This is a genomic window from Specibacter sp. AOP5-B1-6 (assembly GCF_052376555.1).
GTDB lineage: Bacteria > Actinomycetota > Actinomycetes > Actinomycetales > Micrococcaceae > Specibacter.
Window position 1 is genome coordinate 1 of record NZ_JBQSVT010000017.1, and the last position, 56,619, is coordinate 56,619.

Here is a 56,619-nt window from a genome sequence, read left to right on the forward strand (position 1 = left end):
CTAGAGTCCGACCGTTTCCGGCGTGACTCCGGAGATTTGGAATCAGGCGTCCATGCTTTCGGGCCCCGATCGGGGTATGTATGAACCTGTTCCGGCGTCGCTGGAGCCCGTCTTCCGCGCGATGACGGTCGACCGCGCGTAGTACACGCCGGCGCAGCTGATGCCTGGAGTGGGAAAGTGCGATAAATGCCGCCGCTCCCGCATTATGCCGCCGGAGGGTGCACCGCGGCATAATGCGGGAGCGGCGGCATTTCCGGAATCGAGGATGTGCCGGGCCGGCCGCTTGAATGGCTGAAGTGTCAAGTAAAAGTGCGGGGTGCTGCTTCGACGTGCCGGAATCGTGGAAAGATGGCGCCATGACTGAGATGGATCCGCGCTGGTTGAGCGCCGACGAACGTGCTGCGTGGCTGGCATTGCTGTCCACCGTGACCTTGCTGCCCGGCGCGTTCGAGGCCCCGCTGCAGCAGGCAGCCAAGTTGTCCCTTTTTGAATACAACGTCCTGGCCATGCTCTCGGAGGCCGGGACGGCGACCCTGCCCATGAGCGAGTTGGCAGCCCGGACCAGCGCATCGCTGTCCAGGCTGTCGCATGTGGTGCGGAAGCTGCAGGGTCGCGGCTATGTGGAGCGGTCGGTGCAAGTGGAGGATGCCCGCGTCACCGAGGTCACCATCACCGCCGTCGGGCTGGAGCTCGTTCGCGAGTTGGCGCCCGTGCATGTGGAAACCGTCCGGTCCGTGGTCTTTGACCGGCTGGACGCACGCGACGTTGCCGACCTGGCCCGCATCGGGCGCAAGCTCATGCGGGGCCTGGATGAGTCGCACTGGACGCTGCGCACGCCCGCGCCCTAGCTGCGAAACTTGGTCCGGCGCGCCCGTCCCGGCCGCACCCCACCGTTGCTCCGTAGGCAAATGTGAGATTGCCCATACGCGGAATAGGGCAGCAAAATGTTTCTTAATGCAATTTAATGCCGTAACGTAGCTAAGGCTTGCCTAAGCGTGGCAAGCCTTGTGGTGGGGTCATCGTTAGGACATGCATTGGAATTTTCACGTCGTCAGGGCCTGAAGCTGGGCCTTTTTGCATCTGTTGCAGCTTTGGGAGTCGGACTGGCAGGCTGCTCAACCGGTGCCGTGGGCGATTCCAGCCCACAAGGCACGCAGGCCTCCACTGACACCTTCCCCGTCACGGTCAAGCACATTTATGGTGAAACCGTCATCAAGTCGGCCCCGCAGCGCGTGGCCACGGTTTCCTGGGTCAACGACGACGTTGCCATCGCCCTGGGCGTTGTCCCGGTGGGCATGCCCAAAAATGAATGGGGCGGCAACGAACAAGGCTCCACGCCATGGAAGGATGCCGCCCTGGAAAAGGCCGGCGCCGCCATCGGCACCGACAAGGCGCCCGCGCTGTACTCGGAGGACGACGGCGTCAATTTCACCGAAATCGCCAAGACCAACCCGGACATCATCCTGGCCGCCTACTCGGGCCTGACCCAGGAAGACTACGACAAGCTGAGCAAGATCGCCCCGGTCATCGCCTTCCCGAAGACCGCCTATGGCACGTCATGGCAGGATTCCACCACCATGATCGGCGCGGCACTGGGCAAGTCGGCAGCGGCCAAGGACCTCATCGCCGCCACCGAGAAGACCATCACGGACCAGGCCGCAAAGTACCCGTCCATCAAGGGCAAGACTTTCATTTACGGCAACCTGGACCCCGGCGCCGCGGAAGCCGTCAGCGTCTTCACCTCCGGGGACAACCGGCCCAAGTTCCTGAGCAGCATCGGGATGGAGCTGGCACCGGTCATCGTTGCAGCGGAAAAGGGTGTCGATGCCTTCTTCCTGCCCTGGTCCGCCGAGAAGGCCAATGAACTCGATTCCCAGGTGTTTGTCAGCTGGGTGGCCGATGAGAAGGCCAAGGATGCGATCGTGAAGGATCCCCTGCTGGGCCAGATCCCGGCCGTCAAAAAGGGCGCCTTTGTCACTGACTCCGACAACACCCTCACGCTCTCCATCTCCGCCTCGTCCCCGTTGAGCCTGCCGTGGACGCTGGACAAGTTCCTGCCCCTGCTCGGCGCCGCAGCGGACAAGGCCTAAGGAAGCCGCCAGTGACAAGCGCACCAGCTGTTGCGAAGGAAGGTTCGACGCCGGAAACGGCTTCGCTGCCTTCCTCCGCTGCCGCCGGGGTCACCCGGGGCACCCGCACGCCGGGTTCCGTTGCTGCGCCCGAAGCTGCGCCCGGAGCGCGGAATGCTGAGCCCGGAGCTGCGCCCGGAGGCAAGGGAGCCGCCCCCGGGGCGCGGACGTTCAGCAACCGGCGCCGCCTCGTGTGGCTGATGGCGCTGGTTGCCGTTCTGGTCCTGGTCGTCCTGTTGTCGCTGGCCGTGGGCGCCCGCAGCATTCCCCTGCCGGCAGTGGTGGACGCCGTGTTCAACTTTGACCCGACCAACGGCGAGCACGCCGTGGTTTCCTCGCGCATGGTGCGCACCGTCGCAGGCCTGGTTGTTGGCTTGTCGCTGGGCTTGGCCGGAACCTCCATGCAGGGCGTTGCCCGCAACCCCCTTGCGGATCCCGGCATCCTGGGGATCAACGCCGGAGCCGCACTGGCCGTGGTGGCCGGCATCTTCTTCTTTGGCGCGGCAGGTGTCTCCAGCTACCTGTGGTTTGCCTTCGGCGGCAGTGCAGTTGCCGCCGTCGTGGTTTATGCGGTGGCCAGCCTGGGCCGCACCGGGGCAACCCCGGTGAAACTTGCCCTGGCCGGGGCCGCAATGGCAGCGGGCATGGGATCGCTGATGAGTGCCATGCTGGTCACCAGTCAGGACTCCCTGGAGCTGTTCCGCAGCTGGCAGGTGGGCGCGCTCGCCGGGAAATCATGGGACTCCGTCCTTTCAGTGCTGCCGTTTGTGCTTGTGGGCGCCATCATTCTGCTGTCCACCGGGCGGCTCCTGAACACCTTGGCCCTGGGCGACGACATGGCCCGCGGCTTGGGTCAGCGTCCCGGCCTGGGGCGAACCGTCTCTGCGGTGGGCATTGTGCTGCTGTGTGGCTCGGCCACGGCACTGGCCGGGCCCATCGCCTTTATCGGGCTGGTGGTTCCGCACCTGCTGCGCGGCCTGGTTGGCCCCGACTACCGCTGGCTGCTGCCGTTGTCACTTCTGGCGGCCCCGGCGATTTTGCTGCTGGCCGACGTGGTCGGACGCGTGATCCTTCTCCCCGGCGAGGTGCCTGCCGGCATTTTGGCGGCCATGATGGGCGCCCCGGTCTTCATTGCCGTGGTGCGTCGCGGAAAGCAGGCAGAACTGTGAGCGTTGTGGAAAAGTCCGGCGCCCGCCCGGGAACCGGCACGCCCGCCGCAGTCGACGCCGGCGCCCAGGCCGGCGCCCAGGCCGGCGCCCAGGCCGGTATGCACCCGGGAACCGGCAGCGGACTGGCAAGCGGCGCCTGGGTGCGCGAACAACGCAAGGCCCCGCGCCGCCGTCGTGCCGTGCTCGCCGGATGCCTGGGCCTGCTGGTGCTTGGCTTGCTGGCCGTGAACATCCTGCTGGGCAGCTACACCGTCACCATCCCAGACTTCGTTGCCATGCTGGGCGGGAAGAACATCCCGGGCGCGAGCTTCATCGTCATGGAAAACAAGCTGCCGCAGGCGCTCCTGGGCTTGCTGGCCGGCGCGTCCTTCGGGGCGGCAGGCGCCGTCTTCCAGACCATGCTGCGCAATCCGCTCGCCAGCCCCGACATCATCGGCATCAGCTACGGGGCCAGCGCCACGGCCGTTGCCGCCATCGTGCTGTTCGGCATTCGCGGCGCAGGAATCTCCGTGGCTGCGATCATTGGCGCGCTGGCCGTCGCGCTGCTCATCACCACGCTGGCGCGGGGGCGCGGCGGCACCGGGCTGATCCTCATCGGCATTGGTGCGGCCGCCTTCATGCAGGCCGCCGTCACGTTCCTGCTGTCCCGGGCCGATACGACCAGCGCCCAGGAAATCATGGTGTGGCTGACCGGCTCGCTGAACTCGGCCAACTGGGAACGGGTCGCCATCCTGGCCGCGGCGCTGCTTCTGCTGGTGCCATTCGCCGCCATCGGGTCGCGGGACTTGCGCGGCCTGTCCCTGGGCGATGACACCGCGGCCGGACTCGGCTTCAACGTGCCGCGCGCCCGGGTGCTGCTGACAGTCATGGGTGTGCTCCTGGCCGCCCTGCCAACGGCGGCCGCCGGGCCGATCGCGTTCGTGGCGTTCCTGTCGGGGCCCATCGCCAAACGCCTCAACGGCGGAGCCGCCAGCCTGCCGCTGTCCGCACTGGTGGGCGCGGCCATCGTGCTCGCCGCAAATTTCGCGGCAGTCAACGCCATCCCCGGGGCCTCGCTGCCGGTCGGGGTGGTCACGGGAGCGCTGGGCGCCCCGTTCCTGCTCTGGCTGCTGATCTCTTCCAACCGCGCCAACCAAGGAGGCTGAGATGACCAAAACTGCATCCCACCCCATTGACCGCAAGCGTGCCGCCACGCTGTCCGCCCGCGGGCTGTCCCTTGCCTACGGGGAACGGTCCATCGTGGAGAACCTCGACGTCGAATTGCCTGCGGGCAAGGTGACCATCATTGTCGGGGCCAACGCCTGCGGCAAGTCCACGCTGCTGCGCGGGTTGGCCAGGCTGCTCAAGGCCGGTGCCGGCGTCGTGCATCTGAATGGGACCGACATTCACAAGGTGCCCACCCGCGAATTGGCCCGTGAACTGGGCATCCTGCCGCAAACCCCCACGGCGCCGGACGGCATCAGCGTGGCCGATCTCGTGGGGCGCGGCCGCAGTCCGCACCAGGGCTGGTTCCGGCAGTGGACCCCGGACGACGACGATGCCGTCGCCGCCGCGCTGAACGTCACGGGCACGGCCGAGCTGGCCGGGCGCAGCATCGACGAGCTGTCCGGCGGGCAGCGCCAACGCGTTTGGATCGCCATGGCGCTGGCGCAGGAAACCGAGGTCCTGCTGTTGGATGAACCCACCACCTACCTGGATTTGGCCCATCAGGTGGAGGTTTTGGATGTGGTGTCCGAGCTCAACGCGCGCCGCGGAATTACTGTGGCGATTGTGTTGCACGACTTGAATTTGGCGGCGCGCTACGCGGACCACCTGATCGCCATGAAGTCCGGAGCCATCGTCGCCCAGGGCGCTCCGGCGACGGTGCTGACGGCGGAGCTGGTCCACGACGTGTTTGGCCTGGAATCGGTGGTGGTCCCGGACCCTGTCGTGGGCACGCCCATGGTTGTCCCGATCGGCCGCCGTGCCGCCCTGCTGGCCGATGCGGCGGCATCCCGCCTGTCAGAAGTTGGGTTGTCGGATGTTGCGCCCGCAAAAGTTGAGCCGTCAGATGTTGAGCCGGGGCTCGTGCCCGCGGCGGAAGGAGTACAGGCATGAGTTCGGCAATCCTGGATGTTTCATCAGTCTCGACAGCAATGGGGCTCGAGGCGGATCCCATCAAGCCCATGCGCGCCTTCGACCTGCGGGTCAGTGCCGTGGCGCAATTGAGCGAACATTTCCGCCGCATCACCTTTACGGGTTCGGACCTCGCCCTCTTCGGCTCCAACGCCGCCGGCGAGACCCTGGACCTGCGCGTCAAGGTCATGATCCCCTCGCCCGGCCATGCGCTGCCGGAGCTGAGCAACATCCGCGGCTCGCTGCAGGACGACTGGTACCAAAGCTGGCTTGCCGTGGACGAATCGGTGCGCGGTGTAATGCGCACCTACACCGTTCGTGCCCTGCGTCCGGAGGTCCCTGCCACGGGTTCAACGCCCGCAGTGCCGGCAGAGCTGGACATCGACTTCGTCCTGCACCTGGACGGCGGATCCGGTCCGGCGGCCAACTGGGCAGCCTCTGCACAACCGGGGGACACCTTGCTGCTGGTGGGTCCGTGCGCGCGGTGGGGTGACTGCCTGGGCATTGAATTTGCCCCCGGCGAGTCCGGCCGTGTACTGCTCGTGGGCGACGAAACCGCTGTTCCTGCCATCGCCGCCATTCTTGAAACGCTGCCCGCGCACGTCAGCGGCCATGCCGTCCTTGAGGTGCCCACCGCCGCCGACTTCCTTGACATTGCAACGCCGGCCAGCGTGGAAGTTCAGTGGCTGGCACGGGGGGACAACCCGCACGGCGAGATAATGTCACGGCAGGTCCGCTCCCTGGTGGTGCCCGCTGCCTGCGCGGTGGGCGAGGAGCCCGAAGATGTGGACGTTGATGCGACCATCCTGTGGGAGACCCCTGCTGCCGCCACCGGCCACGGCCTGTACGCGTGGATCGCCGGGGAGGCCGCAGCCATCCGCGGACTGCGCCGCTACCTGGTCCGCGACGTTGGCATGGACAGGAACGCGGTGGCGTTCATGGGCTACTGGCGGAAGGGCCAGGCGCTTTCATAAAGTCCGCTGCCAGGGGCTGACACGGGCACCGAATCGGGGCATAATTTCAGTCACCGACTAGTTCCGCCCATCCAGTTCTGCCTATCAAGGAGCAGCAATATGGCCACCCGACTGAACCCCTATCTGAACTTCCGTGACAACGCCCGCGATGCCATGGAGTTTTACCACGGCGTCTTTGGCGGCACGCTGGAGCTGAGCACCTTCGGCGACTTCCAGGCATCCCAGGATCCGGTCGAAAAGGACTTGATCATGCACGGCATGCTGACCGGCGACAACGACGTGGTGCTCATGGGAGCCGACCTGCCCGCATCCATGGCGCTCACGGACAACTCCAGCGTTTCGCTTTCCGGTGACGAGGAAGCCGTGTTGCGCGGCTGGTGGGACAAGCTGGCCGACGGGGCAACCGTGGCCGAACCTCTTGCCAAGGCGCCGTGGGGTGACACCTTTGGCATGTTGACCGACAAGTTCGGTGTGCCGTGGCTCGTCAATATCGCCGGGACGCCGCAGGCGTAGTCACGTCAGTCCGCCCCTCCCACGAAAAAGCGCCTGCGCCGCGGGTTCGTCCCTCCGCTGCCCACGAAAAAGCGTCTGGGCCGCAGGTTCGTCCCTCCGGATCCCGCCAAAAAGCGTCAGGCCCGCGAGTCAGCGGTTGCCCAACAGCTGACTCGCGGCCCAGACGCTTTTTCGTGGATGAAGCCGTGGATGAAGCCGTGGATGAAGCGGATCAGCCAGGACGCAGCGGGGTGAAAAAGCGGTCAATCCCGGAGCTGACCCAAGATTCGGGCCAGCTCCGCGCGGTCCTGCGCGCCGAGCCGGGCGAAGTACTCACTTGACTTGTCGCGGCGTTCGGCTTGGACGTCGGCAAAGAGCTGCTGTCCCGCCGCGGTGGCCACGATCAGGGTGGCCCGCCTGTCGGTGGGGTCAGGGTCGCGGCGGACCAGACCCTTGGCCTCAAGCTGGTCGACCACCTCGGTGGCCGACCGCGGGGCAATGCGCAGCCGTTCGGCCAGATCCTTCAATCGGACGTCGCCGGACACGTCGCAATCAGCGCCACCAGCCCCGTCCGTTCCCGGCCCAGCGCCGGGCTCACCGCTGCCCGATGCCCGCCGCCCCCGCAGCAAGGTCATGAGCGCCCGCCATTGGTGCGGCGTCAGTTCCCACGGTGCCAGCTGTTCGGCCCAGGTGCGGCGCAGTCCACGAAATGCCGCATGAAAAAGTTCGCCGAGGTCGGGTGCATCGTCAGTAGGGGCCATGCAAACAGCATACTAAACTTGACACCCAACCACATAGTGAGGTAACCTCGCTATTAGTTGGTGCGAGTCCCGCACCCCGCACACCATTTGGAGGTGGCGCATATGACGGAGAACATCCTCAAGCAAAAACAAAAACCCAGCCGTGAAGAATCCGGCCCAGCAAACTTCAACTCCCGCGGTCCCGGCCGCATCGACCCTGCCGACAAGAAGCAGGTCAAGCTCCATCCCGTGAGTTTGAAGCGCATCGCGGCCTTGTTCGCGCCGCACAAGGTGACCATCGCCGCCGTCGTGCTTCTGATCAGCGTCTCCAGCATTGTTGGCCTGGCGCAGCCGTTCCTGGTGCGCAGCATCATCGACACGGCCCTGCCGAACAAGGACCTGAAAATGCTCGCGTGGCTGGCCGGCGCAATGATCGCCGTGGCCGCCGCAACCGCATTCATCGGCGTGATCCAGACGTGGATGACTACGGCCATGGGCCAAAAAATCATGCACACGCTGCGCACCCGGCTGTTCACGCACCTGCAGAAACAGTCGCTCGCGTTCTTCACCAGGACCCGCAGCGGCGAGGTGCAGTCGCGCCTGAACAACGACATCTCCGGCATGCAGTCGGTCATCACCTCAACCGCCACCGGCGTCGCCTCAAACCTGACCACTGTCGTGGCCACCGCCGCCGCCATGATTGTGCTCTCCCCGCAACTGTCGCTGCTTTCGCTGATAGTGATCCCGCCGGCCGTCTGGTTTTCCCGCCGCGTGGCCCTGCTGCGCCGCGACATCACCTCCACCCGGCAGGCCGAACTCGCCACCATGAACACATATGTGGAGGAGGGGCTGAGCATCTCCGGCGTGCGCCTGGCCAAAACCCTCGGCACCACCGGCCGCGACGCCGTCCGCTACACCGAAAGCTCCGAACGCCTCATTGGCCTGGAACTGCGCTCGCAGCTGGCGGGACGCTGGCGGATGGCGACGATGAGCATCATCTTCTCGGCCATCCCCGCCGTGATTTACTTCGCCGGCGGACTGCCCGGAAGCACCATGACCATCGGCACCGTCGTGGCGTTCACAGCGCTGCAGGCCACGGTTTTCCGCCCCATCATGGGCCTGCTGAACCTCGGCGTCCAATGGGTCACGGCCATGGCGCTCTTCAGCCGCATCTTTGAATACCTGGACATGGTCCCCGACATCACCGCCCCGGAAAACCCGGTTCCGCTGGACCCGGCCACGGTGCGCGGCGAGGTCCGCTTTGAAAACGTCCGTTTCGCGTACGACGACGGGGCCGACGTTCTGCGCGGCATCAACCTTGCGCTGCCTGCCGGCACTACGACCGCCGTGGTTGGCCCCACCGGTTCGGGCAAGTCAACGCTGGGTGCGCTGCTGCCCCGGCTGCACGATGTCACCGGCGGCCGCGTCACGATTGACGGCGTTGACGTGCGCGACATTGCCCCGGACGTGCTCGCCCGCATTGTGGGTGTGGTGTCGCAGGAAAGCTACCTGGTGCACGCCTCCATCCGCGAGAATCTGCAGCTGGCCGCCCCGGACGCCGACGACGCCACTCTCTGGAAGGCCTTGGCTTCTGCACAAATCGCAGACCTTGTGGCCGGACTCCCTGAGGGCCTCGACACCCTGGTGGGTGCCCGCGGGCACCGCTTCTCCGGCGGAGAGCAGCAGCGGCTGGCCATTGCCCGCACCATCCTGCGCAACCCCCGCGTGCTGGTGCTGGATGAAGCCACCTCGGCCTTGGACAACACCACCGAGGCGGCCGTCCAGCTGGCGCTCGACCACTTGGCTGTTGGCCGAACCACGCTGACGATTGCCCACAGGCTCACGACCGTGGAGGATGCCGACCAGCTGGCTGTCCTCGCAGCGGGCGAACTTGCCGAGGTGGGGACACCGTCGGCGCTGCGAGACGCCGGGGGAGCGTATGCCGCACTGATTGCGGCCGGCGAAGACGCGCGCGCCGACGAGGCCCTGGAACTTGCGTCATAGTCGCCGCTGCGCCCGGGCCGCTGGTCCCGGGCCGCCGGCCCTTCCGGGGCTGCAGCCGGCCGGGCCATGCAGGGAGCGGGCCGGGCGGCCAGCCACGCATAGACTTGGCATGATCAATCCCGGACCCCGCAGCGCGCCAACAGCGAAGACGTCACGTGCGCAAAACCGCTGCGGCCGGGTACTGCAGGCGGCAAGGAGCAAGCATGGAATTTTCAGCACGATATGTGGCATTGGGTGATTCATTCACCGAAGGCCTCGGTGACACGGACCCCACGCTCCCCAACCAGGTCCGCGGCTGGGCCGACAGGACCGCCGAGCAGCTTGCCCTGGCCCGTCCCGACGAAACCGTCGGATACGCCAACCTCGCCATCCGCGGCAAGAAGATGCAGCAGATCCTCACGGAACAAATTGACGTTGCCGTGGCCATGAAGCCCACGCTTGTCACCATCTACTCCGGCATCAACGACATCCTGCGCCCCAAGGTCAACATCGATGCCATGATCGCCAATTACTCGGACGGCATCGCCAAACTGGCGGCCACCGGCGCCCGCGTTCTGGTCTTCACCGGCTACGACGCCAGCTCCTCCAAGGTCTTCGCCAGCATCCGCGGGCGCACCGCCGTCTACAACGAGCTGGTCCGCGAGGTCGCCGAAACGCACGGCGCCGAACTCGTCGACTACTGGCGCTTCCGCGAATACGACGACTGGCGCCTGTGGGGCATCGACCGCATGCACATGTCCACCCCCGGCCACATCAACATGGCCAACAGGGTGCTCGAACAGCTCGGCGAAACCGCCCGCATCCCCCTGCCGGAAATGCTGCCCATCCCGATGCGCACCACCGCGGAAACACTCAGGGACAATGCCGCCTGGACCCGGGAATATGTGGGCCCCTGGGTCAGCCGCCGCCTGCGCGGGGTGTCCTCCGGCGACAACCTCTCCGCCCGCTGGCCCGAATTCCGCGCGCCAACAACGCCATAAATCACACCAAAACGAGTACGACGGCGTCGACCCTCCAGCGTGCGGCGCGACGCCTCTCAAGCCACCGGTGAACGGGGAACTTAGAAGAGACGGTCTGCGACTTTCACCCGGGTGGCAGACTCCAGCGCCACGTGGAGCTGAGCGGCCGACGTTGGGCCTGCTTCGGCGGAAAGCAGCTGATCGTCGGGTGTGCCCGGGTCGGCGAGGTAAACGCGCGTGTACCCGGCGGACTCGGGCTCGAATTTCCACGAGTCAGCGAGCGTTCCGGCATCGAGGGCATCGAATCCGAGCCGGTCCAGGATTGCCGCCGCCTCACGCTTGGCGTCGACGTCATCGGAGGCGATGGGAAGGGTGGAGCGGTCGGCGGCGCCATTGTGACGTGAAAGAAGCGGGATGTGGTGGGCGAGGATATTGCTAAACGCCTTGACGTGACGGGCGCCAACGAGCCATTCATGCACCAGTTCGCTCGTTGTCATGACCTCGGCATCGAGTTCTGTGATGCGACCGTCGCGGTACGGGTAGTAATTGCTGGTATCCAGGACAAGTTTGTTCCGCAACAGTCCGGCAGGAAGGTCCTTGACCGCGAGCAGCGGAATGGAGAGCACGATCGCGTCTCCGTCGTTGGCAGCGTCTTCGACTGTGCCAGCCTTGGCAAGTGGCCCGAGCTCTTCAATGAGCTGGTGGAGAGACTCTGGTCCGCGGGAGTTCGCGATGATCACGTTCATGCCCGAGGCAACGGCGAGCCGGGCGACTGCCGAGCCAATGTTGCCACTTCCAATGATTCCCAATGTTTGCATGGTTCTTCCTTTCAAACATGTCCGGCGTACTCGACTCTGCTGGACTCTCGGCTCTGTTGGGCCGCTGGGCAGAACCTCAGTGGCTTGAACGTGGACCCCTGCGGGATTATTCCGCCGGTTACAGGGCGGCACCCACGGGTCTGGGGCATTTGGCCCGGATGGTTCCGGCAGCCGCGCTGATGCGGTGAGTCACGCCGTCGTGCTTCATCAAGGCAGCAGCCCCATGCCTGTCCACATGGCGGCCCAATTCGTCCCGGAAGTACATCGGGGAATTCATCCCCGCGTCGCCCGTTCGCTTCCTGCGGCAGGTATGGTATGCCAATTAGCCATAATCGCCGTTCACCGTCTAGACTGGGTAGGCGCTAGGTGGCGCGGAGCGTGTGCAATTGCTCCGGTTTGCGGTGATTATCCTCCCGCGGGCCGGTAGTTAGGGGCTCAAGTTGCGTGCATTCGGGTATTCGCCGGAGAGCACTTTCCATCCTTCATGAAAATGTTGTGTGGGAATAATGCTGTCCAAGGGCGGACGCTGCCTCAGCGCACGGTTTGCACCAGTGAACCTTATCCACATATTTATTAGGAGTGATCATGGCAGCACATTGCCAGGTGACCGGAGCCGAGCCGGGCTTTGGGCATAGCATTTCGCACTCGCACCGCCGCAACAAGCGACGGTTCGATCCGAATATTCAGAAGAAGCGCTACTGGGTTCCTTCCCTGCGCCGCAACGTAACCCTGCAGGTTTCTGCCAGGGGCATCAAGGTCATCGACGTACGCGGTATTGACGCCGTTGTTACTCAGATTCTGGCACGTGGGGTGAAGCTCTAATGGCGAAAGACAGGGACGTACGTCCAATCATCAAGCTGAAGAGCACGGCGGGAACCGGGTTCACGTATGTGACCCGCAAGAACCGTCGCAACACTCCGGACCGTTTGGTTCTGAAAAAGTACGATCCGAAGATCCGTCAGCACGTCGAATTCCGAGAGGAGCGCTAAGACTATGGCTAAGAAGTCCATGATCGCGAAGAACGAGCAGCGCAAGGTCATCGTAGAGCGTTACGCCGAGAAGCGTCTCGCCCTGAAGAAGGCCCTCGTTAACCCGGCCTCCACCGACGAAGAGCGCGAAGCGGCCCGCCTGGGCCTGCAGAAGCTCCCCCGCAACGCCTCACCGGTACGCGTTCGCAACCGCGACGCCATCGATGGCCGTCCGCGTGGAACGCTCCAGAAGTTCGGCATCTCCCGTGTACGCTTCCGCAAGATGGCGCACGCTGGCGAACTGCCCGGCATCAAGAAGTCCAGCTGGTAATCACTGATTTCCGGTTGTAAAGGGGCGGTGACCTTCGGGTTGCTGCCCTTTTTGCTGCCCTTTTGCTGCCCGCGGGCGCTGACGGCGTGGCAAGCTGGCGATCGTCGGGTAAATTTCGCACGTCCTCGCCAGCTTGCCACGTCGCCGCGATTTAAAGTTCGACGGCGGCAGCCCCGACAGTGGAAATCTCACCGCGCGCTGGGCTCGCCCGCGGCGCCAAGAGCTCCCAACGCCCAAGGCCGGCAAGCCGGGAAACACGCCCCGGGACGCCCCAAAATGGCCCGCGATGAGTTGGCTGAGAGCGAAATATGCCTGAAATCCGGGGAAAATGACCCAGAAAACGCCGAGAAATACCGAAATTTACCGGAATCCCGCGGAATAACTGGTAAGTTCGCTAGCAGTGGTTGACACGCAACCGCGTGGAATTGGATTTACTGACGTCCAGGAGGACAAACATGGCTAAGAATCGTAGCGAACTGGTTGCTGAAGTTGCAGCAAAGGCTGAGACCAGCCAGACAGCAGTAAACGGCGTACTGGATGCACTCTTCTCGGTATTCGAGAGCTCCGTTGCAGCCGGCGAAAAGATCACCATCCCGGGCTGGCTCTCCATCGAGCGCACCGACCGTGCAGCTCGCACCGGCCGCAACCCGCAGACGGGCGAGACCATCCAGATCGCAGCAGGCCACAGCGTGAAGCTCTCCGCTGGTTCCAAGCTGAAGGCTGCTGTCAAGAAGTAATTTCTTTACAGAACCAAAATGGAGGTGGCCAGCATCAGCTGGCCGCCTCCGATTTTTAAGTTGCAATTGAGTTTAAAGGCTGCGGTGATGCCCGCCCCGCACCGACCGTCCCTTTCCTGAGAGCTGCCTGATTCGCCCGATGTTCCCCGGGTGCAGGACAATGGAGGGGTGCCACCCGTAGAATCTGCCCCCGCCACCACAGTCCGCCCTGCACCCACCTCACATGGGGGCAACTTTGCCGACGGCATTCGCAGCCGCTGGTGGTGGCTGGGACTGGCAGCCGCCATGGTCGCAGTCGTGGCATCCCTGCTGTGGACGGGCGCCACCGCTGTGGCTGAGCTTGCCGATCCCGGTGCGTTTACCCGCTGGGGGCTGCCGCTGGCCACCACCATTCACAATTTGGCCCTGTCAACGGTGATCGGGTCCCTCGTGTTCGCCGTCGTGATCCTGCCCAAGGACCTCAAGGCACACCGCCCGCACACCGGCAGGCAAAAGGAAGATTCCGCCAGGCGCACGCCCGTGCCGGAACACCCTGCCTTCACCCGTGCCATGACATTGGCCATGGTTGCCGGCGGGGTCTGGACCGTGTCGGCCATCGCGGTGCTGGTCCTGACGTACTCCAGCATTTCCGGCCTGGCGCTGGCAGGCACCAGCGACTACACCAACATGCTGGTCTTCTTCATGACCGAGCTGCCCGTCGGCCAGGCGTGGCTGATGATCACCATCATTGCCGCAGTTGTCACCACGATGGTGATCGGCCTGCGCAACATCAGTGCCCTGGCCGTGTCGCTGGTGCTGGCCATGATCTCGTTCATCCCGCAGGCCTTGATCGGCCACTCGGCCTCCAGCGCCGACCACAAGGGCGCGGTGAACTCCTTGTTCCTGCACGTTGTGGGCGCCTCGCTGTGGGTGGGCGGCATCGTCGTCCTCGTCGTCGTTTCCGGTGTTCTCGGCAAGATCACCGCCCAGACACTGAAGCGCTTCTCCGCCCTGGCCATCTTTGCCTTTGCCGGGGTGGCAGGATCGGGCGTCATCAACGCCGCCATCCGCATCACGAATTGGCACGACCTCTTTTACTCTTCCTACGGGCAGCTGATCCTGGCCAAGTTTGCCGCCACCGTTGTGCTGGGCGTCATTGGCTGGATGCACCGGGAGTGGATCATCCCCCGTCTGGAGGGCGGGGCGAAGAAGGAAGGCACCGCCAACACCCGCCGCCTGTTGTGGCAGCTGATTTTTGTCGAGCTGTTGATCATGGGCGTTGTCAGCGGCATTGCCGTGGGCCTTGGCCGCTCGGCGCCGCCGCAGTCCCGCGAACTCTCGCAGGAGGCACTCACCCCCGCCCAGATCCTCACCGGCTACCCGTTACCGCCGGAACTTGAATTTTCCCGCTGGTTCTCGGAGTGGCGCATGGACTGGTTGTGGGTGGCCTTCGCCGTGTTGGCCGGCACCGCCTACGTCGTCGGCATGGTGAAGCTGCACAAACGTGGCGACAAGTGGTCGGTGCTGCGCAGCGTCTCATGGTTCGGCGGCCTGCTGTCCCTGGTCTACATCACCTCCGGCGGCCCCGCCGTTTACGGTGCCGTGCTGTTCAGCGCGCACATGGTTGAACACATGGCGTTGATGGTCGTGGCCCCGTTGTTCCTCGCCCTGGGCTCGCCCATTTCCCTGGCACTGCAGGCGCTGGCACCGCGAAGGGACGGCTCACGCGGCATCCGCGAATGGATCCTGGTGCTGGTGCACTCGAAGTTCTCCAAGCTCATCACGCACCCGTTGTTTGCCGCCGCGAACTTCTCCGGCAGCTTGATCTTGTTCTACTACTCGCCCGCGTTCAACCTGGCCATGACCTACCACGTCGGCCACGAACTGATGATCGTGCACTTCTCGCTCACCGGCTACATCTTCGTGCAGAGCATGATCGGCGCCGACCCACTGCCCTACCGCGCCCCCTACCCGCTGCGGCTCGTGCTCCTGCTTGCCACGATGGCCTTCCACGCATTCTTTGGCGTCTCCTTGATGATGGCCACGGCGCTGCTCTCCGGCGAATACTTTGGCAACATGGGCCGGCCATGGGGTGACTCGGCGTTGATTGACCAGCAAACAGCCGGCGGCATCGCCTGGGGAGTGGGGGAATTCCCCACCCTGCTGATCGCGCTGGGCGTCGCCTACATGTGGTCCAAGTCCGACGCACGGGAAACAAAGCGCAAGGACCGCGCCGCCGACAGGAATAAGGACGCCGAGCTGGGCGCTTACAATGACATGTTCGCCCAACTTGCAGCTCGCGACGCCACCATGGCCTCGTCCAGCCGCGGCCCCGCCCTGCCGCACCTGAACCAGCACAAACCTCATGGCAGGCCCACCGGCAAGTCCACCGACAAGGACGACGGCGGCACTTACGCCCCGGCTGTTCCCGGCACCGACACGGCCGGCACCGCAGGCAACGAAACATCCATGACCAGTGAGCCGGGGAACCCGGCCGGCACGCAAGGAGAAACGAACTAGTGGATTCCTCAACGAAGACCAGCCCAGCAGCCGACACAGCAGCCACCCCCGCAGCGGCCCCGGCCATTGCCACCCCTGTGCGGGTGCGGGCCTCGGAGCTTGAAGGCCGCGGCTGGTTGAACACCGGCGGCGCCGAGCTGAACCTGGATAAGCTGCGCGGCAAGATCGTCATCCTGGACTTCTGGACCTTCTGCTGCATCAACTGCCTGCACGTCCTCGACGAACTGCGGCCCCTGGAAGCGCAGTACAAGGATGTCCTTGTCACCGTGGGCGTGCATTCACCGAAGTTTGAACACGAGGCAGATCCGGTGGCGCTGGCCTCTGCCGTGGAACGCTACGACATCCAGCACCCGGTGCTCGACGATCCCGAGCTCGTGACCTGGCAGGCGTACTCCGCCCGGGCCTGGCCTACCCTGGTTGTCGTTGACCCGGAGGGTTACATCGTCGCCCACCTTTCGGGTGAGGGGCACGCGGCCGGCCTGGCCTCGTTCATCCCGGAACTCATTGCCGAGCACGAGGCCAAGGGCACGCTGCACAGCGGCGACGGCCCGTACGTGGCCCCCGAGCCGGTTTCCCGCGATCTGCGCTTCCCCGGCAAGGTCCTGCCGCTGGCGGACGGCAACTTCCTCGTTTCCGACACCGGCCACCACCGCCTTGTCGAGACCGGCCCGGACCTGACAACCGTGGTCCGCACCATCGGCTCTGGCACCAAGGGATTCCTTGACGGCCCGGCCGGCGACGCGGAGTTCAACGAGCCCCAGGGACTGGCCCTGCTCCCGGCGGAGCTGGCAGCGGCTGCCGGGTACGACGTCGTCGTGGCTGACTCGGTGAACCACCGCCTGCGCGGCATCACGCTGGCCACCGGTGAGGTGCGCACACTGGCCGGCAACGGGGTCCAGCGCCTGCTGGATGCGGGCCCGGCCCGGGTGACTGACGACGGCGCAGCCGCCTCCGAGAACGACCTCGGCACAGCGCCGCTTGAGGTGGCGCTGTCCTCACCGTGGGATGTCGCCTACTCGTCAACGCTGAAAACAGTTGTCATCGCCATGGCCGGAACGCACCAGATCTTTGGCTTTGACCCGGCCAGCGGCACCGTCACGATTGTGGCCGGCAACGGCCTGGAGGGCCTGCTTGACGGGCCGGGGGAGCAGGCCTGGTTTGCCCAGCCCTCGGGCCTGACCGAGGATGCCAAGGGAAACATTTGGGTCGCCGATTCCGAGACGTCCGCCCTGCGCGTGCTGAGGTTCGACGACGACGGCGGCGTGCTGGTTGAGACGGCCATCGGCGAGGGCCTGTTCGACTTTGGCTTCCGGGACGGCGAGGCGGCCCAGGCGCGCCTGCAACACCCATTGGGCGTTGCCGTTCTGCCCGACGGCTCGGTGGCCCTGGCCGACACCTACAACGGTGCCGTCCGCCGCTACGACCCCGCGAGCAAGACCGTCAGCACATTGGCCCGCGGCCTGGCCGAGCCCAGCGACGTTTTGCTTGACGAATCGGGCGAGGTGCCGCTGCTGATTGTGGTTGAGGCGAACAAGCACCAGCTCATCCGGCTGCCGCTGCCCAAGAACGCCCTGCAGGTGGATGAAGGCGCAACCCAGACACAGCGTCCCAAAACTCCGATTGCGCCTGGCGAGCTGGCTCTAACCGTCAACTTTTCCGCCCCGACGGGTCAGAAGCTCGATGACCGCTGGGGTGACCCCACACAGTTGAAGGTTTCAGCCACGCCGCCGGAGCTTTTGATCAGCGGCGGGGGAACCTCCATTGGCCTCCAGCGCACCCTGGTGCTGTCAGCCGACGTGCCTGAAGGCGTGCTGCACCTGACTGCCCGTGCCGCCGCGTGCGACGGGCCGGAAGATGCCAGCGGGGAGATCCCCGACCATGCTGCTTGCCACCTGTACCAGCAGGACTGGGGCATCCCTGTGCTGATGAGCGCCGATGGTGCTGCAGAGCTGGCATTGGACCTGCGCGGGGTCTAGACGGATGCAATGATGGCCCGCCGGAAGCATCCGGCGGGCCATCGATGTACCTCCGGCTAGTAGCTGACTACCGGGGTGACTGAAACGCTGGTTCCGTCAATTGTCAGCTTCGCCGTAAATCCAAAGTCCTCTGCTTCCTTGAACTCGGACACCAGCCCGGTGAAGAGGTCCTGCTCCTGGTACTGCACCTTGGCCTTGACGTTCAACGGTGCCATGATCCACTGCCCGCCAAAGGGCGTGATGGTGATGGCCGGGTATTCCGCGATTGACCACGACACGGGTGAGACCACCCGGTTGTTCGTGCTGGCGCTCATGGGGCAGCCGGTGGGCATCAGCACCGCCTGCTTGGCGCAGGCGTCAAGGTACTTGTGAACCGCGGCGTCGACCTGGGACAAAAGTTTGCTGGTGGGGCCGGTGGCGAGGCCGACGGCGGGAACCGCCTCACCCGGTCCGGCAACATTGCGTGTCACTGCGGGGGCGGCAAACAGCGGTGAACGATATTCCAGCTGATAGCTGCCGGGGTAGAACACGGCGAAGCTGTTCTTGCCGTCGGGCATGTTGGCGTCGGCACCGTTGATGATGGCCTGGTTGGCGTTGACGACCGAGACGTTGATCGTGGGCAGGGTGCTGGGCACCATGACCCAACTGTCAAAAAACAGCCAATGCTTGGGGCCCGGGGTCAGCTTGAAAACGGTGGTCAGCGGCTTTTTATCGATGGTGTAACTGACGGTGACAATTTTCTGGTCGTCGGGACCGGCCACGGCCTCACCGATGCTGACGTCCTTGAGGTCTTCCTGGGACTTGGCAAGGGCCTTCCCGTCGAGAGCCGCCGCGTTGGCTGCGGGCACCTTGGCCTGCAGCAGGCCCAAAGCCTTGGCGCCGTCTCCGTCCTTGAGCGCGGCCAGATAGTTGGCCACAGCCTTCTCGGGACCAAAATCCTTGGTGTTGACAACCGCAATGGTGACGATTGAAGCGGCCACTGCAAGCATTAATATGAGCAGCCAGGTGGCTGCTATTTTGATGAGCTGGGTCCCGTTCTTCACGCCGTCAACTGTACCGGGTTCGGGTGCAGGGGCTTGAATCAAGGGTGCATTACCGGTGTTCATTGCGTCACCGCTTCCCGTTGAGAGTCGTGCCCATGAGCCTGGGGCCACCATAAGTTTGGGCCCACGACTCCGAGGGCCCCGCCCACATTCCTGGGCCCACCATAAGCCTGGGCCCACGCGCCCGAGGGGCCCCGCATGAAGACGCGCCAGCGGCTTCGAGCGGGGAGGGCGTGGGGACTAGCGCCGGCGTTTTCGAGGCGCCGTCCCAAACATGTCGCGCATCAGGTTCCGGCCAAGGGAGCTGCCCATGGAGCGGACCATGCTTTTCAGTCCGCCACCCAGCGCCCCGCCCAAGGCACCCATGACGTCGGAAGCCATGCCGCCGCCGTCGTTCTTGGAAGAAGGAATGGCGACCGGAGGAGGTGGCGGCAGTGGCGATCCGGACGCCGGGCCCGTACTGGGCGCCGCCGTGGTGGCGGCAGGCGCCTGCAATTTCTCGTAGGCGGAAACGGGGTCGACGGCTGTCCCATAGGTGGGCAGCAGCGCGGAGGCGGCGATGACGGCCTTGACGCTGTCGTCCGTGCTGGGCCCCATGACGGATCCGGGGGCGCGCAGACGGGTCAGGGCCACGGGGGTGGGCGCCCCGTTTTCATTCATGACGGTGACGACCGCCTCGCCGATGCCGGCACTCGTGAGGACTTCCTCGAGGTCATAGCCACTGGTGGGGAACGTGGAAACGGTGGCCTTGAGCGCCTTGGCGTCATCCGGGGTGAACGCGCGCAGGGCGTGCTGGACGCGGTTTGCCAGTTGGGCCAGGACGTCGCCCGGGACGTCCTTGGGGGTCTGGGTGACAAAAAAGATGCCGACGCCCTTGGAGCGGATCAGCCGCACCGTCTGGGTGATGGCGTTCAGGAAAGCCTTGCTGGCGCCGTTGAACAGAAGATGGGCCTCGTCGAAGAAGAAAACGAGCTTGGGCTTGTCGACGTCGCCCACTTCGGGCAGTTCGCGGAACAGGTCCGCCAGAAGCCACATGAGGAAGGTGGAGAACAACAGCGGTTTGTCCTGGATGCTGGGCAGCTCCAGGCAGGTGATGACGCCGCGGCCGTCGGGGGCCATGCGGAGCAGCTCGGCGGTGTCGAACTCGGGCATGCCAAAAAATTCGCCCATCCCCTGCGCGTCCAGGGTGATCAGGTTGCGCAGGATGACGCCGGCCGTGGCCTTGGAGAGTCCGCCGAGTTCCTTGAGGTCGTCCTTGCCCTCATCCGAGGACAGGAACTGGATGACCGCGCGCAGATCCTTCAGGTCATACAGTTCAAGACCCTTGGTGTCCGCATAGTGGAAGACCAGTTGCAGACTGGATTCCTGGGTTTCGTTCAGGTCCAGGACGCGGGCCAGCAGGATGGGGCCAAAGGAGGTGATGGTGGCGCGCACCGGAACGCCGTTGCCGTTGCCGCCCAGAGCCAAAAATTCCACGGGGAAAGCCTTCGATTCCCATTGCTGCCCCAGCGCCTGGGTGCGGGCCGTGAGCTTGTCGTTGCCCTCGGCCGCGGTCGCCAAACCGGTGAGGTCGCCCTTGATGTCGGCCATGAAGACGGGAACACCGGCGGTGGAAAGCTGTTCCGCAATCATGTGCAACGTGACGGTCTTGCCTGTTCCGGTGGCTCCCGCCACCAGTCCGTGCCGGTTCATCATGGCGAGCGGGAGGGCGACCTGCGCCTCGGGGCGGACCTCGCCGTCCACTATTGCGGCGCCGAGGGCGATGGAGGAACCGCTGAACGTGTAGCCGGCCTGAAGGGCGGTGATCAACTCTGCTGGGGTCTTGGTAGCCATAACGACAGCGTACCGCGCCTCACATTCTGAGCGCGGCAACTGCGCCGCCGCAGTCGGCAATCCAGTCGCAGGCGGCGGTCAACCGGGTTCGGGCCGCCCGGTTATCAGCCCAACAGCAACGCCACGACGAACATTGCCGGGATGGCCAGGATGGTGGTGGCCAGTACCGTGTCCTTGGCGACGGTGACGCCCACTTGGTAGCGCTGCGCCGTCACATAGACGTTTTGGGCCGTGGGCAGGGCGGCAGCAACCACGACGGCGAACAGTCCAGCCCCGCCCATGCCGAGGACAAAGTGCCCCAACAGGAACGCAACGATCGGGTGCAGGACCAGCTTGAATCCGGTGGCCAGCAGAATGTCGCTGCGCCGCCCGTCGGCTGCCGACAAGGGCTTGGTGGTTCCCAAAGACATGCCGAACGCGATCAAGATGGCGGGAATGGCTGCGCCGGCAATGAGGTGCAGCGGCTCGGCCACGAGGTTGGGCAGCTCCCAGCCCGTTGCCGCCAAGACCAGGCCCACTGCCGTTCCAAGGATCATGGGGTTGCTGGCGATTTGCAGCAAAACCCGCCCCGGAGTTGCCCGGCGGCCGCTGGTGAGGCTGTCCAGCAGCAACAGATAGCAGGGTGTGTAAAAGGCCAGCTGAAAGACCAGCACGGGAGCAATCAAGGCCGCGTCGCCCAGGACGTAGGCGGCAATTGGGATGCCGAGGTTTGCCGCATTGGCCGTTGACGAGGACATGGCGGACAGCAGCGATTCGGCCAACGTCCGCTTCAGCCAGAATTTGATGATCAGCAGGAACACGCCGCCGGTGAACACGGCGCTCACGGCGGCCACCAAAAGAGGTGCGGAAAATACTGTTTGCAAGTCCGCCCTGGCGAGGGTTTCCACGAGCAGTGCCGGGCTGGCCACAAAGAATGACAGGCGGCTCAGCACCAACGGTGCATTGTCACCGAGCACTTTTTTCCGGCCGACAAACCAGCCGACCAGGATCACGATCCAGACGACGGAAAAGCCCTCGACGACAGCTAGCATGGGGGTCTTGGGGTGGAATTAGTCAATGTTGGCACTCCATCAGCTTAAACAGAAAACTTAGTTTTCCGGCAATGGCGTCCACGCCCATGACGTGCAAATGCCGGCAGCTGCGGAAAACTCGTTTAGGCGGCTGTGGCGAGGAAGTGTTCAACGATCCGCCACCAGTGCTGCTGTGACAGTTCGGCCTGTGCGCGGTTGAGATCGAACCACTCGCCGGGAACCGCAGGTTCGGCGTTGCCCAGGATCAAGTGGACGGGAATGTGGGCCCGTGGTGAAGGATATTCATAGTTCGCATCCGGGCGGGGGACTACATTTCGGACGAATCCCATGCAACGGGTCGCCAGATCGGCGTGTCCAAATATTTCCCGCATGAGCTGCGACTTGCCGTCTTGTGAGGATTCCCCGGCATGATCCGCCCACACGTATCGAGTGGGCAGATTTGCCCCTTTCGGCGAGGGCACGCAGAAGAACTCCCATGCGGCGGCAGACTTCCGTCGAACGATGAGCAGCCTGGTCACAATGACAGGCTCGTCCACCTGGCAGTCATGCCCCACCCAGGTTTCCGCCGAGCTGCCCTCTGGCAGCCAAGGGGCCGGAGTTGTTGTCAGCAGGAGGGCATCTGTCATTCGTCCATGGTACGAGAGCCACGGTACGAGAGGGCCACGCTGCGAGAACGAAACCCCATCGGTGCCCCGAGTCTGACTGACTGGGGGAGGGTCCTAGCGGCTTTGGGCCATGGCCGGGCGCAACAAGCCCTCGGTGACGGCCTCGGCCGGGTCGGTGCCCAGGTGCACGATCTTGTTCTGTGCGTCCACATGAACCACGGAGGGTACAAAGTCGAGCGCCTCGGCCGTGGTCATCTGGGCGTAGGTCATTAAAATAACGAGGTCGCCGACCCCGACCAGATGTGCGGCCGCGCCATTGATGCCGATGACGCCCGAGCCGCGCTCGCCAGCAATCGTGTAGGTTTCAAGGCGGGCGCCGTTGGTGATGTCCACAATCGAGACAAGCTCGCCGGGCAAAATGTCGGCGGCGTCCAGCAGATCCGCGTCCACTGTCACCGAGCCAACGTAGTGCAGATCGGCGTGGGTGACTGTTGCGCGGTGAATCTTGGATTTAAATATTGTTCGGATCATAACGGGTCAAGTCTACCGCGCGCAGGCAGTCGTAAACTGTGAGCTGCCTTACGGCTGGAACTGCCGCGTGCAGTACCGCCTGGAGCTACCGTCTGCTCAGGGGAGTGAGCTTGCGGCCCATGATCGCCCGGGTGAGGGCGTCGACAACCTCGGTGCTCGCCAGCGGGTTGCGGATCAACGTGAAGTCCACGTCCCCCACTGACGGGAGGTCAAAGCGTTTCGTGATGATCTTCAGGTCTTCCGGCACCAGCGACGTCGGCATGACGGCAATCCCAATGCCCGCCCGCAACGCTGCCAAAACCCCGCTGATTTGTTTCGTCGTGCAGGTGACGCGCCACGTCCGGCCTGCATCCTCCAAGGCATCCAGGGCAAGCTGGCGGCTCAGGCTCGGTGCCGGGTAAACAATCACCGGAACCGGCGCCTCTGGATCAAGCACCGTCTCCTCCAGTCCCACCCACGCAAAGGTGTCCTGCTTGACGACCTCACCTTCCTGCGTGCCCGACACCCACTTCACGAACACCAGGTCCAGCGCCCCCGCCTTCAACCGGCGGTGCAGCTGGTCGCTTTGGCTGACTGTCAGCTCCAGGTTGATCTGTGGGTACAGCTGACGGAATTCACGCAAGATCCGGGGCAGCCCCGTGATCGCAAGGTCATCGGCCGTGCCAAAACGCAGCCGGCCCCGCATGGCGGCGCCGGAAAAATATCGGGTGGCCACGTCATTGGCGGCCAGGATGGTCCGGGCGAAACCTGCCATCGCATCACCATTGTCAGTCAGGCGCACGTCGCGGGTGTCGCGGGTGACGAGGACCCGGCCGGCTGCCTGCTCCAGCTTGCGCACATGCTGGCTGACTGTGGGCTGGCTGATGCCGAGGCGCTCGGCGGCCCGGGTGAAATTGCGGGTTTCAGCAAGTGCCACGAAGCTCTTGAGCTGAATGGGGTCAAAAATGGGTGCATCCGACATGGCTGAGCCCCTTCGCGTCATTGCAAACCTCAATAGTACTTATAAGCACCATACCCTTTCGTCATATATCGGTGCAGCCTAGGCTTGAAAAGGTAAACACATCCGCCCTTCGAGTCCCAGGACCAAAGCGTTGACGCCCCCACCAGCACCGATGAATGCTGCCCTGACCGCCCCCATCAATCTAGTGACAACACGCCCGCCGTGGAGTCAGACCTTTTCCTCACTGAAGATCCGCAACTACCGCATTTTCGCCTCGGCCAACCTCCTTGCCGTCATTGCGGTGTGGATGCAGCGGGTTGCGCAGGACTGGATGGTGCTTGAGCTCTCAGGTTCCGTGACCGCCGTCGGAATTACAGTGTTTATGCAGTTCATCCCCTCCCTTGTCCTCATGCCGCTTGGCGGAATTCTTGCCGACAGGTATTCCAAGCGCCTGATCCTGATGATCAGCCAGGGCGCCGCCGGTGCGCTGGCGGCCGTCATGGCCGTGCTGGCGCTGACGGGGCATCTGCAGGTGTGGCACATTTACGTCATCGCCTTCGTCCTTGGCTTGGTTGTGGTGGCCGACCAGCCCGCACGCCAGGTGTTTGTCAACGAACTTGTGGGCCCGGCACAGCTGCGCAACGCCATCAGCCTGAACTCCTCCATTTTCCAAATGGGCGGCATGATCGGCCCGGCTGTCAGCGGTGTGCTGATCATGGCCGTTGGCGGCGGCTGGGCTTTCGCCACCAACGCCCTGGCCTGCACTGTCACCGTGCTTTCGCTGCTGTTGATCCGCAGCAGTGAGCTGGTGCGGATGCCGCCGGTCAAACGTGGCAAGGGCCAGCTCATGGAGGGGGTCCGGTACGCCTTGGGCAAGCCAACCATTTACTGGCCCGCGGCCATGGCTGCCGTTTTCGCCGTGTTTGGCCTGAGCCTGGCCGTATTAATGGCCGCCTATGCCAACAACGTGTTCGACGTCGGTGCCGGAGGCTACGGCCTGCTGAACACTCTCGTTGCGCTCGGCGCCCTGTGTGGTGCGATTGCCTCCACCCGCATTGCCACCTTGCGGCTGCGCGGGGCCATGGCGGCCGCCGGCTCCTATGGGGTTGTGCTGCTCATTGCCTCACGGGCACCCAACATGCTCACCTTTGGTGCCGTCATGGTGGTTGCCGGATTCGCCTCGCTGTTGTTTCTCACGAGCGCCAACCAGCTGGTGCAAATGTCGACAAACGTGTTGATCCGCGGACGCGTCATGAGTTTGTACATCATGGTCCTCATCGGCGGCCAGGCACTGGGCGGGCCACTCATGGGCTGGTTGGCCGAAAACTGGGGCGTGCAGTGGGCCATGGTGGTTGCCGGCGGGATGCCGGTGCTGGCTGCCATGGTGTTTGGTCTGGCCTTGGCCAGGCGCGGCCAGCTGGCACTGCGCTTGAATCTGCGCAGCCTCAGCAGGCCCGTGTTCATCGTGTCGAAGACCGGCTGAGCTGCTGCCGGCCGCTGCCGGGCGGGCCCAGAAAATTGTGAAGTGCCGCCGCCACGGCAGCGAGGTCCCGCAGTTCACACTCCCAGACCGTGAACGTGGTCCAGCCACGGCCTGCCAAACCGGCCAGTGCCTGGCTGTCCCGTTCAACAGTCCTTGTTCGCTTGGCTTCCCAAAAGTCGGCATTCGTGGCCGGTTTGTGTGTGCCGTTGGGGCAGTTGTGTGAATGCCAGAAGCAGCCGTTGACAAAAATGGCCTGGCGCCGGCCGCGAAAAACGAGGTCGGGCGTGCCGGGCAGGTCCGATGCGTGCAGCCGGTACCTGTAGCCCTCGGCGAACAACAGCCGCCGGACAAGCATTTCCGGTTTTGTGTCCTTGCTGCGAATGCGTGACATGACACGGTGGCGTTGCGCCTTGGTGAGTGAATCAACCATGCGCCCATGCTACGCGCGGGCCCTCTGCAGGCGGCAAGGCTGAGGCAAACCCGACAGGCCCCGCCACGAGTGGCGGGGCCTGCCTGGCAGCTCAGGCGGCCCGGTGCTTACGCATCATCCAGCGGCAGGTGCGGGTAGCTTTCCTGACGCTGCTGGAACTCCAGGATGGCCGGGTTGACGATGACGCCGTCGGATATTTCAACAGCGCGCCGGATGGTGTCATATTCGGACCAGACGCTTGGGCCCGCCAGCACCGGCTCGATGAACGGCATCAAGGCCTCGCTGATCTCCCAGGTGGAGGAATTCCACAAGTAGCTGGGGCTGTGATCCACCGCGTAGTAGTTGATGTGCTCCCCGACGGTGAACATGGGATCGACGAAGGTTGTGTTGCGGGCCCAGCTGAACCCCATGCCCTCGTCGCAGGAAACGTCAACAATCAGGCTGCCGGGCCGGAACGCGTCCAGATCCGATTCCGTCAGGTACGTCATGGGCGCGTTGGGATCCTGCAGGGTGCAGTTGACGACGATGTCGGCTCCGGCCAGGAACTCGCTCAACGGCACGTCACCGTCTTCCCCCATGACGAATCCGGCGTACGGCGCGTCCGGTTCAAAATCGAACTGCACCATCTCGACCGAATGGATTGGTGCGGCCACGGCTGCCACGTTGCGGCTTGTCAGTACCTGTATGTCGTAGATGCCCAGTGCCTTCAAGGCCGTCACAGCGCCGCGGGCGGTTGCACCAAAACCAATGACGACGGCGCTCATCCGGCGTCCATAGTCACCGGTTGAACCGATGAGTGCCAGCGAGTGCATGACCGAGCAGTAGCCGGCGAGCTCGTTGTTCTTGTGGAATACGTGCAGCCCAAAACCGCCGTCGGAGGCCCAGTGGTTCATGACCTCAAAGGCGATCAACGTCAGCTTCTTGTCGATGGCCAGCTGGGTGATGGCGCGGTCCTGGACACAGTGCGGCCAGCCCCAGAGGACTTGGCCGTCTTTCAGCTCGGCCAAGTCAGCGGCCTGCGGCTTCGGCAAAAGCACGACGTCGGACTGCTCAATTACCTGTGCGCGGGGGGCGACCGCGCCCACCAGGGTGGCCAGGACGTCGTCGGACATGCCAAAACGGCTCCCGTAGCCTTCTTCAACGACCATGCGGGCAAGGATTTCGGGTTCGATGCGGGCAAAATGCTCCGGGTGGATGGGTGCGCGCCGTTCGTCGGGCTTGCGCGATTGTCCCAGGACCCCGAGGCGCAGCCCGGTTGTGGCGGCGCTCATTTCTTCTTTGCGGGCACGGGTTTGTCCGCAACCGATGCTGCGGTGTCACCGGCCCGCTTGTCGGCGCGCTTTTCCTTGATTGACTTGCTTGACTTCTTCGACGCAGTTTGTCGTGGTGATTTGTCGCCCATGTCAGCTCCCTAACGATGGGGCCACAGTGGCCCCGTAGCCTGACCCTACACTCAATGACGTTGCCCCCGGTACGATTGCGGCAGGCAGCTGACCCCTGATTTGAGCCCGTAATTCCTTTCAGGTCCGCAAAAAATGGTTCACGCCCGGCCCGTTTTGGGGCTCTTGAAGCTGATAGCATGTCGCTCACTTCATCAATATTGCCCATGCAATTTGACTGTTGGGGGCGCACGTGAAAGCGAACTGGATAATTGTGCCGGCGGCGGCTGTGCTGGCCTTGTCGGGGTGCACATCGGCAGGCGACGGCCCGGTGGAAACGGCGGGGGAGAGCCCGCCGACGTCAACCTCAGTGGAATCCGGCACGTTGCGCGCTGACACACCAACCGCTGACACGCCAACCGAGGCTCCGCCACCATCGGCCACGCCCAGCAACGCTGCTGCAAACGAGGACTTGGTGGACGTCAAATGTACAAAGGACAGTGATGGCTCCTGGTCCTTTGAAGGAGCCCTCAAGAATCCCAGCACCAGCCCGAAAACCTACACGGTGGCCATAGCGGTCACCGTTGGAACCGCCGTCAAGGGCCATGCGCTGCTTACCCAGGAAGTCCAGGCGGACAGTGTTCAACACGTTGCCGCCCCGGACTTTGCAGTGGCAAACGATGCTGGCGCAGTTTGCGAACCAGTCACTTCGGTCGGGGGTTGAGTTCATGAAGAAACAAATCTTTGCCAGCGCACTCATGGTGACGTTGCTCGGGGTGTTCTTTACTGCTCCGCCTTCCGGTGCCGCTGAAACGACTCCCGTCGTTGAACCGGCAGATGCGGTTTCTTCGCCACCTTCTTCACCGCCCTCTTCAACAACGATGCCAGCCACTTCCCAGCCAGCAGCCCCGGCCACTTCTTCGCCGGCACCAAATGTGTCCCAGCCGTCCACTGCCCCGGAAACAACTGTGCCGGAAACTGCTGCCCCGGTGACAGCTGCCCCGGGAGGTTCTGCGGAGCCCGCTGAACCTGTCCCGACACCCGTGGCATCTGAACCGGCAGCTCCGGTTCCGTCAGCCGTTCCGGTGACAAAGGCACCTTTTGTCACTGCCGAACCCACTGTTCCCGCCGCACCTGCTTCTTCCAAGCCGGCGGACCCGAAGCCTCTCGTGGCTCCGGAAACCAAAAGCGCGGAAGCGTCCGCAGCAATTGCAGTCACCGGTGTTTTTAAGACTCGGTGGAACTCGCTGGGCGGTGCCAAGGGGGCGCTTGGTGCACCACGGGCCAAGCAGGTCTCCAATTCTGTCTACTCCTATCAGGAGTTCACCGGCGGATTCATTTTTAACTCGTCCAAATACGGGGTTCACCACATCGTCAAGTCCAGCGCCATTGGGCAGCTCTGGTATGCCGGGGGAAAAACTGCCTCCGCCGGATTCGGGTATGCGATTTCAGAGAACATCTCCTCGGCAGACGGAACGTACCAGAAATTCTCAAACAGCAAATGGATCTTCACCACAAAATTCTCGGTGAAGCTCAATGGCGCGGTCGGCAGCAAGTGGGTTTCCAAGGGTGGCATCAAGGCCATGGGTGCACCAGTCGGTGCAGAGGTTTGTGGGACGCGGGACGGTGGTTGCTACCAAGTATTCAGGAAGGGCACCATCTTTTGGTCCGCCAGGTCCGGTTCGCACGTCTCGCACGGTGGAATTCTCAGCCGTTACAAGGCCAATGGCGCCTTGGGCGGCCGCTACGGATATCCCACCGGCGCGGAAACGTGTGGGCTTGTTCAAAATGGTTGCTACCAAAACTTTCAAAACGGTCTGATTTTGTGGAGTCCTTCCACTGGGGCACATGGAGTTCTGGCAGGTGCCATTCGAACCCACTACGGCCGGACAGGCACCGCCAATGGATTTCTGGTGTACCCAACCAGTGAAGAAATTTGCGGGCAGCGGGGATCAGGTTGTTACCAGAACTATAAAGGGGGGACCGCGTACTGGTCCCCGGCGTCTGGCACCAGCTCGATCCACAAGGGGAAACTCTCTGATGGCTATGCTCGCCGCGGAGGCATCAGCGGAAGTCTGGGCTACCCCATGGCGCAGCAGGTCTGCGGCCAACCCAACGGCGGCTGCTACCAGGTATTCCAGGGTGGCCGTCTCTGGGCCAGCTACGGCCACCCCCGTGCTTATAAGACGTCGGGCGGCATCAGTGTCAGCTACACGGCAAAGGGCGGTCCGCGCAGTTTCCTTGGGTACCCCATATCGGATGAGAAGTGCTCCGGCGGACAGTGTGCCCAGACCTTTGTGGGCGGCTATGTTGGCTGGGGTTGGGGCGCTCAGGGTTATTACCACATGTCAGAATGCCAGAATCTTAACAACGGCAAGTCCCGGTACGGGGCCGGTGGATCCAAGCATGTGCTGCTGACGTTTACCCAGACGTATCGGCAGTCATACGCCACCAATACTTATTGTAAGAACGTCGCAGGAACATACGTAACGGAATGGCGCACTGACGGGTACGTGGGGGCTGCAGGATTCAAGGGTCCGGGGGAGGCCTCCGGTCCCACCCGCAACTTGTTCTCGCCTGCGGGCTCGTTTACGGTATCCGAGGCATTTGGCCTGAGCAATCCCGGCACTGCGCTTCCATATCGCACCTTGAACCCGCGGTCGCGATGGGGAGGCAACCCGTACACGTCCACCTACAACAAGTACTTTGAGTCCGATTCCTGGGTGGGGTACGACGAGAACATGTGGTATTTCGCAACACGGGCGGCCCACGACTACGAGCAGGGAGTGGTCATCGACTACAACCGTCCGAATATTGTCCAGGACGCCGGGTTTGCCATCTTCCTGCACCAGAACAAGGTTCCCACGGCGGGGTGCATCTCACTGGATAACTGGGCGGTGGTTGACTACATCAGGAAGTCCGTGCCCGGTGACAGGGTGATCATGGGCGTCAAGTCGGCCATTTTCAGATAGGTCATTTGGCACCCCAAAAGGAAACGCCCCGGTTGGAAGACCGGGGCGTTTCCTTTGTCCCACTTCAAGCGGAACGATATCCATGGACGCAGTTGGAACCACGTCGGGACATCACATGCGAGCGGGCGACGGGAATCGAACCCGCGTATCGAGCTTGGGAAGCTAGCGCTCTACCATTGAGCTACGCCCGCATTGGAATGCCTGCAGCAAGCTGCTGCAAATGTTCCGCTATTGATTGTAGCCCGAGCCCGAGGGTGTTTGTGACCATGTGACATGTCTGGGTCCGCACCGCATTGCACTGATCCCAGGCAACGGCAGCGCGGGGCCCGAAGATCGAAAGGGATGAAGCAGGACGCAGGCGTCAGCCAATAATGGAGGCTTTTACTGCAGCGAACTCGGCGTCATTGAGGGCGCCCGATGCATGCAGGGCGGCAAGGCGCTCGAGTTTGCTGAGCAAGTCCTCAGCCGGAGCAGTGGCAACCGGAGCGGCTGCCACGGGTGCGGTGGCGACCGGGCCGGCCTCGGGAACGGGGAGCATCTGGGCCTGCTGGGCAAGCATCTGTTGCTCAGCGGCTTGTTGTGCCGCGGCATGCTGATTCGCGGATTTGACATTGACAGCATTGCTGGCAGCCGTTGCCGTGCCCGCAATGACAGCGGTGCGGGCAGCAGTTCCCAAAAGGGATGGACGTCGATTGCGTCTGCCAAAAACCATGGTGTGCTCCTTGAATAAGTGCTGTCCAGGCAAGCGGACCGCCGGTGCTTCCATCATACGGCGGCACCGGAAAGCGCACAGCAAAAAGCACAAAGAACGAACGTAAGAAAAAGCGCCAACGTTCGTGCCGCCGTCGTACTTCTGCAATGGCAACATCCGCGAAGGTAGCAGCCCCGCACCGGCTAGATGGCGGGTTCTGGTTTCTTGCCTTGGAGCAGCCGCACCAGCGGCTCCACATAACGCGCGGCGACGGGGCCGCTGACGGCCATGATGAGCACATATGTGGTGGCCAGGGCTGCCAATTCGCCCGGGACTGCCCCGGAGGCCACCGCCAGCCCTGCGATGACGATGGAGAATTCGCCGCGGGCAATCAAGGCGGCACCGGCGCGGGCACGCCCGGGCACCCCGATGCCCTGTTGCCTGGCCGCCCACCACCCGGTTGCCACCTTGGTGAGGGTTGTGACAAGGGCAAGCAGGAGAGCCACGCCGAGCACGGGCGGGATGCTGCGGGGATCGGTGTTGAGGCCGAACAGCACGAAGAACATGGCGGCAAAAAGGTCGCGCAGGGGTTCCAGGACACGCGTGGCGTTCTCTGCCGTGCCGCCCGAAATGGCGATGCCCAACAGGAACGCGCCGACAGCCGCCGAGACCTGCAGTGCCGAGGCGACCCCGGCCACCAGCAGTGCGGCGCCGAGCAGTTTGAGCAGGAACGACTCCCTGTCGGGGCTGTCCAAAACGTTGGAGACCATGTGCCCGTAGCGAAGCGCACCCAGCAGCACCAGGGTGATGACGGCCAGGGAAATTCCGACGGCGGTCAGCCCGCCCAGAAACGACACCCCGGCCAAAACGGCGGTGAGGATGGGCAGATAGGCTGCCATGGCCAGGTCCTCAATCACCAGGATGGCCAAAATGACGGGGGTTTCACGGTTACCGAGCCGGCCAAGGTCGGCAAGGACCTTGGCGATGATGCCGGACGAGGAACTGTAGGTGATGCCTGCCATGACGAGCGCGCCCACGGGCCCCCAGCCCAGGATCAATGCCACGGCCACGCCCGGGAGCATGTTGAGCACCAGGTCGAGCAGGCCCGCCATCCACGACTGCTTCAAGCCGGTGACAAGTTCCTTGGCCGTATATTCCAAACCAAGCATGAGCAGGAGCAGGATGACGCCAATTTCGCTGGCTATGTGCGCGAAGTCGTCGATGCCGCCAAGGTTGACAAGGCCGCCTTGGCCAAAGGCCAGGCCGCCTAAAAGATAAAGCGGCACCGGGGACATGCCAATTCGTCCCGCCAAACGACCCAAAAACCCGAGCCCGAAAAAGACGATGCCGAGCTGGATGAGGGAGAGGGTCGTTGGATCCACTATGGCTACAATCGTGACTGCAAAATGAGTGCGGCTTCCGCCAGCCCATCGTCAGTGCCCACGATGACAACCATGTCGCCGGTGAGCAGGATTTCGTCGGGGCGCGGCGAACCAATCACATCGCCGTCGCGCAGCAAGGCCACAATGGAGGCGCCGGTGCGGGTGCGCATCTGGGTGTCGCCCAGGGTGCGACCGGCATAGGCGGAGCCCTTGCGGATCATGATTTGGTGCGTGCTGACGCCGGAAACGTCTTCCTGCTCCGCGCTGAGCTGGGCAATGAGCTGGGCCGAACCCAACAAAGTTCCCAAAGCTGCGGCCTCTTCGGCGCTGAGCGGAATGGACGCGGCACACGCATCCGGGTCATCGACCCGCGACAGGATCAACTCGGTGTGGCCGTCACGGTGGGTCACAACACCAACGCGCCTTCCAGTGGCAAGGCGCAGTTCCCTGCGCACACCAATGCCTGGAAGAGCGGTCTCTTCAATGTTCATGGTCCCCACTTTAGCTGTGCAATGAGCTGTCTGCTTCTGTACTCAACGCCTGGAAGGGCAAAAATAATCCCGAATCTGCCCGAAAGTTGCGGGCCGGGACCGCACACGGAGACTGGGCTGGAGTTCTTGTACAGGCAAGTGCGCTATTTTTAGAGGGTGCTGATCTCTGACCGCGACATACGTGCCGAAATTGAAGCCAAGCGCATTGTCTTGGACCCCTATGACCCTGCCATGGTGCAGCCGTCCAGTGTGGATGTGCGCATCGACCGATTTTTCCGGCTTTTCGACAACCACCGCTACGCCCACATCGACCCGGCCGAGGAGCAGCCTGACCTGACCCGCATGGTCGAGGTCGATCCGGACGAGCCGTTCATCCTGCACCCGGGCGAATTTGCGCTGAGTTCAACCTATGAAACCGTGACGCTGCCCGACAACGTCGCCGCACGCCTTGAGGGCAAGTCGTCCCTGGGCCGGCTGGGCCTGCTCACGCACTCAACGGCAGGGTTCATCGACCCGGGATTCTCCGGCCACATCACCTTGGAGCTTTCCAATGTGGCAACGCTGCCGATCAAACTGTGGCCCGGCATGAAGATCGGCCAGCTGTGCTTCTTCCAGCTGTCCTCCCCGGCCGAAAACCCCTACGGAACCGGCCCCTACCAGAACCGCTACCAGGGCCAGCGCGGTCCCACGGCGTCGAAGTCCTTCCAGAATTTCCACCGCACCAAGATCTAACTCTTGGTGGGCCCACAGCCGCGAGGGACCCGCTGCGAGCTTGCGAGCGGTGGGAGCGGATGGGGAACGACGGCGGGCCGTCACCTTCGGATGGAAGGTGACGGCCCGCCGTCGAACGTTAAGGCTTTGCATGGTTAGGCGTTGACGCCGTGCGGCGGGGCCTTGACGGGCAAGAGCAGCAGCAGTCCCACCAGCAGGACCACCAGGATGCCGATGATCCCCCAGCGCTGGGCGCCAAAGATCAAGATTGAGTAGCCAAACAGCTGCGGGGCCAGGAACGACACGGCACGGCCGGTGGTGGCGTACAGGCCGAACAATTCGCCTTCCTGCCCCTCGGGTGCCAGCCGTCCCATGAACGTGCGGGCCGATGACTGGGCGGGGCCCACGAACAAGCACAGGATCAGCCCAAAGACCCAGAATGCGTTTTTGCCGTCCAGGAAGAGCAGGGCGCCGCCGGAGACGAGCAGGCCAAGCAGGGATGTGACGATGACGGCCTTGGGGCCAAATTTGTCGTCGAAGAAGCCGGCCGAGAGCGCCCCGACAGCGGCCACAACATTGCCGGCAATGGCGAAGATGAGCACATCGCCGGTCTTGAAGCCGAAGGAACCAACAGCCAGGACGGCGCCAAAAGTGAAGATCGCGGCCAGGCCGTCGCGGAAGATCGCACTGGAAATCAGGAAGTACACGGTGTGCCGATCGGCCTTCCACAGCAGCCTGATGGTCCAGTACAGCTCCTTGTAAGACTGGAAGAACCCCACTTTTGGCATGTCCGGATCGGGCTTGGTTTCGGGGATGGCAAACAAGACCGGAATGGAGAACACCAGGATCCACAGCGCGGAGAACGGGGCCACGACCCGGTAGGTCATGCCGTCGGCGCTCGTAATGCCGAAGACGCCGACTTCGGGTTTGATCAGCGCGAAGTAAACAATGACCAGGGCCACGATGCCGCCAAGGTAGCCGGCGGCCCAGCCGAACCCGCTGATCTTGCCAATGGTCTTTTTGGTGGAGATCTGCAGCAGCATGGCGTTGTAGTTCACGCCGGCGATCTCAAAGAAGACGTGGCCGGCGGCGATCAGCATGCAGCCAAAGAGCAGGTATGACTCGTGTGGCTGGACAAAGAAGCAGGCAGCCGTCAGCACCACAACCACGAGCGTGTTGACGCCCAGCCACAGCTTCCGCCGTCCGCTGTGGTCGGTCCGCTGGCCGGCCACCGGGGCCAGCAACGCGATGGCAAATCCGGAGATGGACATGGCAAAGGCAAGTGTTGCCGTGGCCACGTCGGCGCCACCAAATTTGTCGCCCGTCAGGTACAGCGCCGTGAAGATGAAGGTGGTCATGACGGCGTTGAACGCCGCACCGCCCCAATCCCATAACGACCAGGCAACAATTTGCCATGTTGTCCCGGGCGATTCGGCCTTGGTGGCGGGCGGGGAGGCGGCCGCTGGAGGGAACTCAGTCATACGGCACATGCTAGCGGCAGCAACCGTCCCAAGGGCCCAAGCCGGTTGAACTTTAAGTGGCGGCGGCGTGTCCAGCTGGCAACTTCACTGCCCTTTCGGTGCCCATTCACTGCCCGCTCGCTGCCCGAAAACGGCATTTGCAGGTGCCCCGGGTTGGTAGGGTGGAGGGGTCGGGAACCGACTTTTTCCCCCGTGATTCGCTCATTTTAAGCCCGAAACATGTGGAGTCTTTAGTGTTGTTTGTCCTTTGTGCGCACTTCATTGTTGCCATTATCGCGCCTATTTTGTTTTCCAGATGGGGCCGCTCGGCGTTTTATGTTCTCGCCGCTGTCCCCGGAATCAGCTTTATTTGGCTGGTGGCGCAATACAAAAATGTGTATTCGGACACACTTCCCAGCCCGGCCTTGGACATCCCCTGGGTGCCGGTTCTTGACCTGAATCTTTCCTTCCGCATGGATCAGCTGTCCTGGCTGCTGTGCCTGCTGGTGCTTGGCGTCGGGGCGCTGGTGCTGGCTTACTGCGCCAGGTACTTCAAGGCGAACGACGCCGGACTGGGCGGCTTTGGTGCCCAGCTGCTGGCCTTCGCGGGGGCCATGTTTGGCCTGGTAACGGCCGACAACCTGATTCTGTTGTTTATTTTTTGGGAATTGACGACAGTCCTTTCCTACCTGTTGATCGGGTATGCCCGGACCCGCATCGCCGCCAGGCGCGCAGCCCTGCAGGCGTTGATCGTCACCACCTTTGGCGGTCTCGCCATGCTGGTGGGCTTGATCATGGTGGGCGAAAGTGCCGGCACATACAGCATCTCCGGGGTGTTGGCGAAGGCGCCGGAGCTCATGGCCGCTGCGGGCGGGCCGCGGATGGTGCTGGACATTGGCATCGCCTTGATGTTGGTTGGCGCCGTCACCAAGTCGGCATTGCTGCCTTTCCATTTCTGGCTCCCCGGCGCCATGGCCGCCCCAACCCCCGTCAGCGCCTACCTCCACGCTGCGGCCATGGTGAAGGCCGGCATCTACCTGATAGCCCGCCTGGCGCCCGGGTTTTCCGACACCGAATACTGGCAGGCCATGATTGTGGTCCTGGGTCTGGGCACCATGCTGCTGGGCGGTTGGCGGGCACTGCGCCAATTCGACCTCAAGCTCATTCTCGCCTACGGGACAGTCAGCCAGCTCGGCTTTATCACCCTGGTAGTTGGTTTGGGCAGCAGTGAAGCTGCCCTGGCGGGCATGGCCATGGTGCTCGCCCACGGGTTGTTCAAGGCGTCGTTGTTCCTGGTCGTGGGTATTATTGACCACCAAAGCGGCACCCGTGACATCCGGGAACTGTCGGGTGTCTTCAGGTCCGCCCCGAAATTGGGCATTGTTGCCCTTATTGGTGCCGCATCCATGGCCGGGCTGCCGCCACTGGCCGGCTTCGTCGCCAAGGAAGGCATTTTCCAGGCCTTCATCGCCTCGGCCGTTCACGGCCCTGCCGGACCCGTTGTCGGGTGGATCGTCCTGGCGGGCATGGTCATCGGCTCGATCCTGACCTTTGCCTACAGCGCCCGGTTCATGTGGGGCGGTTTCGCCACCAAGGCCAAGGGCATGTCCACCGTGTTCAAGCCGATCGGCTGGCCGTTCCTGGCGGCGCCGGCACTGCTGAGCGCGCTGACGCTGGCGTACGGGTTGTTCCCGCATCTGGTTGACACGTGGGTGCAGCCATACAGCGAACAATTCCCCGCATATGATCCCTCCGGCATGCATCTGCTGCTGTGGCATGGCTTCACGCCCGCACTGGGGCTCAGCGCCGTCGTGGTCGCCTGCGGCATTGGCTTGTTCCTGCTGCGGACAAAACTGGAGGCGCTGCAGGCCAAGGTTCCTGCCATGATGGACTTTGAACGCGCCTACAGGCAGTCGATCGTGGTGCTGGACATCGTGGCCATCTGGATCACCGGCCGCACCCAGCGCGGCTCCTTGTTCTTCTACCTTGCGGTCATTTTGAGCACCACGCTTGCTTCCGTGCTGGCAGTGTTGTTCCTGACGGATCAAAACTGGACCGAAGCCATCTACCTGGTGGACCCGGGCTCGCCCTTCCAAATGATTGCCGGCGCCGGCATTGTCATCGGCGCCATCGCCGCGGCCAGGGCCAGCAAGCGCTTCATGGCCGTGCTCATGGTCTCCGTCACCGGATACGGCATCGCCTTGATCTTTGCGCTGCAGGGGGCCCCGGACCTTGCCCTGACCCAGATGCTGGTCGAAACGATTGTCCTCGTGGCCTTCGTGCTGGCCATGCGCTCCCTGCCGGCAAGCCTGCTGGAGCGGAAAGCAGGCAGCCACCGGGGAGTGCGGCTGATCATTGCCATCGCCTTCGGCGCCATCATGGTGGTGGTGGCTGTTGTGGCAATGGGCTCGCGCATCCATGACCCCGTCAGCCTAAGTATGCCGAAGCTGGCATACGAAGGCGGTGGCGGCCTCAATGTTGTCAACGTGACGCTGGTGGACATTCGCGCCTGGGACACCTTTGGTGAAATATCGGTGCTGGCAATGGCTGCCACCGGTGTCGCCAGCTTGATCTTTGTCCGCGGACACGGCCAGCGGCTGCCACGTGCCGAGACTGTGGAATCCGGCAGCATTGGCAAGCTGCACTTGGACGGCTTCCAGCCAACCCTTCAAGTTGCCAAGAGGTTTGCCACCTCGGCCAGCAACCCCTGGCTGGTGGCCGGGCGCACACTGGCCCCGGAACGGCGCTCCATCATTATTGAGGTGGTGACAAGGCTGGTCTTCCACAGCATCATCATCATTTCCATCTATCTCCTGCTCGCAGGCCACAACGGCACGGGCGGTGGTTTTGCCGGGGGACTGGTGGCAGGTTTGGCCCTGACCATCCGGTACCTGGCAGGGGGCCGCTTTGAACTGGCCGAGGCCACCCGGATCTCCGCAGGAACGCTGCTGGGCCTGGGGCTCGCGATGGCCACCCTCACCGGACTCATGCCGTTGTTCCTTGGTGGAGAGGTCTTCCAAAGCGCAATCATTGCCTTTGACCTTCCCATCTTCGGGCACGTGAAATTCGTGACGTCCACACTCTTCGACATCGGCGTCTACCTTGTGGTGGTTGGTCTCGTCATTGATGTGCTGCGCAGCCTGGGCTCAGAGATCGACACACACGAAGAGGCCGGGATGGCTGGCATTGAATTGTTCGAGGACGACGAGCCGATGGAGACCGTGCGATGAGCGTGAACCTCACCCTGCTGCTCGTCATGGGTGTGCTGTATGCGGTTGGAATCTACCTACTGCTTGAACGCAGCCTGACGCGGGTCCTGCTGGGCTTGATGCTGCTGACCAACGCCACGAACCTGCTCCTGCTGACAACCGGCGGCTATGCCGGACTCGCGCCGATCTTCAACAAGGACATTCCGCCGGGGGAATTCAATGATCCGTTGCCGCAGGCTTTCATCCTGACGTCCATCGTGATCTCCTTCGCGGTGACAGCGTTCATGCTCAGCTTGATTTACCGCTCCTGGCTGCTGAGCCGGGCCGACCACATCCAGGTGGACCGGGAAGATATCCGCGTTGCCAAGCAGGCCGTGTACGACGACGAGGAAGACTCCGAGATTGCCATTGAAGTTTCCGACTTCCACGAGAACAACCAGTCACCGGAGAAGCGCGAAACCATCCCGGGGATTGGACCCAGAAAAGTCGTGCCGGCCCATGAAGCGTCGGGACCCGAAACAGTGCACCCTGTGACGCCGCGGAAGGACAAGGAATGAATGTTGCCAGCATGGCTCCGCTCGCGGTAGTACTGCCCTTCCTTGGTGCAGCCCTGGCGTTTGTCTTAATCAAGCACCCGCGCGCCCAGCGCCGCGTCAGCCTGGGGACCATCAGCATCACGTTGCTGTTGGAGGTATGGCTGCTGGCCAGTGTCTGGAACACCGGCCCAATCGCCGTTCAGTTGGGTGGCTGGGCGCCACCCTTCGGCATTGTCATGGTTGCCGACCAATTTGCGGCCTTGCTCCTGGTGATTTCCTCGGCCGTGAGCCTGGCAGTTCTTGCCTATGCGTCAGGGCAGGGCGCTGCCGACGGCGAAGAGGACGGCCCGGTTTCCGTTTTCCACCCCACGTACCTGATCTTGATGGCGGGTGTCTCCAACGCCTTCCTGGCCGGGGACCTGTTCAACCTGTATGTGGGTTTCGAAATCCTGCTCACCGCCAGTTATGTGCTGATGACCCTTGGCGGCACCGGCTCACGAGTGCGCGCCGGCATCACGTATGTGGTTGTCAGCGTCGTCTCGTCCATGCTGTTCCTGGTGGCCATCGCCATGGTCTACGGCGCGACCGGAACGGTCACCCTGGCCGATCTGGCGGTGAAGCTCGGCGAGCTGGACCCCGGCACCCAACAGCTTTTGCATGTGCTCCTGCTCGTGGCCTTTGGCATCAAGGCGGCAGTCTTCCCGCTGTCCTTCTGGCTCCCCGACTCCTACCCCACCGCGCCGGCACCGGTGACGGCAGTTTTTGCCGGGTTGCTGACGAAGGTGGGTGTCTACGCCATCATCCGCACGGAGACGCTGCTGTTCCCCTCGGACGACTTCAACTCCGTGCTGCTCATCGCGGCACTGCTCACCATGGTGGTGGGCATCCTTGGGGCTGTGGCCCAGACCGACATCAAGCGCATGCTCTCCTTCACCCTGGTAAGCCACATCGGGTACATGATTTTCGGCGTCGCGCTTTCATCGGTGATTGGCCTGGCCGCCACGATTTTTTACGTCATCCACCACATCACCATCCAAACAAGTCTGTTCATGGTGACCGGGCTGATTGAGCGCCGTGGCGGAACCTCGTCCATCAGCCGGCTCGGCGGGCTGGCGAAACTTTCACCCGTCCTGGCCGTGCTGTATTTCATCCCTGCCATGAATCTCTCCGGCATCCCGCCGTTCTCCGGGTTCCTGGGCAAGTTGGGGCTGTTGCAGGCCGGCGTCGCCGACGGTTCGCCGCTGGCGTACACGCTCGTCGTCGGCGGTGTGGTGGCAAGCCTGCTCACACTGCTGGTGATGGCCAGAGTGTGGAACCGGGTGTTCTGGCGCAGTACGGCCGACGCCGAAGATCCAGAGCCCGTGCTGCTCGCCACCGCCCCGGATGCCTCTGGCGAGCCGAGCATGCGGGCGCTGCGGACAAGCAAGCACGTGGACGCAGCGGAGGGGCGTTTTTCCGGTGAGAATGAGATCCCGATCCTGCCCAAGATGATGGTGTATTCAACCATGGGACTGGTGGTGCTTGGTGTGGCCATGACAGTGTTTGCCGGACCGCTCATGGACCTGAGCCAGGAAGCAGCAACCAGCATGTTGGACCGTGTTCCGTACATTGAAGCCGTTCTGGGTGTTGGGGCGGCAAACCGATGAGCCAGTCACCGATGAGCCAGTCACCACGGACCAAACGCAGAACAAGTTTTCTGCAAAAACTGCCACTGCTTATTTGGCTGGTGCTCGTCTGGGGTTCCCTGTGGCAGGATTTCAGCCCCGGCAACCTGCTTTTTGGTGCGTTGATCGCTCTCGCGGTCTCGCATGCCTTTTACCTTCCGCCCATTGAACTCAGCGGACGTTTCAACGTTCTGCGGGCCGTGACGTTTATGCTCTGGTTCATCAAGCAGGTCACCGTTGCGAGTTTCCAGGTGTTGTACTGGTCCGTAGTGAAAGGGCCGAACATCCGCAATGCTGTCCTTGCGGTGCCGTTGCGCAGCCCGTCGGATTTCATGATGACGGCGGTTGGCCATGTGCTCTCCTTGATCCCCGGTTCACTGGTGGTTGAGGTGGACAGGGGATCGGCAACTCTTTATGTGCATGCCATGAACGCCCCCACCAAGGCGAGCGTGGAGAAAGTCCGTGCGGACGTCCAAGGATTTGAGGCCCGGTTGATCCGCATCATGGGCACCCGGGCCGAGTTGGCGGCCGTGAAGGCAGAACACGCGGGGGCGCCGATGGTGACCTACGCATCAACCTCCGCCGGTCGCACCGGGCCCGCCGACACTGCTGCCACCGGGGAGGTGCTGTGATGAATATTGTTGTCATTATTGTTGCCGGGCTGCTCACGCTCGCTTCAGCAGGGACCATTTATCGGATCGCCAAGGGTCCGTCGCTGCTTGACCGCGTGATCGCGGCCGATGTCTTGCTGGCCATCTTTGGTGCTGCGTTGGCCACGGAAATGGCAATGAACAAACACGCCGACAATTTGGCGCTGCTGGTGGTCCTGACCGTGATTGGCTTCATCGGCTCAGTCACTGTGGCCCGCTTCGTTGCGCATAAGAAGGAGGACGTATGAATGCCTTCCTGGACGTGCTCTCGGCCATCTGCCTGTTGCTGGGTGCCTCAATGAGCCTCGCCGCGGCCATTGGTCTGCTGCGCTTTCCGGATCTCATGAGCCGCATGCACGCAGCCACGAAACCGCAGGTGCTGGGCCTGCTGCTGATGCTCACAGCCATGGGGCTGCAGCTGCGTGTCTGGTCGCTCGTGCCTATTTTGCTGATTGCCTGGCTGTTCCAGCTGCTGACGGTGCCCGTGTCGGCACACATGGTGGGCAGGGCCGGCTACCGCACCAAGCACCGCCGCCCCGAGCTGCTCTCCGTGGATGAACTGGACCAGGTCGTGGCTGCTGTCATTGAGGACGACACCAAGAATTAACGCGGCACCGCACCCGTTCTGCCGTGGGCCCGGGAGCACAAGAAAGGCGCCATTCGCCGTCATTTACGACGGCGAATGGCGCCTTTGTTCGTGCGTCGTGCGGGCTCAGACCTCTTCGGGGTGCTTGTTGAAGCGGGCAATGGCCTTTTGGGTGGTGCGCTGGGCCAACGTCTGGATGAGGGCCGCCACGACGGAGGACACCAGTGCAAACGTCAGCGCCGACCGGAGGCTGTTCTCCAGATCCGCACCGTCCTTCGGTGGCTTGTTGCCGGTGCTTTTCTCCCAAGCAGTGTCCACGAGCTTGCTGGCCGCAAAACCAGCCCCGAGGCTTATCCCTGTTCCGAGCAATTTGAAGACGATGTTCATGAAGTACTCCTCAATGGTTGGCTGGGCCCGTGCGGGGCAAAAACCTTAGGGCCAGCCTAGCGCCTTCCGGCCCGGTGGCACGAGTTCCGCGGCTGCCCGGCGCATGGATCCATCGCCCGGGCGTGCCTATTGATGGGCTGTGAATACAGCACGTAACCAATTGACGTGATCCATGCCACATCAGTAGAGTTGCAGCCAATTGGCGGAAAGATGTGATCCATATCATCGGGAGCGATTCCCGCTGCTTGCAGACAATCGAGGGGAACGGCGTGAAACGTGCTTTAAGGAATGTGGCCACCGGGGCGCTAGCCCTGGCCATCATGGCTGGAGGCGGAATGGCGGCGTTGTCGCCGGCAGCACTGCCTGCAGCCCAGGCCGCCACACCGGCTGACATCCTGCCCACGCCGCAGGAAACCAGTACCGCGGGTGTTCCCGTGCCACTGACCGGGACAGTGAAGGTCGCAGTGGGTGCTGCCACGGATGCTGCCGCCAAGAACTTCCTTGGCGAGGTCATCGGCAAGGCCGGTGGAACCGCCTCCTTTGTTGAGGGTGCAGCAGCCTCCGGCGCCAGCGTTTTCCTTGGCACCACCGCGGACAACGCCGGCGTGGCTGCCGCGCTCGCCGCCGTCGGTGCCACCAGTGCCGACGCCTTGAGCGCCGACGGGTACGTCATTGCCACCGGCGACATCGACGGCGCGCCTGCCCTGATCCTGAACGGAACAGACGCCACAGGCACGTTTTATGCGGTGCAGAGCCTGAGCCAGGTCGTCGCCAACGGCGCAGCGCCCGCCATGACGGTCACGGATTGGCCGTTGATGTCCATCCGTGGTGGCATTGAAGGCTTCTACGGCATTCCCTGGTCACACCAGGCGCGACTGGACCAGCTGAAGTTCTACGGCAAACACAAAATGAACACCTACATCTACACCCCCAAGGACGACAACTACCTGCGGTCCAAATGGCGCGAGCTGTACCCGGAAGCGGAACTGGCAAACCTCAAGGAACTGGTTGATGAAGCCAACGCCAACCACGTGAATTTCACCTTTGCGCTGTCTCCCGGCAACGATGTCTGTTATTCCTCCGATGCAGACTACAACGCCACCGTGGCCAAGTTTGACCAGCTCCGCAGCATTGGCGTGAGCAGCTTCTACATTGCCTTGGATGACATCAGCCCGACGCTGAAGTGTGATGCCGACAAGGCCAAGTTCACCAGCGACGGTTTCAGGAAACTGGCTGACGGACAGGCCTTTTATCTCAATCGGCTCGTCAACGACTACGTCAAGGTGCACAAGTTGCAGCCGCTGCAGACTGTCCCCACCAATTACAACGGTTCTGCCGAAGATCCGTACAAGGACCAGTTCGGTCTGGCAACTGACGATTCCATCTTGATCCAGTGGACAGGCGAGGGTGTCTTCTCCGACACCATCACCGAAGCCTCCGTGACAAAGGCCGTGGAGTCCTACAACGCCGAGCACTTTTACATCTGGGACAATCTTCCGGTCAATGACGGCCAGCGCGGGCGCTTGTTCCTGAACCCGGTGGAAGGCCGCGACCCCAACCTTTACAAGCACATCGACGGCATCACCTCAAACCCCATGATCGAGGCCTATGCCTCCATGATCGCCCTGGCGGGGTTTGGTGATTATTCGTGGAACAGCCCGGCCTACGATGCGGCATCCACGCAGTCCGCGGTCATCTCCGAACTTGCCGGGAATGACGCTGCTGTCCGCACGTCACTTGAAACGTTTGTTGACTTGAATCAGAGCTGGAAGCCGTACCGCCCCAGCTCCAAGACCGCGCCGGCACTGACCGCCGACGTCGCCGCGTTCTGGAGTGCTTTCGACGCGGGCGATGCGGCAGGCATGCAGCCGCTGCAGGACCGCCTGACGATCATCAAAGCCGGGCCGGAGGTCCTGGCCGCCATGGACATGGCCGGGTTCTACGACGATTCCAAGCCGTGGATTGACGCGGCAGCGCACTGGGCGACTGCCATGGAGGAGCAAATCACCATGCTGGAGGCCGCCAAGGCAGGCAATGGTGTTGCGGCCACGGATGCGGCCCTTGCAGCCAACGCAGAAATGGTGCTGGCCAAGCTTCCAACCGTGCCGGACGTGGGGCCAAACAACATTGGCATCACCCCCAATGTCATCATCCCTTCCGTGGGTGACGGCCTTTTTGAAATCTTCACGGCCGCAGCACAAAAACGTTACGACGAGTGGCTGGGACTGACGCCCGTCGCCTCCTCCAACCCCTTCGCGGCCACGGCAGCATCATCGCTGACCACATACCAGAACTACGCCCCGGCACGGATGGTCGACGGCGATGCCGGCAGTCTGTGGTGGTCCAGCGCCCCTCCCGAAACCGGCTCAAGTGTCACCATTGATTTGGGGGAGATGAAAGAGGTTGGCAAGGTCTTGATCCGTCAGGCCGACTCCGACACCAGCGCCGGCGACATGTTTTACCACGCACGCGTCGAGTACTCGGCAGACGGTGCGGCGTGGACCGCTGCCGGCACCTTCGACAGCACGCCGCGGATCGAGCACAGCTTCGACAAGCCGGTCAGCGCCCGCTACATCCGCATAGTTGCTACGGCGCCGAACCCCGGTGGTCAGTGGGTGAAAATCCGCGAATTCCAGGCTCTGGAAGCAACGGAGAAGTTGAGCACCGACTTGACCGGCGCCCACGGGACCGGTGCGGAAAATGCCTTTGACGCCACTGTTTCCACCGCATTTGAAGCCGCCACGGCAGCCGTTACAGGGTCTCACCTGACCCACACCCTGGATGCGCCCGAGGCGATGAAGTCGGTGGCTGTAGTTGGCCACATCGCCGGTGACCTGCAGGTGAAGAACGACGGCGAATGGGTCACCCTGGGAGCCCTCGACCCGTCGGTGGGTTTCCAGGAAGCAGTCCTGACCCAGGAAACCATCTCCGGTGTCCGCATCCTGTTCACCCCGGCGGAAACGCGGGCCGTCGCTGTCGGCCCCATCGTGCATGAACTGGGCCTGCGCGCCACCGGACCAGTCGGCGACGGACCATACGTGGGTGAAACCATTGAACCAACACCAACACCAGCACCGACTCCCACGGAGACCGAGTCCCCGGAGCCAAGCGAAACGGCTTCGCCGGAACCGACCGCCACGGGAACTGCAGCACCCGCACCAACGGCAACTGTTGCGCCGTCGGCCACCTCAAGCGCGGGCGCCAGTGACACGCCAGCACCGGGGCCCGCAGCAACAACGGGTGACGCGGCAATGCCAGGCTCCACAGCAACAGCAACAGCAATTGCCAGTGGCAGTGCCAGTGACAGGCCCAGCGGAGCAGCCACGGTCCGGGCCGACAATAACGGCGGCTATCTCGCCAATACCGGCTTCAACGTCGGCGCAGCCGGGGTGATCGCGTTGCTCCTCATGCTCGGCGGATTGATCCTGGCCCGCCGCCGCAGGGCACGCCAGCACTAGAAACGCCCCGGCGCAGCTGCTGCAGTGCCCCGTGATCGGCGCGGGGAAAGCCGATGCACGGCATTGGGAGCATGAAGCATTGCGGGAGTCCACTTCGTCGGGTGGGCTCCCGCAAAGCTTTGTGCCGCAGAGCATTGGCCCCGGGAACGCGGCGGGGGTAAACTAAAGCCGCAATTCAAACACGACAGGGGAGCGTCCACCCGGCTTGGGTATCGGCGCTGAGAGTGCGGTTCGCCGCAGACCCTCGAACCTGCTCCGGTTAGTACCGGCGAAGGGAGTCGAGTTCTCTTCGGCTGCGCGGAAATACCGCCGCATCCGCCCCTCCTGCAAAGGAGGAATCATGAACAAATCATTCGCGGGCGAAAACGCCGCGCAACAAAACAAGCAAAACAACCCAGCGGCACGGAAAAGCACGTGGCGGGTGGTCGACATCGTTGTGGTGTCGGTCCTGGGCGTGGCCGTGGGCGTCATCTTCTGGCTGTGGTCCGCCGGATACGGCCTGATCAGCGCCTTCACCGTCGCCTTCCCACCCATCAGTGCACTGTACGGCGGAGGATGGCTGATCGCCGGCGTGCTGGGCGGACTGGTGATTCGCAAACCAGGCGCCGCACTGTACTGCGAACTGATCGCGGCCAGCGTCGAGGGGCTGCTGGGCACCCACTTTGGTTTCACCGTGCTGCTCTCAGGCCTCGTGCAGGGACTTGGTGCGGAGCTGGGCTTCGCACTCTTCCGCTACCGCAAGTTCACGCTGCCGGTGTCGCTGCTGGCGGGCGCGTTGTCCGGCCTGGCCCTGGGCCTGAACGACAACCTGGTGTACAACGTGGCTTGGGCCATTGAATGGAAAGCCGTTTACCTTGTCCTGGCCATGATCTCCGGCGCCGCCATTGCCGGCCTGGTGTCCTGGCTGGCCGTCCGCGGCCTGGCCCGGACGGGAGCCCTGGCGAACCTGCCCTCGCGAGGAGCCGCCACCGAGAGGGCGGTCTAGCCTTGGCACCAACGCAGCACCCGGCCGCCCCGGCCCGGATCACCGCAAACGGGTGGGGCTGGCAGCATTCGGGCCGCAGCGACCGTGCGGTGCAGGGCCTGGACTTGGACATCGCACCGGGGGAGCGTGTGCTCCTGCTGGGCCCCTCCGGAGCGGGCAAGTCCACGCTCCTGCACGCGCTCGCCGGCGTGCTCGGCGACGACGAGGACGCCAACGAAATCGGCGAGCTGCGCATTGATGGCCGTCCCGTGACGGAATCCCGTGGCCGGGCGGGCCTCATGCAGCAGGATCCGGACGCCCAGGTGGTGCTCTCACGAGTAGGTGACGACGTTGCCTTCGGCGCCGAAAACCTGGCCGTCCCGCGCGATGAAATCTGGGGCAGGGTGCATGCTGCCCTCGAATCGGTGGGACTCGAGCTGCCCCTGGACCACCCCAGCTCCGCGCTCTCCGGCGGACAAAAGCAGCGGCTGGGCCTGGCCGGCATGCTGGCCATGCGCCCCGGACTGCTGCTGCTGGACGAACCCACCGCCAACTTGGACCCCGCCGGGGTTGTGGAGGTCCGCGACGCCGTGCGCCGCAGCCTCGACGAAACCGGCGCCACCCTGGTGGTTGTCGAGCACAGGGTTTCCGTGTGGCTCGATGTCGTGGACAGGATCGTGGTCCTGGCCCCCGACAGGCTGGGCGCACCCGGTGGCGTGCTCTTCGACGGGCCGCCGGACACGGTCCTGGCGCAAAGCCGTGAACTGTTGGCCGGAGCTGGAATTTGGGTCCCCGGGCACGTCCCCCACGTCCGCCCGCGCAGCAACGCCGGCCCGCACCGGCCAATGGACGACGCCGGGACCAGCCTGCTGCTTGAAGCGACGGCTCTCGCTGTCTCCCGCACCAAGGGCAGGCGCGGGCACCCGGCAGTGCCTGCCGCCGTCGTTCCTTCCGTGCAGGTCAAGGCCGGGGAAGCCCTGAGTGTCACCGGCCCCAACGGCTCAGGGAAATCAACGCTGGCACTGACCCTGGGGGGCCTGCTCCGGCCCGTGGGCGGGGAACTGGCGGCCACGGCGGCGTTGTCGCGCGGGGCCGGACCATCACCGTTGAAATGGCGGGGGCGTGAACTGATCAACCGGATCGGCACGGTGTTCCAGGAACCGGAGCACCAATTCATTGCCGCCAGTGTCCGCGACGAGCTGATGTTTGCGCCCAAGCTGCTGGGCCGGGGCACCGAAGCAGTGGATGAGCTGCTGGTGCGGCTGCGGCTCGAACACCTGGCCGGGGCGAATCCGTTTACACTGTCCGGCGGGGAGAAGCGGCGGCTGTCGGTGGCGACGGTGCTTGCGGCAAGTCCGCAGGTGCTGGTGCTGGACGAACCCACGTTCGGCCAGGATGCAAACACCTGGGCGGAACTGGCGTCACTGCTGACGGAGCTGTTGGATGCCGGCACGGCCGTGGTCTCCGTGACCCACGACGCCGCGTTCAGTGCCGTGCTGGGCGGGGACCGGCTGGTCCTCGGCGACCCCGTCCCCGAACCTGCCACCCCCGAAAAAGGCAGGCAGCCGGGCGCAGCGGTGCAGGGGGTGCGTCGATGAGCGTCGACATCATCGCCACGCCGCGCTCGCGGGCCTGGCTGGCCGGAGCCAATCCGCTGGCAAAGCTGGGTGCCGGCATGGCCGTCACGATCGCGCTGCTGATCAGCGTCGACTGGGTGTCGGCAACCGTGGCCCTGGTGCTTGAATGTGCGCTGCTCCCGCTGGCCGGATTGAGCGCCCGGATGCTGCTGCTGCGGGGCTGGCCGATCCTGTTCGCTGCGATTGTGGGCGGTTACGGAACGGCGCTTTTGGCCCCTAAAACGGGAGAGCTGCTGCTCGCGCTGGGACCTGTCACGTTCACCACCGGCTCGCTGGAGGCGGGCGTGGCCATTGCCCTGCGTGGCCTGGCCATCGCCCTTCCCGGCATTATTGTGCTGGCCTCCACCGACCCCACCGACCTGGCCGATGCGCTGGCACAAAGACTGCGGCTGCCGCACCGCTTCGTACTCGGCGCGCTGGCGGCCATGCGGCTGGTCGGCCTGCTTGTGGCGGAATGGCAGACCCTGGGCATGGCCCGTCGGGCCCGCGGCGTGGGCGGGGAACCTGGGCTGTTCCGTGGGATTAAAGCCCAGCTGGGCCAGGCCATGGCACTGCTGGTGCAGGCCGTGCGGCGGGCGTCGCGGCTGGCCGTCACCATGGAGGCCAAGGGGTTTGGTGCGGGCCCGCGCACGTGGGCGCGTGAGTCCACCTTCACGAGACGTGACGCGTGGGTGGTGGCCGGGGGACTGGTGGTCACGGCAGCAGCGGTGAGTGCCGCCGTCGTGCTTGGCACCTGGAATCCGGTGTTTGGCTAGCTTCACGGGTGGCCTGCTTCCCGTATGGCAGTGGCCCGCCCCGGCGCACGCAAGGTGCGCGGGGGCGGGCCATGGTGTTTCCGGGCATGATTCCATGACGGCAAAATATGTGACCCGCCTCATGCTTGACACGTGTTAGGTTCGTCTGTCATGCTTCCTAACACGAGTTAGGTAGTTGCAAGGAGGCAACATGAGTGACGTAACAAGACGGGCCATGATGGGACTGCTCGGTGTGGGCGCCGTCGGTGCCGTCGGGGCGAGCTGGCCCAGACTGACAGGAGCGGACATCCCCGGGCGGGGATCGCAGTCGCTCAATGTTGCCATTCTCGGCAATGCCCAGGACGCCGCCAGCCGGACCAAGCTGGTGCAGGCATTCTCCGCGGCCCATCCAAACATCAAGGTGCGGATCCAGGCCATCCAGGGCGCCGACTGGGGGGACTTCTTCGCGAAGATCCTGACCATGGTTGCTGCCGGCACCTCGCCCGATGTGGTGCTGGTGGCCACGGAAGGTGCTCAGCTGTTTGCCGAAAAGCTGGCCGAACCGCTGGATGCGTTCGTCAAGCGGGACCGCACGGAGGTGCAGGACTACTTTGACGACGTCCACCCGTCGCTGGTTGAGGCGTTCATGTACCAGGGCAGCCTGTTCCAACTGCCGCTGGATTTCAACAGCGCCAACATGTACATGAATACGGGCGCCTTCCAAAAAGCAGGTTTGGCCCGGCCGGCGGACAACTGGACGCACGATGACTTCTACAATTCGCTCACCGCCATGAAAAAGACCGGCGGCAAGCAGTTTGTGCCGTACTACTGGACCAACCGGCTCTTCGGTGGAGTGGTGCCGTGGCTGTATGTCAATGACACGAGCTTCCTGAAGGAAACGCGCAGCACCGGCGGAAATTGGTTCTGGGATTCGTTCTATGCCAACGACCCAACCCGCGGGATGCGCTCCGGCGGCTTCCAGTGGCTCGAGCCCAACGCCGAGGACCCCAGGGTTGCCGAGAGCTTTGAATTCCTCCGCACCCTGGTGGCCGAGGGCCTGGGCACCAGCCCGGCCCAGGGCGGCGGCAACGAGCTGGTGGCACAGTTCGCCTCCGGGCTCATTGGCACCACCCCTGCCGGCGGCTATTGGGTCGAGGGCCTGCATGAGGCAGGCATGGGCGAAAATGACTTTGACGTGCAGTTCTTCCCCAAATGGCGGACCCAGCGGCACCAGTTCGGTGCAGCAGGCTACGCCATCATGAAGACCTCCACCCGCAAGGACGAGGCCTGGGAATGGATCAAATTTTGCGCGACCAAGGAGGCCATGGAACTGGCCATCCCCACCCCCAACACCACGCCCACCCGCCGCTCCATGGTGAACGAAGCCCTGTACTCGGGCAAGGGTCCGGCCCACTGGCAGGTCTTTTACGACACGCTGGACAAGTTCCCCAGCTCCGGGCCCATCCCCGCCCCGCCGCAACAGGCGGCAGTTGAAAGTGCCTTGATCAAGAACGTCCTGGGTGCCGTGACCGGTTCCGCAGCCAACATCCGACCGGCCATGTCCACGCTCCAGCGTGACCTCGAGCTGGCCATGAGGAGGGTCTGATGTCCACCACAGTCAAGGCATCCCGCGCCGCTGCCCGGCAGGCGCCCGGCACACCTGTCGCCAAGAATCCGGGACGGGACAAGGGCGCAAAGCGGCTCGCCGCACTCTTCCTGGCCCCGACCATCATTGGCATCGCCGTCTTTACCCTGGTTCCGATCGCTGCCTCGCTGACGCTGGCGTTCTTCCGCTGGGACATCATCAGCGCCCCGGAATTTGTGGGCGTGGACAATTTTGTCTCCATTGGCGCCGACCCCACCATCCGCAGGGCGTTCCTGAACACTGTGGGCTTTGTGGCGGTGGCAGTGGCCCTGCAGTTGAGCGTCTCGATCGGTCTGGCCGTGCTCATCCAATCGAAGATGCCAAACTGGCTGCGCACCTTCTTCCGCTCCACGTTCTTCCTGCCCCTGGTGTTGTCCGCCTCCAGCGTGTCCATCATCATGAGCTACTTGTTCAACCAGAACTTTGGCCTGGTCAACCAGATCATCGGGCTGGTGGGCATCCCCGCAGTCCCGTGGCTGACGTCGCAGGGCGGGGCCATGGTGGTCATCATCCTGGTTTACGTGTGGCAGAACTTTGGCTTCACATTCCTGCTCATCATTGGCGGCCTCAGCTCCATTCCCACCGAAATGTACGAGGCCTCCTCCATCGACGGGGCCACGGGGTGGAAGCAGTTCAAGAACATCACGCTGCCCCTGCTCAGCCCCACGCTGCTGGTGGCCAGTGTCATGGCGATCATCTCCGCCCTGCAAATCTTTGACCAGCCATACGTCATCACCCGCGGCGGTCCCGGAGACTCCACCCGCACAGCCGTCATGGTCATCTATGAAACAGCCTTCAAGCAGCTCGACTTTGGCCGCGCCTTCGCCATCGGCATTGTGCTGACGCTGCTGATCATGGTGGTCACGGCCATCCAATTCCGCCTCTCACGACGCTTCGTGCACTACAACTAGGAGCCGTGCCATGACGACCATTTCCGTGAAAGAAAGCAGTACCGCACCGGGCCGCACCCCCGCGCCCCGCAAGAAGGTTCGCGTCACCGGGCGCACCGCCGGACGCGCAGCCATCCTCATCGTCGCAACGTTCCTGACGCTGGGCCCCGTGGTGTGGACCATCATGACCTCCCTGCGCCCACCCACCGAATCCCTCGGCGCCGGCGGCTCCCTGTTCTCCGGCGGACTGAGCCTCGGCTCCTACGCAGACGTGTTCAAGCAGGTGAACATGTGGCTGTTGATCTGGAACTCGGCACTTGTCACGGGCATCATCGCCGTGGGCCAGATGTTCACCGCAGCCCTCGCCGGCTATGTCTTTGCCCGCATCGACTTCCGGGGCAAGGGCGTGTTGTTCAGCGTGGTCCTGGCCACCATGATGGTCCCCATGCAGGTGACCATTGTGCCCGTGTTCATGCTGATCCGCGGCATGGGCCTCTCGGACACCCTGCTCGCCCTGATCCTGCCTGCCATTCCGACGGCGTTCGGCACCTTCCTGATGCGCCAATTCTTCATCGGGCTGCCCGGCGAGCTGGCGGAGGCCGCCGCGATCGACGGCGCATCCCCCTTGCGCACCTTCCGTTCCGTTTACCTGCCGCTGGCGTGGCCGGGACTGGCCGTTGTGGGCATCCTTGCCTTCAACTTCCACTGGAACGAGTTCTTCCGGCCGCTCATCATGACCATCAGCGAGGAAAACTTCACCATGCCGCTTGGCCTGGTCTCGCTCCAAGGCAACATGGGCACCGGATCCGTTGCCACCGTCCTGGCCGGCGTCGTGCTGTCCATGATCCCCGCCCTCGTGGTGTTCCTGTTTGGCCAGCGCTACCTGCGCGAAGGTCTCACCGCGGGCGTCAACAAGTGAGCCCAGCTGCAGTCCACGAAACACACCACCAGCAAGATCAACACGAACATCAAGGAGCATTACCTGTGAGCACCATCGACCCCGCCTTCCCGGCACTGCACGGACGCCCGGACCAGGGGTGGATCAACGACCCCAACGGCTGCATTTACGTTGACGGCGTCCACCACCTGTTCTTCCAGTACAACCCGGACGCGCCCATCCACGGCAACGTCCACTGGGGCCACGCCACCTCCACGGACCTGGTCCGCTGGACGCAGCAGCCCACCGCCCTGTTCCCGAGCAAGGGCGGCCCGGACGCCGTCGGCGCCTGGTCCGGCGTCATCGCCCTGGACGGGGACGTGCCCACCGCCTACTACACGGGCATCGCCGAAACCGAGCACGATTCGCTGGTGTTGACCGCCATCTCCGACCGCACGCTCATCGACTGGGACCAGGCCGACCAAGGCATCGCGGGCATGCCGGACGAACCCACCATCGGCGACGTCCGGGACCCCTTCCTGTTCACCTTCAACGGCAGCCAATACGCCATCCAGGGCGCCGGGTACAAGGACGGCACCCCCGTCATCCTGCTCTACCGCTGCCACACCATGACCAATTGGGAGTATCTCGGTCCGCTCGTCACGGGTGGCTCGGGTGTCGCGCAGGACTGGGCGCCGGCCCAGATTTGGGAATGCCCGCAGCTGTTCGAGGTCGACGGCCAGTGGGTGCTCATGCTCTCACTCTGGAACCACGACCACTCAGAGGACCGCGTCACCTACCTGACCGGCGAGCTCAGCGAAGGCGGCGCCGGGCTGAAATTCCTGCCCACCGGCGGCGGCCTGATCGATGCCGGCCCGGACTTCTACGCCCCCCAGGTTGTTGCCGGGACAGGCGCCGAGCCGCGCACCCTGATGTGGGGCTGGAGCTGGGAGAAATCAAGGGACGACGCCGACATCCTCGCCTCGGGCTGGGCCGGTGTGCTTACCTATGCGCGCGAGCTTTCCTTCCGCGACGGGCAGTTGCGCTCGGCACCCGTGGCCGAGGTGGACACCCTGCGTGCTGCTGTCATCTCATCCGGTGCCGCCGCGTTCACCGTTCCGGTGCCGACCAGGGCCTTTGATGTGGTGGCCGGCGGCGCAGTGGAACTGGTCTTTGTCGATGGCGGCGTCGAGCAGGTCGTTGCGGCCATCCCGGCCGGCCGCATCCTCGTGGACGGCTCGCTCGTGGAGGTCTTTGCCGACGGCGGTACGGCCGCAACCGTGCGGGCGTACCCCACGGCAACCTCCCACTTTGAGGTTCGCGGGGCGGCCACGGTGCACGCCCTGGCCCTCTAACCGCAGCGGCCCGCTGACGGCAGCAGCTGCCGCGCGCACCTCATGCGAACGGTGCAGCCACCGAGCCCCGCATCACCACGGGACAGGGGATGGCAATGGTTCCGCCAGGGCCATCCGCTGCCCCGCGGCGCAGGTCCGCCAGCAGCAGCTCAATGGCCTGCTCGCCCATTTCGCGGTGGGGCAGTGCCACCGTGGTCAACCCCGGCACGGTGGTTCTGGCGAGTGGCTCGTCGTCGTCATAGCCCACAATGCTCAGGTCGTCCGGGACCCGCAGGCCCAGCTGTCCGCAGGCGAGCATGACGCCCAACGCAACCCGGTCGTTGGCGCACACAACGCCGGTGGGACGGTCGCGCCTGGGGGAGTGTCCGGCGTCGTCCGTTAATAGGTGCATGGCGGCCGCAAAGCCGTCATTGATTTCCCAGCCCGTTTCCACTGCGGCGACCGCGGGCAGCCCGGCCTCGGCGATGGCGGCGTCAAGGCCCTGGGTGCGGCGTTCGGTGGCAACCAGCTCACCCGTGCCGGACAGATAGGCAAGGGAGGTGTGCCCGGCATCGAGCAGGACTTGGGTGGCCGCGCGTCCTCCGGCAACCTCGTCGGGAATGATCGAGCGCAACGTGCCGGCCGGGTCAAAACTATTGGCCAGCACGGCCGGTACACCGCGCATGGTCGAGTGGGGATGATGGGCGCGCAGGCTCATGGTGGCAAAGACCAGGGCGTCCACCTGCCGGTTGAGCAGGGTGTTGAAGGCGCTGTCTTCACGAACGTCTTCGCCCTCGGTGTCAATCACCAACAAGAGGTATCCGGCATGGAAGGCTGCGGCGCTCGCACCTTGCAGGAGTTTTCCGGCGAAAGGACCCCCGGCAATCGAGTCCGTCACCACGCCAATGGTGTGGGTGCGCTGGGCTTGCAGCGACCGGGCCACGGCGTTGGGTGTGTAGTTGAGCTCCTTGGCGGCGGCCAGGATCCGCAGCTGCTTGTCCTTGGCGATATTGCCGTCGGCGCGGCCGTTCAGGACAAAGCTCACCGCACTGCGGGAAACGCCCGCGCGGTCGGCAACATCCTGCGAGGTGGACTTCCGGGCCATGGGGTCTCCTAAATCGTGTCAGGCCAGCCTATCTCCTGAGCCGCGGGCCCGGGTTCCGGCCCGAAGCTGCGGCGTGGTTGCCCGCGGCGCCGCCCGGGCGCGATACCCTAGAGTGAGCAGTGGCCCGGCCATTATTTAGCCCATCAAATTTATCGCATGAAACGGCTAATATTTAGAGATTTCCTGCGAAAATGCCGAAACGGTCACATAAGTGCCAGGAAATATGCATGCTGTGATATAAAAGTCTTATGACTCAAGTTGCTGCAGAAACCGTTGGCGTATTGGTGCGAGATGCACGCAATGAAAAAGGCTGGACCCAGGGCGAATTGGCCACCCACTTGGGAACAAGCCAAAGTGCCGTCGCCCGGATGGAACAAGGCAAACAAAACTTGAGCCTGAAGATGATCCAGCGGATGGAAGCGCTGCTGGAAGCCAACCTCTTCAGCGTGGGCGCTGCGGCCAAGAACGCCGTCACGCACCTGCGCGTGCACGGCGGGCGCGAACTTTCCGGCAGCGTTGAGGTCAACACCAGCAAAAACGCCGGCGTGGCGCTGCTCTGCGCGAGCCTGCTGAACCGTGGTACCACCATCCTGCGCCGGCTGGCCCGCATTGAAGAAGTCAACCGCATCGTGGAGCTGCTGACGTCCATCGGCGTCGAGTGCACCTGGCTCAACGAATCCGACCTCTTGATCCGCCGCCCGGCGGTGCTTGACCTGGCCGCCATGGACATTGCGGCGGCCAAGCGCACCCGCAGTGTCATCATGCTGCTCGGCCCCCTCCTTGACGAGGAAGACCCCTACCGCATCCCCTACGCCGGCGGCTGCGACCTCGGCACGCGCACCGTGGAGCCGCACATGCAGGCCCTGCGCGAGTTTGGTCTCACAGTGAACGCCCACGACGGCTTCTACCAGGTGCAGGCGCCGTTGAGCGACACCGTGGACAGGACCTTTGTGCTGACGGAACGCGGCGACACCGTGACGGAAAACGCCATCATGGCCGCCGCGCACCGCGAAAGCACAACCGTCATCCGCAACGCCAGCCCCAACTACATGGTGCAGGACCTGTGCTTCTACCTCCAGGGACTGGGCATCCGGGTGGAAGGCGTCGGCTCCACCACGCTGACGATCACCGGCAAGGCCCGCATCGACGTCGACATTGAATACGCGCCCTCCGAAGACCCCATCGAGGCCATGTCCCTGATCACCGCGGGCATCGTGACGAAGTCCAAGGTGACGGTCAAGCGCGTGCCCATCGAGTTCATGGAAATTGAGCTGAAGGTGCTGGAGCAGATGGGCTTCCGCTACCTCAAGTCCGCCGAATACATGGCCCGCAACGGCCAGACGCGGCTCGTGGACATCACCACCCTGCCCTCCGAATTAAAGGCTGCGCCGGACAAGATCCACCCCATGCCGTTCCCGGGCCTGAACATCGACAACCTGCCGTTCTTCGCCGTCATCGCCTCCTGCGCGGAGGGCACCACGCTCATCCACGACTGGGTTTATGAGGGCCGCGCCATTTACCTGACGGAGCTGAACCGCCTCGGCGCCGGCGTTCGCCTGCTGGATCCGCACCGCATCGACATCAAGGGTCCCACGGCCTGGCGTGCCGCCGAGATCGGCTGCCCTCCCGCGCTGCGCCCGGCCGCCTGCATTCTGCTGGCCATGCTCGCCGCGAAGGGCACCAGCGAACTGCGCAACATCTACGTCATTGAGCGCGGCTACGAGGACCTGGCCGAGCGCCTGAACACGATTGGTGCCGAGATCGAGTACTTCCAGGACTGACTGTTCCCGCAGCCCCGCCGTCCCCGTTGAAAAGGGACGGCGTTCGCGGTTAAAGCGGGTGCGCGGACACCCGCCGATTGCGCAAACGCCGTCCCTTTTCGCGGCGGCCACACTCCGCGTAGGCTCAGCAGCATGTTTTCTTGGACCAAACGCGATTCCACAGCGACCCTTCCTCCCGTTGCCATCCCAAGGGACGGCGGCATCCCGTGGCGGGGTGCCGGGCTGACGGCCACCGATGTGGACCTGCCGCGCGGACGCAAGGGCACCAA

53 protein-coding genes, 1 tRNA gene and 1 riboswitch (1 of these 55 only partly in view) are annotated in these 56,619 nt (G+C 63.8%); of the genes, 34 read left to right on the top strand and 20 right to left on the bottom strand.

Features of this window, described 5'->3' with window-relative positions; genetic code table 11:
- Positions 1-356: 356 nt before the first annotated feature.
- The 7 genes from ACT3TS_RS10440 to ACT3TS_RS10470 all read left to right on the top strand — a co-directional run bounded on the left by ACT3TS_RS10440 (position 357) and on the right by ACT3TS_RS10470 (position 6,900).
- Positions 357-848 carry a MarR family winged helix-turn-helix transcriptional regulator gene (locus ACT3TS_RS10440; RefSeq protein WP_444531447.1) on the top strand — a complete coding sequence of 164 codons (492 nt, stop codon included), beginning with the start codon at positions 357-359 and terminating at the stop codon, positions 846-848.
- Positions 849-1,034: 186 nt separating this feature from the next.
- A complete protein-coding gene (locus tag ACT3TS_RS10445) occupies positions 1,035-2,090 on the top strand; it encodes an iron-siderophore ABC transporter substrate-binding protein (protein WP_444531448.1) in 1,056 nt (351 codons plus the stop codon).
- Between the two features lie 11 nt (positions 2,091-2,101).
- Positions 2,102-3,298, top strand: coding sequence for a FecCD family ABC transporter permease (locus ACT3TS_RS10450; protein WP_444531449.1), 1,197 nt, complete (start codon positions 2,102-2,104; stop codon positions 3,296-3,298).
- Positions 3,295-4,443: a FecCD family ABC transporter permease gene (locus tag ACT3TS_RS10455; protein WP_444531450.1), complete on the top strand. Its 1,149-nt coding sequence runs from the start codon at positions 3,295-3,297 to the stop codon at positions 4,441-4,443. Before ACT3TS_RS10450 ends, ACT3TS_RS10455 begins: the two co-directional genes overlap by 4 nt.
- 1 nt (position 4,444) lies before the next feature.
- Positions 4,445-5,395, top strand: a complete 951-nt coding sequence (locus tag ACT3TS_RS10460; protein WP_444531451.1) for an ABC transporter ATP-binding protein — start codon at positions 4,445-4,447, stop codon at positions 5,393-5,395.
- Positions 5,392-6,387: a siderophore-interacting protein gene (locus ACT3TS_RS10465; RefSeq protein WP_444531452.1), complete on the top strand. Its 996-nt coding sequence runs from the start codon at positions 5,392-5,394 to the stop codon at positions 6,385-6,387. Before ACT3TS_RS10460 ends, ACT3TS_RS10465 begins: the two co-directional genes overlap by 4 nt.
- A 99-nt stretch (positions 6,388-6,486) precedes the next feature.
- The gene (locus ACT3TS_RS10470) at positions 6,487-6,900 is read left to right on the top strand and encodes a VOC family protein (protein ID WP_444531453.1); all 414 of its coding nucleotides are present in this window, start codon (positions 6,487-6,489) and stop codon (positions 6,898-6,900) included.
- Between the two features lie 242 nt (positions 6,901-7,142).
- Here the strand turns inward: ACT3TS_RS10470 and ACT3TS_RS10475 are convergent, their stop codons facing one another.
- Positions 7,143-7,640: a MarR family winged helix-turn-helix transcriptional regulator gene (locus tag ACT3TS_RS10475; protein ID WP_444531454.1), complete on the bottom strand. Its 498-nt coding sequence runs from the start codon at positions 7,638-7,640 to the stop codon at positions 7,143-7,145.
- A 102-nt stretch (positions 7,641-7,742) separates the two neighbouring features.
- Between ACT3TS_RS10475 and ACT3TS_RS10480 the strand changes: the two genes are divergently transcribed.
- Positions 7,743-9,623, top strand: a complete 1,881-nt coding sequence (locus ACT3TS_RS10480; protein ID WP_444531455.1) for an ABC transporter ATP-binding protein — start codon at positions 7,743-7,745, stop codon at positions 9,621-9,623.
- A 203-nt stretch (positions 9,624-9,826) separates the two neighbouring features.
- A complete protein-coding gene (locus ACT3TS_RS10485; protein WP_444531456.1) occupies positions 9,827-10,603 on the top strand; it encodes an SGNH/GDSL hydrolase family protein in 777 nt (258 codons plus the stop codon).
- A gap of 80 nt (positions 10,604-10,683) precedes the next feature.
- On the opposite strand, the gene ACT3TS_RS10490 is transcribed toward ACT3TS_RS10485, so the two are convergent.
- Both ACT3TS_RS10490 and ACT3TS_RS10495 read right to left on the bottom strand, forming a co-directional pair.
- On the bottom strand, positions 10,684-11,532 hold the full coding sequence (locus tag ACT3TS_RS10490) for an NADPH-dependent F420 reductase (RefSeq protein ID WP_444531457.1): 849 nt from the start codon (positions 11,530-11,532) through the stop codon (positions 10,684-10,686).
- The gene (locus ACT3TS_RS10495) at positions 11,519-11,677 is read right to left on the bottom strand and encodes a hypothetical protein (RefSeq protein ID WP_444531458.1); all 159 of its coding nucleotides are present in this window, start codon (positions 11,675-11,677) and stop codon (positions 11,519-11,521) included. Before ACT3TS_RS10495 ends, ACT3TS_RS10490 begins: the two co-directional genes overlap by 14 nt.
- 308 nt (positions 11,678-11,985) lie before the next feature.
- Here ACT3TS_RS10495 and rpmB point away from each other — a divergent pair, with 308 nt between their 5' ends.
- The 6 genes from rpmB (at position 11,986) to ACT3TS_RS10525 (ending at position 17,911) form a co-directional block, all read left to right on the top strand.
- On the top strand, positions 11,986-12,222 hold the full coding sequence (rpmB, locus tag ACT3TS_RS10500) for a 50S ribosomal protein L28 (protein WP_444531459.1): 237 nt from the start codon (positions 11,986-11,988) through the stop codon (positions 12,220-12,222).
- Positions 12,222-12,389: a 50S ribosomal protein L33 gene (gene rpmG / locus ACT3TS_RS10505; RefSeq protein ID WP_038465687.1), complete on the top strand. Its 168-nt coding sequence runs from the start codon at positions 12,222-12,224 to the stop codon at positions 12,387-12,389. Before rpmB ends, rpmG begins: the two co-directional genes overlap by 1 nt.
- A 4-nt stretch (positions 12,390-12,393) precedes the next feature.
- Positions 12,394-12,699, top strand: coding sequence for a 30S ribosomal protein S14 (gene rpsN / locus ACT3TS_RS10510; RefSeq protein ID WP_038465689.1), 306 nt, complete (start codon positions 12,394-12,396; stop codon positions 12,697-12,699).
- A gap of 455 nt (positions 12,700-13,154) precedes the next feature.
- Positions 13,155-13,436, top strand: a complete 282-nt coding sequence (locus ACT3TS_RS10515) for an HU family DNA-binding protein (protein ID WP_038465691.1) — start codon at positions 13,155-13,157, stop codon at positions 13,434-13,436.
- Between the two features lie 168 nt (positions 13,437-13,604).
- Positions 13,605-15,935, top strand: coding sequence for a cytochrome c oxidase assembly protein (locus tag ACT3TS_RS10520; protein ID WP_444531460.1), 2,331 nt, complete (start codon positions 13,605-13,607; stop codon positions 15,933-15,935).
- Between the two features lie 65 nt (positions 15,936-16,000).
- Positions 16,001-17,911: an NHL domain-containing thioredoxin family protein gene (locus tag ACT3TS_RS10525; RefSeq protein WP_444531523.1), complete on the top strand. Its 1,911-nt coding sequence runs from the start codon at positions 16,001-16,003 to the stop codon at positions 17,909-17,911.
- A gap of 56 nt (positions 17,912-17,967) precedes the next feature.
- On the opposite strand, the gene ACT3TS_RS10530 is transcribed toward ACT3TS_RS10525, so the two are convergent.
- The 6 genes from ACT3TS_RS10530 to ACT3TS_RS10555 form a co-directional block, all read right to left on the bottom strand.
- Complete coding sequence (locus ACT3TS_RS10530) at positions 17,968-19,017, bottom strand: hypothetical protein (RefSeq protein WP_444531461.1); 1,050 nt, start codon at positions 19,015-19,017, stop codon at positions 17,968-17,970.
- Positions 19,018-19,194: 177 nt separating this feature from the next.
- Positions 19,195-20,787 carry a helicase HerA-like domain-containing protein gene (locus ACT3TS_RS10535; RefSeq protein ID WP_444531462.1) on the bottom strand — a complete coding sequence of 531 codons (1,593 nt, stop codon included), beginning with the start codon at positions 20,785-20,787 and terminating at the stop codon, positions 19,195-19,197.
- Between the two features lie 104 nt (positions 20,788-20,891).
- Entirely contained in the window at positions 20,892-21,818 is a 927-nt protein-coding gene (locus tag ACT3TS_RS10540) for an AEC family transporter (RefSeq protein WP_444531463.1), read from the bottom strand.
- A gap of 122 nt (positions 21,819-21,940) precedes the next feature.
- Complete coding sequence (locus ACT3TS_RS10545) at positions 21,941-22,444, bottom strand: hypothetical protein (protein ID WP_444531464.1); 504 nt, start codon at positions 22,442-22,444, stop codon at positions 21,941-21,943.
- Between the two features lie 93 nt (positions 22,445-22,537).
- Positions 22,538-22,954, bottom strand: coding sequence for an aspartate 1-decarboxylase (gene panD, locus ACT3TS_RS10550; RefSeq protein ID WP_444531465.1), 417 nt, complete (start codon positions 22,952-22,954; stop codon positions 22,538-22,540).
- A gap of 85 nt (positions 22,955-23,039) precedes the next feature.
- Positions 23,040-23,900: a LysR substrate-binding domain-containing protein gene (locus tag ACT3TS_RS10555; protein ID WP_444531524.1), complete on the bottom strand. Its 861-nt coding sequence runs from the start codon at positions 23,898-23,900 to the stop codon at positions 23,040-23,042.
- A 166-nt stretch (positions 23,901-24,066) separates the two neighbouring features.
- On the opposite strand from ACT3TS_RS10555, the gene ACT3TS_RS10560 reads away from it, so the two are divergent.
- Positions 24,067-25,377: an MFS transporter gene (locus ACT3TS_RS10560; RefSeq protein WP_444531525.1), complete on the top strand. Its 1,311-nt coding sequence runs from the start codon at positions 24,067-24,069 to the stop codon at positions 25,375-25,377.
- Here ACT3TS_RS10560 and ACT3TS_RS10565 read toward each other — a convergent pair.
- The 4 genes from ACT3TS_RS10565 to ACT3TS_RS10580 all read right to left on the bottom strand — a co-directional run bounded on the left by ACT3TS_RS10565 (position 25,355) and on the right by ACT3TS_RS10580 (position 28,294).
- Positions 25,355-25,807, bottom strand: a complete 453-nt coding sequence (locus ACT3TS_RS10565) for a very short patch repair endonuclease (RefSeq protein WP_444531466.1) — start codon at positions 25,805-25,807, stop codon at positions 25,355-25,357. The genes ACT3TS_RS10560 and ACT3TS_RS10565 overlap by 23 nt on opposite strands.
- A gap of 107 nt (positions 25,808-25,914) precedes the next feature.
- Positions 25,915-27,078 carry a N(5)-(carboxyethyl)ornithine synthase gene (locus ACT3TS_RS10570; protein WP_444531467.1) on the bottom strand — a complete coding sequence of 388 codons (1,164 nt, stop codon included), beginning with the start codon at positions 27,076-27,078 and terminating at the stop codon, positions 25,915-25,917.
- Positions 27,075-27,209 (bottom strand): hypothetical protein, encoded by a 135-nt coding sequence (locus ACT3TS_RS10575; RefSeq protein WP_444531468.1) that lies wholly within the window; start codon positions 27,207-27,209, stop codon positions 27,075-27,077. Before ACT3TS_RS10575 ends, ACT3TS_RS10570 begins: the two co-directional genes overlap by 4 nt.
- A gap of 344 nt (positions 27,210-27,553) precedes the next feature.
- Positions 27,554-28,294 (bottom strand): hypothetical protein, encoded by a 741-nt coding sequence (locus ACT3TS_RS10580; protein WP_444531469.1) that lies wholly within the window; start codon positions 28,292-28,294, stop codon positions 27,554-27,556.
- On the opposite strand from ACT3TS_RS10580, the gene ACT3TS_RS10585 reads away from it, so the two are divergent.
- On the top strand, positions 28,272-30,158 hold the full coding sequence (locus tag ACT3TS_RS10585) for a L,D-transpeptidase family protein (RefSeq protein ID WP_444531470.1): 1,887 nt from the start codon (positions 28,272-28,274) through the stop codon (positions 30,156-30,158). The two genes, ACT3TS_RS10580 and ACT3TS_RS10585, sit on opposite strands and share 23 nt — an antisense overlap.
- Before the next feature lie 120 nt (positions 30,159-30,278).
- Here ACT3TS_RS10585 and ACT3TS_RS10590 read toward each other — a convergent pair.
- The 4 genes from ACT3TS_RS10590 to ACT3TS_RS10605 form a co-directional block, all read right to left on the bottom strand.
- Positions 30,279-30,349, bottom strand: a tRNA-Gly gene (locus ACT3TS_RS10590).
- 170 nt (positions 30,350-30,519) lie between these two features.
- Entirely contained in the window at positions 30,520-30,870 is a 351-nt protein-coding gene (locus tag ACT3TS_RS10595; protein ID WP_444531471.1) for an SHOCT domain-containing protein, read from the bottom strand.
- Positions 30,871-31,052: 182 nt separating this feature from the next.
- A complete protein-coding gene (locus tag ACT3TS_RS10600) occupies positions 31,053-32,231 on the bottom strand; it encodes a cation:proton antiporter (protein ID WP_444531472.1) in 1,179 nt (392 codons plus the stop codon).
- Between the two features lie 5 nt (positions 32,232-32,236).
- Positions 32,237-32,722 carry a cation:proton antiporter regulatory subunit gene (locus ACT3TS_RS10605; protein ID WP_444531473.1) on the bottom strand — a complete coding sequence of 162 codons (486 nt, stop codon included), beginning with the start codon at positions 32,720-32,722 and terminating at the stop codon, positions 32,237-32,239.
- A 156-nt stretch (positions 32,723-32,878) separates the two neighbouring features.
- Between ACT3TS_RS10605 and dcd the strand changes: the two genes are divergently transcribed.
- Complete coding sequence (gene dcd / locus ACT3TS_RS10610; protein WP_444531474.1) at positions 32,879-33,454, top strand: dCTP deaminase; 576 nt, start codon at positions 32,879-32,881, stop codon at positions 33,452-33,454.
- Positions 33,455-33,588: 134 nt separating this feature from the next.
- On the opposite strand, the gene ACT3TS_RS10615 is transcribed toward dcd, so the two are convergent.
- The gene (locus ACT3TS_RS10615; protein ID WP_444531475.1) at positions 33,589-34,914 is read right to left on the bottom strand and encodes an MFS transporter; all 1,326 of its coding nucleotides are present in this window, start codon (positions 34,912-34,914) and stop codon (positions 33,589-33,591) included.
- Positions 34,915-35,147: 233 nt separating this feature from the next.
- Between ACT3TS_RS10615 and ACT3TS_RS10620 the strand changes: the two genes are divergently transcribed.
- From ACT3TS_RS10620 to mnhG, 6 genes are read left to right on the top strand one after another with little or no spacing between them, the layout of a single operon-like run.
- Positions 35,148-38,123 (top strand): Na+/H+ antiporter subunit A, encoded by a 2,976-nt coding sequence (locus ACT3TS_RS10620; RefSeq protein ID WP_444531476.1) that lies wholly within the window; start codon positions 35,148-35,150, stop codon positions 38,121-38,123.
- Positions 38,120-38,659 (top strand): Na(+)/H(+) antiporter subunit C, encoded by a 540-nt coding sequence (locus tag ACT3TS_RS10625; RefSeq protein WP_444531477.1) that lies wholly within the window; start codon positions 38,120-38,122, stop codon positions 38,657-38,659. The genes ACT3TS_RS10620 and ACT3TS_RS10625 overlap by 4 nt, the downstream gene beginning before the upstream one ends.
- Complete coding sequence (locus tag ACT3TS_RS10630; RefSeq protein ID WP_444531478.1) at positions 38,656-40,284, top strand: Na+/H+ antiporter subunit D; 1,629 nt, start codon at positions 38,656-38,658, stop codon at positions 40,282-40,284. Before ACT3TS_RS10625 ends, ACT3TS_RS10630 begins: the two co-directional genes overlap by 4 nt.
- Before the next feature lie 11 nt (positions 40,285-40,295).
- A complete protein-coding gene (locus ACT3TS_RS10635) occupies positions 40,296-40,934 on the top strand; it encodes a Na+/H+ antiporter subunit E (protein WP_444531479.1) in 639 nt (212 codons plus the stop codon).
- Positions 40,934-41,200, top strand: a complete 267-nt coding sequence (locus ACT3TS_RS10640; protein ID WP_444531480.1) for a monovalent cation/H+ antiporter complex subunit F — start codon at positions 40,934-40,936, stop codon at positions 41,198-41,200. The genes ACT3TS_RS10635 and ACT3TS_RS10640 overlap by 1 nt, the downstream gene beginning before the upstream one ends.
- The gene (gene mnhG, locus ACT3TS_RS10645; protein WP_444531481.1) at positions 41,197-41,559 is read left to right on the top strand and encodes a monovalent cation/H(+) antiporter subunit G; all 363 of its coding nucleotides are present in this window, start codon (positions 41,197-41,199) and stop codon (positions 41,557-41,559) included. The genes ACT3TS_RS10640 and mnhG overlap by 4 nt, the downstream gene beginning before the upstream one ends.
- Before the next feature lie 105 nt (positions 41,560-41,664).
- Here the strand turns inward: mnhG and ACT3TS_RS10650 are convergent, their stop codons facing one another.
- Positions 41,665-41,925: a DUF4235 domain-containing protein gene (locus ACT3TS_RS10650; protein WP_444531482.1), complete on the bottom strand. Its 261-nt coding sequence runs from the start codon at positions 41,923-41,925 to the stop codon at positions 41,665-41,667.
- 269 nt (positions 41,926-42,194) lie between these two features.
- On the opposite strand from ACT3TS_RS10650, the gene ACT3TS_RS10655 reads away from it, so the two are divergent.
- From ACT3TS_RS10655 to ACT3TS_RS10690, 8 genes are all read left to right on the top strand, one after another.
- Complete coding sequence (locus tag ACT3TS_RS10655) at positions 42,195-45,383, top strand: beta-N-acetylglucosaminidase domain-containing protein (RefSeq protein WP_444531483.1); 3,189 nt, start codon at positions 42,195-42,197, stop codon at positions 45,381-45,383.
- 176 nt (positions 45,384-45,559) lie between these two features.
- A riboswitch (TPP riboswitch) is annotated at positions 45,560-45,677 on the top strand.
- Between the two features lie 46 nt (positions 45,678-45,723).
- The gene (locus ACT3TS_RS10660; protein ID WP_444531484.1) at positions 45,724-46,368 is read left to right on the top strand and encodes an ECF transporter S component; all 645 of its coding nucleotides are present in this window, start codon (positions 45,724-45,726) and stop codon (positions 46,366-46,368) included.
- A gap of 2 nt (positions 46,369-46,370) precedes the next feature.
- On the top strand, positions 46,371-47,945 hold the full coding sequence (locus ACT3TS_RS10665; protein ID WP_444531485.1) for an ABC transporter ATP-binding protein: 1,575 nt from the start codon (positions 46,371-46,373) through the stop codon (positions 47,943-47,945).
- The gene (locus tag ACT3TS_RS10670) at positions 47,942-48,739 is read left to right on the top strand and encodes an energy-coupling factor transporter transmembrane component T family protein (protein ID WP_444531486.1); all 798 of its coding nucleotides are present in this window, start codon (positions 47,942-47,944) and stop codon (positions 48,737-48,739) included. The genes ACT3TS_RS10665 and ACT3TS_RS10670 overlap by 4 nt, the downstream gene beginning before the upstream one ends.
- A 190-nt stretch (positions 48,740-48,929) precedes the next feature.
- A complete protein-coding gene (locus ACT3TS_RS10675) occupies positions 48,930-50,324 on the top strand; it encodes an extracellular solute-binding protein (RefSeq protein WP_444531487.1) in 1,395 nt (464 codons plus the stop codon).
- Positions 50,324-51,274, top strand: coding sequence for a carbohydrate ABC transporter permease (locus ACT3TS_RS10680; RefSeq protein WP_444531488.1), 951 nt, complete (start codon positions 50,324-50,326; stop codon positions 51,272-51,274). The genes ACT3TS_RS10675 and ACT3TS_RS10680 overlap by 1 nt, the downstream gene beginning before the upstream one ends.
- 10 nt (positions 51,275-51,284) lie before the next feature.
- Complete coding sequence (locus ACT3TS_RS10685) at positions 51,285-52,172, top strand: carbohydrate ABC transporter permease (RefSeq protein WP_444531489.1); 888 nt, start codon at positions 51,285-51,287, stop codon at positions 52,170-52,172.
- A gap of 65 nt (positions 52,173-52,237) precedes the next feature.
- Positions 52,238-53,485 (top strand): GH32 C-terminal domain-containing protein, encoded by a 1,248-nt coding sequence (locus ACT3TS_RS10690; protein WP_444531490.1) that lies wholly within the window; start codon positions 52,238-52,240, stop codon positions 53,483-53,485.
- A 40-nt stretch (positions 53,486-53,525) separates the two neighbouring features.
- On the opposite strand, the gene ACT3TS_RS10695 is transcribed toward ACT3TS_RS10690, so the two are convergent.
- Positions 53,526-54,569, bottom strand: a complete 1,044-nt coding sequence (locus tag ACT3TS_RS10695) for a LacI family DNA-binding transcriptional regulator (RefSeq protein WP_444531491.1) — start codon at positions 54,567-54,569, stop codon at positions 53,526-53,528.
- A 248-nt stretch (positions 54,570-54,817) separates the two neighbouring features.
- On the opposite strand from ACT3TS_RS10695, the gene ACT3TS_RS10700 reads away from it, so the two are divergent.
- Positions 54,818-56,350, top strand: a complete 1,533-nt coding sequence (locus ACT3TS_RS10700) for a UDP-N-acetylglucosamine 1-carboxyvinyltransferase (RefSeq protein WP_444531492.1) — start codon at positions 54,818-54,820, stop codon at positions 56,348-56,350.
- A 132-nt stretch (positions 56,351-56,482) separates the two neighbouring features.
- On the top strand, positions 56,483-56,619 hold the 5' end (the start) of the coding sequence (locus tag ACT3TS_RS10705) for a hypothetical protein (RefSeq protein WP_444531493.1). 319 nt of this gene lie beyond the right edge of the window; 137 of the gene's 456 nt are visible here — the first part of the coding sequence; the start codon lies at positions 56,483-56,485; the stop codon falls past the right edge of the window.

Excerpts from the sequence above, each read along its gene's own strand:
- ACT3TS_RS10440 (WP_444531447.1), top strand. The coding sequence starts at position 357 with ATGACTGAGATGGATCCGCGCTGGTTGAGCGCCGACGAACGTGCTGCG.
- ACT3TS_RS10460 (WP_444531451.1), top strand. The coding sequence starts at position 4,445 with ATGACCAAAACTGCATCCCACCCCATTGACCGCAAGCGTGCCGCCACG.
- ACT3TS_RS10465 (WP_444531452.1), top strand. The coding sequence starts at position 5,392 with ATGAGTTCGGCAATCCTGGATGTTTCATCAGTCTCGACAGCAATGGGG.
- ACT3TS_RS10470 (WP_444531453.1), top strand. The coding sequence starts at position 6,487 with ATGGCCACCCGACTGAACCCCTATCTGAACTTCCGTGACAACGCCCGC.
- ACT3TS_RS10475 (WP_444531454.1), bottom strand. The coding sequence starts at position 7,640 with ATGGCCCCTACTGACGATGCACCCGACCTCGGCGAACTTTTTCATGCG.
- ACT3TS_RS10480 (WP_444531455.1), top strand. The coding sequence starts at position 7,743 with ATGACGGAGAACATCCTCAAGCAAAAACAAAAACCCAGCCGTGAAGAA.
- ACT3TS_RS10485 (WP_444531456.1), top strand. The coding sequence starts at position 9,827 with ATGGAATTTTCAGCACGATATGTGGCATTGGGTGATTCATTCACCGAA.
- ACT3TS_RS10495 (WP_444531458.1), bottom strand. The coding sequence starts at position 11,677 with ATGAATTCCCCGATGTACTTCCGGGACGAATTGGGCCGCCATGTGGAC.
- rpmB (WP_444531459.1), top strand. The coding sequence starts at position 11,986 with ATGGCAGCACATTGCCAGGTGACCGGAGCCGAGCCGGGCTTTGGGCAT.
- rpmG (WP_038465687.1), top strand. The coding sequence starts at position 12,222 with ATGGCGAAAGACAGGGACGTACGTCCAATCATCAAGCTGAAGAGCACG.
- rpsN (WP_038465689.1), top strand. The coding sequence starts at position 12,394 with ATGGCTAAGAAGTCCATGATCGCGAAGAACGAGCAGCGCAAGGTCATC.
- ACT3TS_RS10515 (WP_038465691.1), top strand. The coding sequence starts at position 13,155 with ATGGCTAAGAATCGTAGCGAACTGGTTGCTGAAGTTGCAGCAAAGGCT.
- ACT3TS_RS10530 (WP_444531461.1), bottom strand. The coding sequence starts at position 19,017 with ATGAACACCGGTAATGCACCCTTGATTCAAGCCCCTGCACCCGAACCC.
- ACT3TS_RS10535 (WP_444531462.1), bottom strand. The coding sequence starts at position 20,787 with ATGGCTACCAAGACCCCAGCAGAGTTGATCACCGCCCTTCAGGCCGGC.
- ACT3TS_RS10540 (WP_444531463.1), bottom strand. The coding sequence starts at position 21,818 with ATGCTAGCTGTCGTCGAGGGCTTTTCCGTCGTCTGGATCGTGATCCTG.
- ACT3TS_RS10545 (WP_444531464.1), bottom strand. The coding sequence starts at position 22,444 with ATGACAGATGCCCTCCTGCTGACAACAACTCCGGCCCCTTGGCTGCCA.
- panD (WP_444531465.1), bottom strand. The coding sequence starts at position 22,954 with ATGATCCGAACAATATTTAAATCCAAGATTCACCGCGCAACAGTCACC.
- ACT3TS_RS10560 (WP_444531525.1), top strand. The coding sequence starts at position 24,067 with ATGAATGCTGCCCTGACCGCCCCCATCAATCTAGTGACAACACGCCCG.
- ACT3TS_RS10565 (WP_444531466.1), bottom strand. The coding sequence starts at position 25,807 with ATGGTTGATTCACTCACCAAGGCGCAACGCCACCGTGTCATGTCACGC.
- ACT3TS_RS10570 (WP_444531467.1), bottom strand. The coding sequence starts at position 27,078 with ATGAGCGCCGCCACAACCGGGCTGCGCCTCGGGGTCCTGGGACAATCG.
- ACT3TS_RS10575 (WP_444531468.1), bottom strand. The coding sequence starts at position 27,209 with ATGGGCGACAAATCACCACGACAAACTGCGTCGAAGAAGTCAAGCAAG.
- ACT3TS_RS10595 (WP_444531471.1), bottom strand. The coding sequence starts at position 30,870 with ATGGTTTTTGGCAGACGCAATCGACGTCCATCCCTTTTGGGAACTGCT.
- ACT3TS_RS10605 (WP_444531473.1), bottom strand. The coding sequence starts at position 32,722 with ATGAACATTGAAGAGACCGCTCTTCCAGGCATTGGTGTGCGCAGGGAA.
- ACT3TS_RS10615 (WP_444531475.1), bottom strand. The coding sequence starts at position 34,914 with ATGACTGAGTTCCCTCCAGCGGCCGCCTCCCCGCCCGCCACCAAGGCC.
- ACT3TS_RS10625 (WP_444531477.1), top strand. The coding sequence starts at position 38,120 with ATGAGCGTGAACCTCACCCTGCTGCTCGTCATGGGTGTGCTGTATGCG.
- ACT3TS_RS10630 (WP_444531478.1), top strand. The coding sequence starts at position 38,656 with ATGAATGTTGCCAGCATGGCTCCGCTCGCGGTAGTACTGCCCTTCCTT.
- ACT3TS_RS10635 (WP_444531479.1), top strand. The coding sequence starts at position 40,296 with ATGAGCCAGTCACCACGGACCAAACGCAGAACAAGTTTTCTGCAAAAA.
- ACT3TS_RS10640 (WP_444531480.1), top strand. The coding sequence starts at position 40,934 with ATGAATATTGTTGTCATTATTGTTGCCGGGCTGCTCACGCTCGCTTCA.
- mnhG (WP_444531481.1), top strand. The coding sequence starts at position 41,197 with ATGAATGCCTTCCTGGACGTGCTCTCGGCCATCTGCCTGTTGCTGGGT.
- ACT3TS_RS10650 (WP_444531482.1), bottom strand. The coding sequence starts at position 41,925 with ATGAACATCGTCTTCAAATTGCTCGGAACAGGGATAAGCCTCGGGGCT.
- ACT3TS_RS10660 (WP_444531484.1), top strand. The coding sequence starts at position 45,724 with ATGAACAAATCATTCGCGGGCGAAAACGCCGCGCAACAAAACAAGCAA.
- ACT3TS_RS10670 (WP_444531486.1), top strand. The coding sequence starts at position 47,942 with ATGAGCGTCGACATCATCGCCACGCCGCGCTCGCGGGCCTGGCTGGCC.
- ACT3TS_RS10675 (WP_444531487.1), top strand. The coding sequence starts at position 48,930 with ATGAGTGACGTAACAAGACGGGCCATGATGGGACTGCTCGGTGTGGGC.
- ACT3TS_RS10680 (WP_444531488.1), top strand. The coding sequence starts at position 50,324 with ATGTCCACCACAGTCAAGGCATCCCGCGCCGCTGCCCGGCAGGCGCCC.
- ACT3TS_RS10685 (WP_444531489.1), top strand. The coding sequence starts at position 51,285 with ATGACGACCATTTCCGTGAAAGAAAGCAGTACCGCACCGGGCCGCACC.
- ACT3TS_RS10695 (WP_444531491.1), bottom strand. The coding sequence starts at position 54,569 with ATGGCCCGGAAGTCCACCTCGCAGGATGTTGCCGACCGCGCGGGCGTT.
- ACT3TS_RS10700 (WP_444531492.1), top strand. The coding sequence starts at position 54,818 with ATGACTCAAGTTGCTGCAGAAACCGTTGGCGTATTGGTGCGAGATGCA.